Here is a 51438-nt window from a genome sequence, read left to right as displayed (position 1 = left end):
CGGGCGCGGCGGCGGCCGCAGGCGAGGGCGAGGTCGTGGCGGCAGGTTCGGCGCGGGTCGACGCCGGGGCGGCCTCCGCCAGTGGGCGGGGAGCCGGCGTTTCCGGGGCCATGGCGCGAATGCCGGCCACGCGCAGCGCCGCCACCTGTTGTTCCAGCTGGGCCACCCGGCTGCGCAGCTTCAGGGCCTGGGCCAGCAGTACCCCCAGCAGGGCGCCGGCGAAGAACCCGAACAGCATGCGGCTGTCGTCGGCCAGCACGGCTCCGAACAGTGCGCCCAGAATCCCCAGGATCCAGCCCATGCGTTTGCTCACGTCCCCTAGACCCGGCCGAGTGTAGCCGAGGGGGCGGGGCGGCAAACGAAGGCGGCGGAAACAAAAACGCCGCCCTGCGGGGGCGGCGTTTCGTTGGTGCTCGATTGGTCGGGGAGACAGGATTTGAACCTGCGACTTCTACGTCCCGAACGTAGCGCTCTACCAGGCTGAGCTACACCCCGAGGGATCGAGCCGGCAATTCTAGAGGCTCGTCGGCGGTTCGGCAAGTCCACCCTTCCCGGGTCACGCCGCGGCGACGCGCCGGGCCGGCCGCTGCCGCTAGAATGCGGGGGTTCGCACTGGAGTCGCCCGCCTTGATCAAGCCCCGCACCACGCCCGGGGTCATGGAGCTTCTGCCCCGTGACCAGATCGCCTTCCAGCGCATGCTGGACGTGATCCGCCGCAATTACGAGCGCTTCGGCTTCCTGCCGGTGGAAACGCCGGTGTTCGAGCTGTCCGAGGTGCTGCTCACCAAGACCGGCGGCGAAACCGAGCGCCAGGTCTATTTCGTGCAGTCCACCGGCGCGCTGGAGCAGGGCGGCCAGCCCGAACTGGCCCTGCGCTTCGACCTGACCGTGCCCCTGGCCCGCTACGTGGCCGAGCACGAGCACGACCTGGCCTTCCCGTTCCGGCGCTACCAGATCCAGCGCGTGTACCGCGGCGAACGCGCCCAGCGCGGCCGCTTCCGCGAGTTCTACCAGTGCGACATCGACGTGATCGGCAAGGACGCGCTGGGCATCCGCCACGACGCCGAGCTGCCCGCGGTCATCCACGCCGTGTTCACCGAACTGGGCGTGGGCCCGTTCACCATCCAGCTCAACAACCGCAAGCTGCTGCGCGGCTTCTTCGAAGGCCTGGGCATCGCCGACGGCGAGCGCCAGGCGCTGGTGCTGCGCGAGATCGACAAGCTCGACAAGCGCGGCGCCGACGCCGTGCGCGCCACGCTCACCGGCCCCGATTTCCAGCTGGCCGACAACGTGGCCGACCAGATCATGGCCTTCGTGCAGGTGCGCTCCACCTCGCACGCCGACGCGCTGGCGCGCCTGGCCGCGCTGGGCGAGGGCAACGCCACCCTGGCCCAGGGCGTGGCCGAACTGCGCGAGGTGCTGGAACTGCTGAAGGCCCACGGCGTGCCCGAAAAGAACTACGCCGTGAACTTCTCCATCGCCCGCGGCCTGGATTACTACACCGGCACCGTGTACGAAACCACGCTCGACGAACACCCGCAGATCGGCTCGGTCTGCTCGGGCGGCCGCTACGAAGACCTGGCCAGCCACTACACCAAGTCCAAGCTGCCGGGCGTGGGCATTTCCATCGGCGCCACCCGCCTGTTCTGGCAGCTGCGCGAGGCCGGCATCCTCTCCACCGCCGAAAGCTCGGTGGAAGTGATGGTGGGCCTGATGGACGACGCCCGCCTGGCCGATTCGCTCGACATCGCCCGCCGCCTGCGCGCCGCCGGCATCAATGCCGAGGTGCAGCTGGAGGCGAAGAAGCTGGCCAAGCAGTTCCAGTACGCCGACCGCGCCGGCATCCGCTTCGTGGTGCTCTACGGCGAGGACGAGGCTACGCGCGGCGTGGTGAAGGTGAAGGACCTGCGCTCGCAGGAGCAGTTCGAGGTGTCGCGCGAGGAGCTGGCGGCGGCCATCAAGGTCGAGCTTGAGCAGCAGCGTGCGATGGGGGTGCGCTGAATGAAGCCCATCACCCTCGACGGTCGCCATCTCAGCCGCGCCCAGGTTGCTGAAATCTCCCACGGCGCCCCGGTGCGCCTGGATCCGGTGCAGATGCAGGCGGTGCAGCGCGCCGCCGATTTCCTGGCCGAACAGGTCAAGAAGCAGGAGCCCATCTACGGCGTCTCCACCGGCTTCGGCAGCAACGCCGACAAGCTGCTGGGCTCGCGCCGCGTGCGCGACGGCCTGCCGGGCGCCGCGCCTTCGGGCGAAAGCGTGCTCGAGGAACTGCAGCGCAACCTCATCGTCACCCATGCCGTGTGCGTGGGCGAACCGTTCGCGCCCAGCGTGGTGCGCGCCATGCTGGCCATCCGCATCAACACGCTGATGATGGGCCACTCGGGCATCCGCCCGCAGGTGCTGGAATCGTTGGCCGCGCTGCTCAATGCCGGCGTGGTGCCGGTGGTGCCGCAGAAGGGCTCCGTGGGCGCCTCGGGCGACCTGGCGCCGCTCTCGCACCTGGCCATCGTGCTGCTCGGCGGCGGCGAAGCCTTCTACGACGGCGAACGCCTGCCCGGCGCCGAGGCGCTGCAGCGCGCCGGCCTGAAGCCGGTGGCGCTGTCGCACAAGGAAGGCCTGGCGCTCAACAACGGCACCGCGCAGATGCTGGCCACGGCCGTGCTGGCCATCGAGCGCCTGGAAGACCTGCTCGACACCGCCGACCTGGCCGCGGCCATGACACTCGACGCCTTCGCCGGCCGCCTGCGCGCCTTCGACCCGCACGTGCACGCGCTGCGCCCGCACCCGGGCCAGGTGCACGTGGCGGCGCAGCTGCGCCGGCTGCTCACCGGCTCCACGCTGTCCGACATCGCCTACCACCTGGTGCCGCGCTTCCGGCAGTGGCTGCCGGAAAGCTGGTCCACGCCGGAACAGCAGGCCTTGGGCTTCGACATCGGCTGGGACTGGGTACCGCTGAGCCAGCGCCACGGCCGCGAGCGCTTCTACCAGCGCTTCCGCCCGTTCCGCGGCGGCAAGAAGCACCAGCCGCAGGACAGCTACTCGCTGCGCTGCATCCCGCAGGTGCACGGCGCCGTGCGCGACGCGCTCGAGCAGGCCAAGCGCGTGGTGGACATCGAACTCAACGCGGTCACCGACAACCCGCTGCTGTTCCCGGATTTGCCGGGCGCGCGCGAAATCGAGGACCAGGTGGTCTCGGCCGGCCACTTCCACGGCATGCCGCTGGCGCTGGCCATGAGCTACCTCAAGGCCGCCATCCCGGTGCTGGCGTCCATTTCCGAGCGCCGGCTCAACAAGCTGGTGGACCCGGCCACGAACGACGGCCTGCCGCCCTTCCTCATCGGCAACGAGGACGGCACCGAGAGCGGCTTCATGATCGTGCAGTACACCGCCGCCGCCCTGGTGAACGACCTGGCCAGCCGCGCCCACCCGGCCAGCGTGTATTCCATCCCCACCAGCGCGAACGCCGAGGACCACGTGTCCATGGGCGCGAACGAAGGCCGCCACGTGCTCGACATGACGGCCGACCTGGGCCACGTGCTGGCGCTGGAGCTCTACACCGCCGCGCAGGCGCTGGACTACCGCCGCGACATGATCAACGCCGCGCGCGAACTGGCGCGCACTGCCGACGCCGAAGCGCTGGCGGCCAAGGTGCAGGGCGCGCCGCTGCCCGGCCACGCCGACCGCGCGCCCTTCCTGGCGGAAGTGGAAGGCCTGCGCCGCGAGCTGGCCGAAGCGCCGGAATTCGAACCGGGCGTGGCGGTGCGCGCCGCCTGGGCCGCCCTGCGTGAAGCCATCCCCTTCATGCCGCGCGACCGCGCCATGGACGGCGACGTGGCCACCGCGGTGCGGCTGGTCGAGGAAGGCAAGCTCCTTTCGGCCGCCCGCCAAGCCCTGGGCTGAAAAGGCTTCTGTAGGAGCGGCTTCAGCCGCGACCGTCTTTCGCCGAAAAGCGGTCGCGGCTGAAGCCGCTCCTACAGAAAATCAGCCGGTGACGTCGGCCGCGGCGTGCACGCGGTTGCGGCCGCCGTCCTTGGCCGCGTACAGGGCGTCGTCGGCGCGGTGCAGGGCGTCGTCCACGCCCACGCCCGTGCCCGGGCGCAGCACGAAGGCGCCGATGCTGGCGCTGATGCCGATGTTGTTGCCGGCGTAGCGCACCGGCTCGCTGCAGATGCGCACGCGCAGCTGCTCGGCCAGGTGCATCAGGCGGTCGCCGTGCATGTCCGGCACCACCGCCACGAACTCCTCGCCGCCGAAACGCGCCAGCAGGGCGCCGTGCACCGACAGGCTGTCGGTGAGGCAGCGGCCCATCCAGCGCAGGCACTCGTCGCCGGCCAGGTGGCCGTAGGTGTCGTTGACGCGCTTGAAGTGGTCCAGGTCGATCAGCAGCACGCCCAGCGACTGCCGGTGCTCGGCGGCGTGGTGCATCTGGTGTTCGAACACGTCGCGGAAGTGGCGGCGGTTGAACAGGCCGGTCAGCGCGTCGCGGCGGTTGGATTCGCGCAGGCGCTGGTTGGCTTCGGCCAGCTGCTCCAGCGCCGTGCTCAGTTCCGAGGTGCGGCGGGCCACGTGGCGCTCGAGCTGCTCGTTGTGCTCGCGCACCAGGGTCTCGTTCTCGCTGCGCAGCCGCGCGTAGCGGTAGGCGAGGGCGAAGGACAGCAGGATCATTTCCAGCGCCGAACCGATCTGGATGCCGTACTCGGTGAAGAAGCCCTTCTGCAGCAGGCCGAACGACACCGAGGCGTACAGGGCCGTGCCCAGCAGCAGGAAACCCCAGGCCATCAGGAACACCTTGGCCGGCGCATAGCCCTGGCGGATCGACACGATGGTCAGGACCATGATGAACAGCGCGCCCGGGAACACGGCCAGCGTCATCGGCTTCACCACCAGCCGGTAGTCCACCACCAGCGAGGCCAGGCCCATCAGCACGTAGAAGGCGATGATGGTGAGCGAGGCCGTGTTCGCCTTCGGCTGGCGCTCGGGCAGTTCCAGGAACACGCGGCAGAACTGGTGCATGGCCACCTGCGAAATGGCCATGGACAGCGGAATGGCGTGGTTGGCCAGCCAGGGCGAGTTCGGCCACAGGTATTCGAAGGCCAGGCCGTTGAGGCAGAACATCACCAGGCCGAAGCCGGCGACGTGGAACATGTACCAGAAGTGGCTGGCGTCGCGCAGCGACAGCCACAGCACCAGGTTGTAGCAGAACAGCGCCGCCAGGATGCCGTAGAACAGCCCGATGCCGAACTGCGAATCGCGCTCGAGCTCGGCGAAGGCGGTGGGCGTGTACAGCGCCAACGGCACCTGCAGGGAACTGCGGCTGGAAACGCGCACCAGCACTTCCACCCGCGTGCGCGCCGGCAGGTCGACCCAGAAGTTCGGGTGGCGGTAGCGGATCGACCGCGCCGAGAACGGCAAGCTGTCGCCCGAGGCCATGTATTGCACGCGGCCGTCGGGGTAGCGCAGGTACACGTCCACGTTGTCGAGCAGCGGGTAGTGCAGCACCAGCAGCCAGCGCTGCTCGCGCGGGTTGGCGTTGAAGACCTCGGCGTGGAACCAGTAGGCGCCTTCGGTGAAGCCGAAGGTGCTGGAGCCGCCGGGCAGGGGTTCGAAACCGCCGCGGCCGGCCTGGGCGAACATGGCGGCGGCATCCGCGCGGCCGTCCGGGTCCACCCGGTAGCCCAGGTGCGGGGCCAGGGTCAGGACCTGGGCACCTTCGTCGAGCACGGCCGGGGAGGCCAGGGCGGATTGCCCGGCCAGCGACAGCCAAAGAGCCAGCACCACTGCGATGAAGCGCATGTCCGCCCGGATTTTCCCTTCCCCGGGGCCACTTTATGCCGGGGGGACGGGGATGAACAGCGGGGCCGGTCCCGGATCGCGCTTGACTATGTATTAATGCGCTATTACATTAGCGCAATGAAACGCCGCGAACCCGCCACCCGCCCGAGCGAAAGCGACCTGGACGCCCTCGTCCGGGCCCTGCTCAGCCTGCGCAGCCCGGGCGAACTGCGGGCCTTCCTGGACGACCTGTGCACCCCGTCCGAGCTCGAGGCCCTGGCCGACCGCTGGCGCGTCATCCCGCTGCTGCTGGAAGAGGCTCCCTACCGGGAAATCCACGACCGCACCGGCGTCAGCGTCACCACCATCGGGCGCGTCGCGCGCTGCCTCGAACGGGGCGCCGGTGGTTACCGCATCGCCGCGGAACGCGCCGGGCTCGGCGTGGCCGCGAACGACGACTCGCATTAATCCCCCTTTTTCCTTGAACCGGAGGGCGTCATGAGGACGCACGACCGCCTGCGCATTGCCATCCAGAAATCCGGCCGCCTCTCGGACCCGGCCCGCGACCTGCTCGCGCGCGCCGGCCTGGGCTTCCGTGAAAGCCGCGACCGGCTGTTCTGCTATGGCGAATCGCTGCCCATCGACCTGCTGCTGGTGCGCGACGACGACATCCCCGGCCTGATCGCCGAGGGCACCTGCGACCTCGGCGTCGTGGGCCAGAACGTGCTGGAGGAACAGGCGCTCGAGCGCGAGGCCAGCGGCCAGCCGGAAGCCTTCCGCGCCATCCGCGAACTGGGTTTCGGGCGCTGCCGCCTCTCCGTGGCCGTGCCCAACGACTGGGACTGGCCCGGCCCCGCGCGCCTGGAGGGCACGCGCCTGGCCACCAGCTACCCGCAGTTGCTGGCGCGCTGGCTGCGCAACCAGGGCGTGACGGCCGAGCCGGTGGTGCTGTCGGGCTCGGTGGAAATCGCGCCGCGCCTGGGCAAGGCCGAGGCCATCTGCGACCTCGTTTCCACGGGCGCCACGCTGCTGGCCAACCAGCTCAAGGAAACCGCCGTGGTGTTCGAAAGCCAGGCCGTGCTGGTCGCGCCCGCCCAACCCTTCGGCGACGCCCGCGCCGAACTGGCGGCCATGCTGCTGCGCCGCCTTGACGCGGTGCTGAGCGTGCGTGCCAGCAAACTGGTGCTGTTCCAGGCCGCGCGCGACGCGGTGCCGGCGCTGCTGGCGCTGCTGCCCGACGCCGAACCGCCGACCGTGATGGCCATCGAGGGCCAGCGCGACCAGGTGGCCCTGCAGGCCCTGTGCCGCAGCGCCATGACCTGGCAGCGACTGGAGGACATGAAACGCGCCGGGGCCACGGGCCTGCTGGTGCTTCCGGTGGAGCAGATGCTGGCATGAAGCGCGTGGACTGGAATGCCCTGGACGACGCGGCCCGCGCCGCCTGCCTGGCGCGCCCCGGCGGCGGCGGCCAGGCCGACATCGAGGCGGCCGTGCGCCGCGTGTTCGAGCAGGTGCGCGCCGACGGCGATTCCGCCCTGCGCGCGCTCACCCGCCGCTTCGACGGCGTCGAACTGGGCGCGTTCGAGGTCACGGCCGACGAATTCGCCAGCGCCGAAGACGCCGTCACGCCCGCGCTGCGCGCCGCCATGGTGGAAGCGCGTGGCCGCCTGCTGGCCTGGCACCGCGCCGGCATGGCCGCGCCTTTCGAACTTGAAACCGCGCCCGGCGTGAGCTGCGGGCGGATGCTGCGGCCGATCCGCCGCGTCGGCCTGTACGTGCCGGCGGGCAGCGCGCCGCTGCCGTCCACCGCGCTCATGCTGGGCGTGCCGGCGCAGCTGGCCGGCTGCGAAGAAGTGGTGCTGTGCACGCCGCCGCGCGCCGACGGCAGCGCCGACCCGGCGGTGCTGGTGGCCGCGCGCCTGTGCGGCATCACCCGCGTGTTCAAGCTTGGCGGCGCGCAGGCAGTTGCCGCCATGGCCGTGGGCACGGCTTCGGTGCCGCGCTGCGACAAGCTGTTCGGCCCGGGCAACCGCTACGTCACCGCCGCCAAGCAGTTCGCCGCGATGATGGCCGGCGGCCCGGCCATCGACATGCCGGCCGGACCTTCCGAGGTGCTGGTGATCGCCGACGCCGGCGCGCCGCCCGTGCACGTGGCGGCGGATCTTCTGTCCCAGGCCGAACACGGGCCCGATTCGCAGGTCATCCTGGCCACCGATTCGGCCGCGCTGGCCGAGGCCGTGGCCGCGGAAGTCGCGCGCCAGGTGGCCGAATTGCCGCGCGAGGCCATCGCCACCGCGGCGCTGGAACACGCGCGCCTGATTGTCGTCGGCCAGCTCGCGGACGCCTTCGAACTCAGCAACGACTACGCGCCCGAACACCTGATCCTGGCCGTGCGCGAACCGCGCCGCTGGCTCGACGCGGTGCAAAGCGCCGGCTCGGTGTTCCTGGGCGATTACGCGCCGGAAGGCCTGGGCGACTATTGCTCCGGCACCAACCACGTGCTGCCGACCAACGGCGCTGCGCGCGCCTGGAGCGGCGTGGGCGTGCAGAGCTTCCAGAAGGCCATCAGCTTCCAGGAAGTGAGCCGGGCCGGCCTGGCCGCGATCGGTCCCTGTGCGGTGGAAATGGCGCGCGCCGAAGGGCTGGAAGCGCACGCGCAGTCGGTGCTGCGACGGCTGGAGGTGCGGGCATGAGCGCCTTGTTGGATTTGGTGCGCGAGGACCTGCGCGGATTCGCCGGCTACAGCTCGGCGCGGCGCGCGGCGGTGACGGGTTCGATCTGGCTCAACGCCAACGAAAGCGCCTGGCGCAACCCGGCCGACGCCGGTACCGGCGCCAACCGTTATCCCGACCCGCAGCCCGCCGAACTGCGCGCTCGCCTGGCCACGCTGTACGGCGTGCGCGCCGAGCAGGTGCTGGTGGGCCGCGGCAGCGACGAGGCCATCGACCTGCTGGTGCGCGCGCTGTGCAACCCCGGCCGCGACGCCGTGGTGGTGGCGCCGCCGGTGTTCGGCATGTACGCGGTGAGCGCGCGCCTGCAGGGCGCGCCGCTGGTGGAGGTGCCGCTGCGCGACGGCGCCGCGGGCTTCGAGCTGGACCTCGACGGCCTGGCGAGTGCCGCCGTCGCCAGCGGCGCCAAGCTGGTGTTCGTATGTTCGCCCGCCAATCCCACCGGCCAGGCCGTGCCGCCGGCCGACCTGCTGGCCCTGGCCCGCCGCCTGGCCGGCCGCGCCATCGTGGTGGTGGACGAGGCTTACGGCGAGTACAGCGAGTACCCCTCCATCGCGGCTGAAATTTCGGCCCAGCCCAACCTGGCTGTGCTGCGCACGCTGTCGAAGGCGCACGCGCTGGCCGCGGCGCGCATCGGCTGCCTGCTGGCCGACCCGGCCCTGGTGGCGGTGCTGCGCAACTGCCAGGCGCCTTATCCGCTGCCGTCGCCCTGCGTGCAGATGGCGCTGGCCGGCCTGTCCGAACCGGCGCTGGCCATCACCCGCGCGCAGGTGCAGACCGTGCGCGCCGAGCGTGAGCGCCTGCGTGCCGAGCTGGCCGGCTGCCCGGGCGTGCGCCGCGTGTACCCCTCGCAGGGCAACTACCTGCTGGTGCGCTTCGACGACGCCGAAGCCGCGTTCGCGCGGCTGCTGGCCGCCGGCGTGGTGGTGCGCGACATGCGCGCCTCGCCGCAGCTGGGCGACGCGCTGCGCATCAGCATCGGCCGCCCCGAGGAGAACGACGCCGTGGTGGCGGCGTTGCAGGCGGGGAGGGCGGCGGCATGAGCGGCACGCGCATCGCCTTCCTCGACCGCGACGGCACCCTGATCGAGGAGCCGGCCGATTTCCAGATCGACAGCTACGCCAAGCTGCGCTTCGTCGAGGGCATGGTGCCGGCGCTGCTGAAGCTGCGCGACGCCGGCTTCGAGTTCGTCATGGTGACCAACCAGGACGGCCTGGGCACCGACAGTTTTCCGCGCGAGACCTTCGAAGGCCCGCAGGCACTGCTGATGCAGCTGCTCGAATCGCAGGGCATCCGCTTCCGCGAAGTGCTGGTGGACGAGAGCTTCGAGCACGAGAACAAGCCCACCCGCAAACCGGGAGTGGGCATGCTGATGCACTACCTGCGCGACCGCAGCATCGACCTGGCCAACTCGGCGGTGGTGGGCGACCGCGAGACCGACCTGCAGCTGGCCCGCAACCTGGGCTGCCGCGGCTTCCGGCTGGGGCCGGGCTTCGAGACCTGGGCCAGCATCGCCCACGCGCTGGTGGATGCGCCGCGCACGGCCGTGGTCGAGCGCAAGACCAAGGAAACCCGGGTGCGCGTGTCGGTGGACCTCGACCGCGCCAGCGACCCGCGCGTGCGCACCGGCCACGGCTTCTTCGACCACATGCTCGAGCAGCTGGGCAAGCACGGCGGTTTCGCGCTCGAACTCGAGTGCGCCGGCGACCTGCACATCGACGAACACCACACCGTCGAAGACTGCGGCCTGGCGCTGGGCCAGGCGCTCAGGCAGGCGCTGGGCGACAAGCGCGGCGTGGCGCGTTACGGCGATTCGGTCGGCCGCGGCGCGATCACCCTGCCCATGGACGAAACCCTGGCCGGCGCGGCGGTGGACCTGTCGGGTCGCCCGTATTTCGTGTTCGAGGGCCAGTTCAGCCGCCCCGACGTCGGCGGCCTGTCCACCGAACTGGTGCCGCACTTCTTCCGTTCGCTCAGCGACGAGGCCGGCCTGAGCCTGCACCTGCGCGTGCAGGGCGACAACACCCACCACCAGGTCGAGGCCTGCTTCAAGGCGGTGGCGCGCGCGCTGCGCAAGGCCATCCGCCGCCAGGGCAACGACCTGCCGAGCACCAAGGGCACGCTGTGAACGTGGTGCTGGTGGACTCGGGCGGCGCCAACCTGGGCTCGGTGCGCTACGCACTGCAGCGCCTGGGCGTGGAGCCGGCGGTGAGCGGCGACGCGGCGGTGATCGCCGCCGCCGACCGCGTGATCCTGCCGGGCGTCGGCGCCGCCGGCCCGGGCATGGCGCGCCTGCGCGAGTTGGGGCTGGTGCAGCCACTGCGCGATCTGCGGCAGCCGCTGCTGGGCATTTGCCTGGGCATGCAGCTGCTGTTCGACGGCTCGGAGGAGGGCGGCGAAACCTGCCTGGGCCTCATTCCCGGCCAGGTGCGGCGCATGCCGGAATCGCCCGGCGTGCGCGTGCCGCACATGGGCTGGAACCGGCTGCAGTCGCGGCGCGAAAGCCCGCTGCTGCGCGGCATCGACGACGGCGCGCAGGCCTATTTCGTGCACAGCTACGCCGCGCCCGTCACCGCCGACACCGTGGCCGAAAGCACGCACGGCCAGCCTTTCGCCGCCATCGTGCAGCGCGGCAACGTCGCCGGCGCGCAGTTCCACCCCGAGCGTTCGGGCGCGGTGGGCGCGCGCCTGCTGGCGAATTTCCTGGAGTCCGGCGTCGCATGAACACCTACACGATCTACCCCGCCATCGACGTGCGCGACGGCGCCGTGGTGCGCCTGGTGCAGGGCGACTACGGCCGCGAAACCCGCTACCCGGCCGACCCGCTGGCGCTGGCGAAGCAGTACGCCGCCGACGGCGCCGCCTGGCTGCACCTGGTGGACCTGGACGCGGCCCGCGCCGGTGGCTACACGCTGGCGCCGCTGCTGGCGCGGCTGAAATCAGAAACCCGCCTGAAGGTGCAGACCGGTGGCGGCGTGCGTGGCGAAGCCGACGTCGAGGCCTTGCTCGAAGCCGGCGTCGACCGCGTGGTGATCGGCTCGCTGGCCGTGCGCGAACCGGGCCGCGTGGCCGCGTGGGTGGGCCGCTACGGCGCCGACCGCATCACCCTGGCGCTCGACACCCGCCGCGACGACGAGGGTCGCTGGCGCCTGCCGGTGCACGGCTGGACCGAACCCGGTGAGAAGGAGCTCGACGTGCTGGCCGCCGCCTACGCCGACGTCGGTCTGCGCCACCTGCTGTGCACCGACATCGCCCGCGACGGCATGTTGTCCGGCCCCAATCTCGACCTCTACCGTTACCTGTGCGCCCGTTTCCCGCGGGTGGAAGTACAGGCCTCGGGCGGCGCCCGCGACGTGGCCGACGTCGTGGCGGCGCGCGAGGCCGGCTGCCGCGGCATCGTGCTGGGCAAGGCCCTGCTCGAAGGGAGGCTGGCGCTGCCCGGCGCACTGGCGGAGGCGCGGCCATGCTGAGCCGCCGGCTGATTCCCTGCCTCGACGTGCGCGATGGCCAGGTGGTGAAGGGCGTGCGCTTCCGCGACCACGTGGTCATGGGCGCCATCGAGGACCTGGCCCTGCGCTACCGCGACGAGGGCGCCGACGAGCTGGTGTTCTACGACATCACCGCCAGCCCCCAGGGCCGCGCGGTGGACGTGGGCTGGGTGGAACGCGTGGCGCGCCTGATCGACATCCCGTTCTGCGTGGCCGGGGGCATCCGCTCGGTGGCGCAAGCGCGCGCCGTGCTGCAGGCCGGCGCCGACAAGGTGTCGGTGAACACGCCCGCGCTGGAGCGCCCCGAACTCATCAGCGAGCTGGCGCAGGCCTTCGGCGTGCAGTGCGTGGTGGTGGGCGTGGACAGCCTGCGCGACGCCGACGGCGAATGGCGCGTGCGCGCCTACACCGGCGACCCCGACCGCACCCGCGCGCTGCCGCGCCGCACGCTCGACTGGGTGGCCGAGGCGCAGGCCCTGGGCGCGGGCGAGATCGTGCTCAACTGCATGGGCGCCGACGGCGTGCGCCAGGGTTACGACCTGGAGCAGCTGCGCGCCGTGCGCGCCCTTTGCCGCGTGCCACTGGTGGCCTCGGGCGGCGCGGGCGCGATGGAACATTTCGCCGCCGCCTTCCTCGACGCCGACGTGGACGCCGCGCTGGCCGCCAGCGTCTTCCACTCTGGCGCCGTCCGGATCCCCGAACTCAAGACCGCCCTGCGCGCGCAGGGCATCGAGGTGCGCGATGTCGCCTGAAGAAATCGAAGCCCTGGCCTGGGACAAGCAGCAGGGCCTGTTGCCGGCCGTGGTGCAGGACGCCCGCACCCGCCGCGTGCTGATGCTCGGCTACATGGACCGCGCCGCGCTCGAGGCCACGCTGGCCACGCAGCGCGTCACCTTCTACAGCCGCAGCAAGCAGCGCCTGTGGATGAAGGGCGAGACCAGCGGCGACGTGCTCGAGCTGGTGTCGCTGGAAACCGACTGCGACGCCGATACCCTGCTGGTGCAGGCCCTGCCGCGCGGCCCCACCTGCCACCTGGGCCGCGCCAGCTGTTTCCCCGACGCGCCCGGCGATTTCCTGGCCGAACTCGACGCCCTGGTCGCCCGCCGCGAGCGCGATCGGCCCGAGGGCAGCTACAGCACCAGGCTGTTCGAAGCCGGCCCGCGCCGGATCGCCCAGAAAGTGGGCGAGGAGGGCGTGGAAACCGCGCTGGCGGCGGTGGTGCAGGACGACGCCGCGCTGCTGGGCGAAGCCGCCGACCTGGTGTTCCACCTGACCGTGCTGCTGCGTTCACGCGGCCTGGGCCTGGCAGACGTGGAGGCCGTGCTGCGCGACCGCCACGCCGCCGCTGCGCGCTGAGCCCGTCCCGGCGATAATCGGCGCAGTCCCGAGGGAGCGCCGCATGCGCCTGTTCCTGCTTGCCATCGTGCTGGCCGCCAGCGCGCCCGCACACGCCCTGGCCCCGGCCTGCAATGCCGGCACCGTGTTCGAAGACCGCGACGGCGATGGCCTGCGCGGCCCGGGCGACACCCCGCTGGCCGGCGTGCTCGTGTCCGACGGCCGCCGGCTGGTGCGCACCGACGACGCCGGGCGCTGGGCGCTTCCGCTGGATTCCGACCACACCGTGTTCGTGGTGAAGCCCGCGGGCTTTGCTTTCCCCGCCGGCGCCGACGGCCTGCCGGTGTTCTGGCGCCACGTGCAGCGTGGGCCGGGCCCGGCGCTGCGTTTCGGCGGCATCGCGCCCGCCGCGCCGGCCTGCCGCGATTTCGCCCTGCGCCGCGCGGAAAGCCCGGCCGGCGCGCCGCTGCGCGTGCTGGTGTTCGGCGACCCGCAGCCCAAGACCGGCAAGGACGTGGGTTACTACGAACGCGACATCGTGGCCCCGCTGGTGGCCGCGGCGGGTGGCCAGCGTGCCGCCGACCTGGGCCTGACGCTGGGCGACGTGGTCAGCGACGACCTGGCCCTGTACCCGGCCATGAACCGCATCACCGCGCGCCTGCGCACGCCCTGGCTGCACGTGGCCGGCAACCACGACCTCGATTTCGACGCCGCCACCGACGAGGACTCGCTGCGCACGTTCCGCCGCCACTTCGGCCCCGACACCTTCGCCTGGGAAGAGCCGCAGGCCAGCTTCATCGTGCTCGACGACGTGATCTGGCGCCCGGGCCAGTCGCCGGCCTACATCGGCGGCCTGCGCGAAAGCCAGTTCGAGTTCCTGGCCGCCTACCTGGCCACGCTGCCGAAGGACCGGCGCCTGGTGCTGGCCGCGCACATCCCGTTTTTCGACGAGCCCGGCAAGGAAACCTTCCGCCGCGCCGACCGCGAGCGCCTGTTCGCCCTGCTCAAGCCCTTCCGCAAGGTGCTGCTGCTCACCGCGCACGGCCACGTACAGCGCCACCACCGCCACGGCCCCGCCGATGGCTGGCAGGGCGCTGAGCCGCTGCACGAATACAACGTGGGCGCCGCCTGCGGTGGCTACTGGAGCGGCCCGAAGGACGCCGCGGGCATCCCCGATTCGCGCATGTCCGACGGCACGCCGAACGGCTACGCCACCGCGGAATTCACCGCGGCCGGCGACTATTCCCTGCGCTGGCACGTGGCCGGCGGCGGCGACGCGGCCATGCACCTGCACGCGCCGAAGGTGCTGCGCCGCGGCGCCTACCCGGCGGCGGGCGTGTACGCCAACGTGTACATGGCCGAGGCCGACACCCGGGTGGAATACCGCGTTGCCGGCGGCGAGTGGCGGCCCATGCAGCGAGTGGCCGAACCCGACCCGGCGCTGCGCCGCGAAAACCTGCTCGACGATGCCGCCGACACCCTGCGCGCCTACGACCGCCTGCCCGAAGCCGAGGCGCCCACGCACCTGTGGCGCGGCAAGCTGCCCACCGACCTGGCCGAAGGCGAACACCGCATCGAAGTGCGCGCCTTCGACCGCTGGCGCGGGGAGGTCACGGCGGAAACGAACTACCGGCTGGAAACCCGCGCCAACTGAGCGGCGCGGCCTGGTTCAGGGCGTGATGTCGGCGAAGCTCTCGACGCGCGCGTGGCCGTGGGTGGCTTCGCCCAGGCGCGGCTGCGGGTAGTCGTTGCGGCGGTCGAGCAGCACGGTGCCCAGGCCGGCGTCGCGGGCGGCGTCGAGCTCTTCCACCACGTCCGACAGGAACAGCACGTCGCCAGCCGGCACGCCGAGCGCGGCGGTGATGCGACGGTAGCTTTCCGCCTCGCGCTTGCCGCCGGTTTCGGTGTCGAACCAGCCGGAGATGAGCGGGGTCAGGTCGCCGGCGTCGCTGTGGCCGAAGAACAGCTTCTGCGCCGGCACCGAGCCCGAGGAGTACACGGCGATGCGGTGGCCGGCGGCATGCCAGCGGCCCAGCGCCTCGACCGCGTCGGGGTACATGTGCGCGGTGAAGTCGGCGCTGCCGTAACCCTTCTCCCACAGCATGCCCTGCAGGGCCTTGAGCGCGGTGTGCTTGCGGTCGGCGTCGATCCAGCCCTGCAGCGTCTCGACGATCATGTCGTCCTGGCACAGCCCGCCGTTCTCGGCCGCCACCACGTCCAGCCAGCGGCGCACTTCCGGCTCCTGCCCGTGCGCCGCCACGAACGCGGGCAGGGCGCGGCGCGCATACGGGAACAGCACGTCCTTCACGAACGAAATGCTGCTCGTCGTGCCCTCGATGTCGGTGAGGATGGTGCGCACGCTCAACCCGCCTGGCCCGGCTCGTAGCGCGGGAAGCGCCGGGCGATGTCGGTGCCGGTGAAGTGGCCGACCCAGCCGTCGGGCTGGGTGAAGAAGCGGATGGCGATGAAGCTCGGTTCCGGGCCCATGTCGAACCAGTGCGTGGTGCGGTCGGGCACGCCGATCAGGTCGCCGGCCTCGCAGCGCACCTCGTACACCTTGCCGTCCACGTGCAGCGAGAACAGGCCCGAGCCGGCCACGAAGAAGCGCACTTCGTCCTCCTGGTGGTAGTGCTCGTCCAGGAACTTGGCGCGCGCCGCGTCCTTGTTCGGGTTGTCGGGCGCGATGGAAACCACGTCCACGCTGTTGAAGCCGTTTTCGGCCACCAGCCGGTCGATGTCGGCGCGGTAGGCCGCCATCACGTCCTCGGGCGAGGCGCCCGGCGCGACCGGCGCGCTGGCCTGCCACTGCTCGAAGCGCACGCCGATGCCCTTCAGGCGCTCGGCGATCAGCGCCAGGTCCTCGGTGGCCGACAGCGGGGTGGTCGGGTCGGTGTCGTTGAAGATGCGAAGTCGGCTCACGCGTGCAGTCTCCTCAGGTCGAGTTCGCAGGCCAGCAGGAATTCGAAGGCCTCCAGGTGGCGGCGCGCCTCGGCCATGTCCTTGCCCCAGGCGTAGAGCCCGTGGCCGTTGATCAGGTAGCCCCACATGGGCTGCTGGTCGAGCAGGGTTTCCACCCAGTCGGCCAGCTCGCGCATGTCCTGGGTGTTCGACAGCACCGGCACGTCCACGGCCATTTCGTGGGTCTGGTTGCCGGCGAAGGCCTTGAGCAGCTCGTAGCCCTCCAGGTGCACATGGCCCTGGGCGGCGTACAGGCGCGAGCACACCGTCTGCACGTGCGAGTGCGTGTGCAGCACGCAGCCGATCTCCGGGTAGCGGGCGTAGAGCTGGGTATGGAGCAGGGTTTCGGCCGAGGGGCGGTGCGAGGTGGCCACCGGGCGGCCCTCGAAATCCACCACCATGATGTCGTCCGGGCCCAGCCGGCCCTTGTCGCGGCCGGAGACCGTGATGGCGGCATGGCGGTCGTCGAGCCGCATCGAGAAGTTGCTGCTGGTGGCCGGGGTCCAGCCCAGGGCGGACAGCTCCCGGGTGTTGGCGACGATCTCGGCGGCCCGCTGGGCCAGGCGGGCGGGGTCGTAGGGCAGGTTTTCCATGAACCAAAGTCTAGCGGAAGCCGCGCGGCGCGTCGGCTTGACCTGCATCAACGCTGATTTCACCGGACGGGGGTATAGTCCTTTCCAGCCATCGGAATACCTCCGTAGCCAAGGGACTTGCCATGAACAACGTGAACACCTCCCGCCGCGGTTTCCTCGTCAAGGCCGCCATGCTGGCCGCCGTGCCCTTCGTGGCGCCGGCGCTCATCGGCCAGGCCCATGCCCAGGAACTCAAGCCGCTGCCGCTCGACAACGCCCAGGCCAAGGCGCTCGCCTACGCCGAGGACGCCAAGACCGTGAAGCACCCGAGCTTCAAGCCGGACAGCAACTGCGGCAACTGCCAGTTCTTCACCGCCGCCACCGGCGCCTGCACCCTGTTCCCGGGCTTCAAGGTCCCCGCCGCGGCCTGGTGCTCGGCCTGGGCCAAGAAGGCCGGCTGAACCCGCTTCCCGGCGCGGTTCCGGGGCCGTCTCGGCCCTTGAGACCGCCCGGCGGCTAGAATCCCCGGTATCGAACGATGCCGGGGATTTCTTTTGTCTGCTTCCGAAGCCACTTTCCTGCTGCTGGGCCTGCTGGCCGGCCTCGTCCTGGCCGGCGCCGCGTCCTTCGTGGTCGCCCGCCGCCGCCTGGCCGAACTGGAGGGCGAACTGCGGCAGGTGCGCGAGGCGCGGGTCTCGGCCGAGGCGCGCGCCGCCGGGCTGGAGGCACGGCTGCAGGAACAGTCCCTGGCCGCCGAGCAGCGCTACCGGGACCTCGAATCCTCGCGCGAGCGCCTGAAGGCTGAATTCCAGGCCCTGGCCGCGGAAATCCTCGAGGACAAGTCCAAGCGCTTCGGCGAGCAGAACGCCACCCAGATCGGCCAGCTGCTCAACCCGCTGCGCGAGCAGATCGACGGTTTCCGCAAGTCGGTCAACGAGGCCTACGAAAAGGAAAACAACGCCCGCGTGGCGCTGCAGACCCGCATCGACGACCTGGTGCGCCTGAACCAGACGCTCGGCCAGGAAGCGCAGAGCCTCAGCCGCGCGCTCAGCAGCGACAACCGCAGCCAGGGCTACTGGGGCGAACTCAAGCTCGAGCGCCTGCTGGAAACCGCCGCGCTGGAGAAGGGCCGCGACTACTTCACCCAGGAAAGCTACCGGGACGGCGAGGGCGACCGCTACCGCCCCGACGCCGTGCTGCGCCTGCCCGAGGACAAGAGCATCGTCATCGACGCCAAGATGGTGCTGCTCGACTACCAGCGCGCCTGCGAAGCCGCCGACGAGGCCGAGCGCGAAGCGCACTTCGGCCGCCACGTGGTGGCCCTGCGCAACCACGTGCGCCAGCTGGGCGAGAAGGACTACAGCCGGCTCGAGGGCCTCACCAGCCCGGAGCTGGTGCTGATGTTCGTGCCGGTCGAGGCGGCCTTCCTGGAAGCCCTGCGCCGCGACCCGCAGCTCTACGGCTACGCCTTCGAGCGCAAGATCATCCTGGTCGGGCCCAGCAACCTGCTGGCGTCGCTGCGGCTGGTGGCGCAGATGTGGCGCACCGAGCACCAGAACGCCAACGCCAAGGCCATTTCCGACCGCGCGGCGGTGCTGTACGACAAGTTCGTCGGCTTCTCCGAAGACCTGCTCAAGGTCGGCGACGCGCTGAAGAAGGCGCAGGAGCTGCATGGCTCGGCGCTCGACAAGCTCTCGCAGGGCCGCGGCAACCTGGTGCGCCAGGCCGAGATGCTGCGCAAGCTGGGCGTGGCGCCCTCGAAGAAATTGCCCGGCAGCCTGCAGGACCTGGCCGAGCCCGGAAACGACGACGGCGCGGAGTGACCGCGCCGTCGGCGTGATTGACGCAGGACAGGGCGCTTACGCGGCCTTGTTCCCCAGCACGCGGAAGCCGATCCAGGCCAGCACCGCCACCAGCGCAGCGCCGCCCACCATGGACCAGGGCGAAGAGAAGATCAGCAGCGAACAGGCGACCAGCGCGCCCACGCCCAGCGCCTTCTCCTTCAGGCCCGACGGCCGCTGCGGCGTGCCCACCAGCAGGCTCAGGCCGGCGGCCACGTAGGCCAGCACCACCAGCAGCACGACCATGCCGATGATCGTCTCGAACTGGCCCGACACCGTGGGCGCCAGGGTCAGGAAGGCGATGCCCGTCATGGCCGCGGCCACGATGGCCAGGCCCACGCCCGCAGCGCCGTTCGGCATCAGCCGCCCGAACACCGCCGGCAGGTAGCCGCGCTGCGCGGCGCGGGCGCCGGATTCACCCGACACCAGCATCCAGCCACCCAGCGTGCCCGTGGCCTTGAGCGCGGCCGCGGCGGCGATGACCGGAATGGCCCAGGCGCCGAAGATCTGCCCGGCCACCAGCGCGAACGGGGCGCTGGACGCGGCCAGTTCCGCCGCCGGCACGATGCCCATCACCAGCACCGAGGACAGCAGGTAGACCACGCCGGCCAGCACGATGCCGCCCAGGGTGGCGCGCGGTACGTTCTTGTCCGGGTCGCGCACGATGCCGGCCACCATGGCGCCGGTCTCCAGGCCCACGAAGGCCCAGAAGATGGGCGCGAGGTTGGAGAACACCACGCTGGCGTCGGATTCGCCGGTCACGTTCCAGGCGGCCGCGTACAGGTCGCCGTCGAAGTGGCCCCAGCCGCCCAGCAGCACCACGGCCACCGGCAGCAGGCCGAACACCACGCAGAAGGACTGGAACTTGGCCACCTGGCGCGGGCCCAGCAGGTTGATGGCGAACATCAGCCAGATCAGGCCGACCTGGCCGGTGATGCGCCAGGTGGTGTCGCTGCCGTCGATGGGCAGCAGCGTGACCAGGTAACCGAAGGCCGCCACGGCGATGGCGTTGTTGCCGATCCAGGACGAAGCCCAGTACAGCGTGGTGGCCAGGAAGCCCATGTCACGGCCCAGCGAGGGCCGCACGTAGTCGTCGGGGCAGTTGAGGTTGGGGTAGTCGCGGGCCAGGCGGGCAAACGCACCGCCCAGCACCACCGCGATCACCGTGCCGAGCAGCCAGCTCAGGGCGGTGACGCCGCCCTGGCCGGCCAGCGAGGCCGGCAGCAGGAAGAAGCCGGAGCCGATCATGTTGTTGGCCACCACGAAGGTGGCCAACAGGGGGCCGATTTTCTTGGCCGACACGGAGGCTTACTTCCGCAGCTTGCTGTGGCGGTAACCGTAGCCGAAGTAGATCAGCATGCCGATCACGGTCCAGCCCACCATCAGGGTCCAATGCTCGCGGAACGGCTGCCAGAACAGGTAAAGGCAGGCGGCGGCGCCGGCGATGCAGACGAACCAGGCGAACGGCACCCGGAACGGGCGCGCCAGGTCGGGGCGGGTCTTGCGCAGGATCAGCACGCCGATGCAGACGGTGGCGAAGGCCAGCAGGGTGCCCATGGACACCAGCTCGCCCAGCAGGCCGATCGGCAGGAAGCCGGCCAGCGCGGCCGCGAACACGCCCACCAGGATGGTGCCGATGTACGGGGTCTGGTGCTTCGGGTGGACCTTGGCGAAGAACTTCGGCAGCAGGCCGTCCTTCGACATCGAGTAGAAGATGCGCGGCTGGCCCATCAGCATCACCAGGATCACCGAGCTCAGGCCGGCGATGGCGCCGATCTCGATGACGGTCTTGAGCCAGGCGAGCTTCGGGTAGGCCTCGAGCGCGGTGGCCACCGGCTTGGGCGTGCCCAGCTCGGTGTAGGGCAGCATGCCGGTCAGCACGGCCGAGACGATGATGTAGATGATGGTGCAGAAGAACAGCGAGCCCAGGATGCCGATGGGCATGTCGCGCTGCGGGTTCTTGGCCTCGCCGGCGGCGGTGGAGACCGCGTCGAAGCCGATGTAGGCGAAGAACACCACGGCCGCGCCGCGCACCACGCCGTCCATGCCGAACTGGCCGGGGCCGGTGTTCTCGGGGATGAAGGGCACCCAGTTGTCCGGGTTGATGTACTGCAGGCCGAAGGCCACGAACATCAGGATCACCACCACCTTGATGGCGACGATGATCGAGTTCACGAAGGCCGACTGGGTGATGCCCACGTAGCACAGGCCGCTGATGGCCGCGATGATGGCCACGGCCGGCAGGTTGATCAGGCCGCCGGTGTGCACGATCTCGCCGCCCACCACGTTCAGCGGCGCCGCCGCCAGCGCGGTCGGCAGGCCGATGCCCATGCTGGTGAGCAGGCTGTTGAAGTAACCCGACCAGCCCACGGCCACCGTGGAGGCCGCGAACATGTATTCGAGCACCAGGTTCCAGCCGATGAACCAGGCGACGAACTCGCCCAGCGTGGCGTAGGAGTAGGAGTAGGCGGAGCCGGAGACCGGCATCATGGCCGCGAACTCGGCGTAGCACAGGCCGGCGAAGGCGCAGGCGATGCCGGCGAGCACGAAGCTGAGCATGATCGCCGGGCCCGCGTGCACCGCGGCCGCCTGGCCGGTGAGCACGAAGATGCCGGCGCCGATGACCGCGCCGATGCCCAGGAACACCAGCTGGCGGGCGGTCAGCGTGCGCTTGAGCGTGGCTTCGCCGTCGAGGCTGCCCTCGATGGGCTCGCCGGCGTCCACGTGCGGCGCCGGTCCCACCGGCTTGATGGCGAACAGGTTCTTTAACATTCGGGCTCCCCTTGGTCTTCTTGTGCTGCCGCATCTGACGGCGGCAGGTGAAAAACAGCGCGCTGGGCGCGATGGCGGGCCACCATAACCCGGCCGGGGAAAGGTCGGCAAGGGACCCGTCGGGGCGTTCGCAGGCGGCATAATGCCGGGCCGTTCGTCCCCCGGAGCCTGCCTGATGAGTGCCGCAATCCCGCCCCTGGCCGCCGCCTTCGAGGCCTATGCGCGGCAATGGCCGGAGCAGGCCGGGGTGGCCCGGCTGTTCGCGGATTTCCTGGGCTCGTCGGCGGCGGTGTTCGAGCGTTCGCACCCGCCGGGGCACTTCACCGGCTCGGCCTGGCTGGTGAGCGCCGACGGCGGGCGCGTGCTGCTCACCCACCACCGCAAGCTGGGCCGCTGGCTGCAGCTGGGCGGGCATGCCGATGGCGACACCGACCTGGCGCGGGTCGCGCTGCGCGAGGCGGAAGAGGAATCAGGCCTGCTGGACCTGGTGGTCGAAGGCGGCATCTTCGACCTCGACCGGCATGCCATCCCGGCCCGCGGCGCCGACCCGGAACACTGGCATTACGACGTGCGCTTCGTGGTGCGCGCCACCGGCCGCGAGGACTTCGCGGTCAGCGAGGAATCGCTGGACCTGGCCTGGAAACCGGTGGCGGAGATCGCCGCCGACCCGGCGATGGACGAATCCATGCGCCGGATGGCGACGCGCTGGCTTACACGCGGCCGTTGAATTCGCCGGTGGTGGTGCTGACCCAGATCTTCTCGCCGTTGCTGATGTACTCCGGCACCATGATCTCGAGGCCGGTGTTGAGCTTGGCCGGCTTCGGGCGCTTGGTGGCGGTGCCGCCCTTGAGCTCGGGCGGGGTGTCCACGACCTCGAGGATGACGCTGGGCGGCAGCTGCACGGCCACCGGCGCGTCCTCGATCAGCTGCACGTAGCAGCCTTCCAGGCCCTCGGTGATGTAGCCCGCGGCGTCGCCCACCACGTCGGCGTCGAGCTGGTAGGGCGTGTAGTCCTCGGCGTCGAGGAACACGAAGGCGCTGCCGTCCATGTAGCTGAAGGTGCTGGCGCGGCGGCTGAGCTCGACCTCGCGCAGTTCGTCGTCGGCGCCCGCGCTCAGGTCGTACTTGGTGCCGCCGGGCACGGAATACAGGGTGAAGCGGAACTTGACGTTGCCGCCGCGGCCCTGCGGCGAGCTGCGCTCGATGTCGCGCACCTGGTACACGGTGCCGGCGTGCTCGATGACGTTGCCTTTCTTGATCTCGGAAGCTTTCATGCGCGTGCTCGGAAGGGTTACTTGGGGGCGAGGCGGACGGCGCCGTCGAGGCGGATCGTTTCGCCGTTGATGTAGCGGTTGCCGACGATGTACGCCACCAGGTCGGCGAATTCCTCCGGCCGGCCCAGGCGGGACGGGAAGGGGATGGAGGCCGACAGCGACTGCTGCACGGCTTCCGGCATGCCGTCCACCATCGGGGTCCAGAAGATGCCCGGGGCGATGGTGTTCACGCGGATGCCGAAGCGGGCCAGCTCGCGCGCCATCGGCAGGGTCATGCCGACCACGCCGCCCTTCGAGGCCGAATACGCGGCCTGGCCGATCTGGCCTTCGTAGGCCGCCACCGAGGCGGTGTTGACGATGACGCCGCGCTCGCCGTCGTCGCCGGCGGCGTTGTGCTGCATCAGGTCGGCGGCGGCCTTGGCCACGTTGAAGCTGCCGACCAGGTTCACCATCACCGTGGTGGCGAAGTTCTTCAGCGGCATCGGCGCGTCCTTGCCCAGCACGCGGCCGGCGCCAAGGATGCCGGCGCAGTTCACGGCGGCGTTGAGCCCGCCCATGAAGTCCTTCGCCTGGGCGAGGTTGCCGGCCACCTGGGCCTCGTCGGTGACGTCGGTGCGCCAGTAGCGGGCGTTGCCGGCGCCGAGTTCGGCCACGGCGGCCGCGCCCTTCTCGTCGTTGATGTCGAACAGCGCCACCTTGGCGCCGCCGGCCACCAGGTGCCGGGCCACGGCCAGGCCCAGGCCGGAAACGCCGCCGGTGATGGCGGCGCGGGTGTCTTGGATCTTCATGCGAACCCCGGGTGGGTGGAAAACGCCGATTTTACCCTGTCGCCACGGCCCCTGTAGGAGCGGCTCCAGCCGCGACCGCTTTCCCGCGAACCGCGGTCGCGGCTGAAGCCGCTCCTACAGGGGGTCGACCGGGCTCAGGGCAGGTCGAGGAGGTAGAAGCGGTTGCAGCCGAAGTGGCCGGTGGCGCCCAGGGGGCCGTCGAGTCGGCGGAAGCCGGTGCGCTCGTAGAGCTTCTGGGCGGCGTCCATGCCGCGCAGGGTTTCCAGGTAGACCTGGCGGAAGCCCAGCGCCCTGGCCTCGGCCAGGCAGCGCTGCATCAGCGCGGCGCCGGCGCCCAGGCCGCGCAGGGCGGGCAGGAAATACATCTTGCGCAGCTCGCACACGCCTTCCGGGCCGCCTTCGAGCGGGGCCACGCCGCCGCCGCCTTGCACCCGGCCGTCGAGTTCGACCACGAAATAGGCCGCGCCCGGCCGGTCGTAGGCGGCCGACATGGCGTCCACCTCGGGGTCGTGGATGGCGAAGCCCGGGCCGTCGGCGCCGAATTCGGGCATGACGCCGCGGATGATGCGGGCCACCGCCAGGTCGTCGGCGGGCGTGATGGGGCGAATCGAGAAGGTCGGGCTCATGCGTTCGAAGCGGCGTTGGACTGGCGGAGGAAGGCGCCGAAGGCATCGGCTTCGAGCGCCTGGCTGAAGAGGAAACCCTGGCCCCGGTGGATGCCCAGGCCCAGCAGGAAATCACGCTGCACGCTGCTCTCCACGCCTTCGGCCACCACCTCCAGGCCCAGCGCCTGGGCGATGCCGGCCACGGCCTGGCAGATGGCGGCGTCGGAAGCGTTGCCCGGCACGCCGCGCAGGAAACCCTGGGCCAGCTTCAGCCCGTGGATCGGCAGCCGCCGCAGGTAGTTGAGCGCGCTGTAACCCTCGCCGAAATCGTCGATGGTCAGCACCACGCCCAGGGCGCGCAGCGCCTCGAAGGTGGTGAGCGTGTCGGGCGCGTCCTCGATGAGCACGCGTTCGGTGAACTCGAGTTCCAGCATGTGCCCGGGCAGGTCGTGTTCGGCCAGGGCCTCGGTGATGATCTGCACCAGGTCCTCGGTGAGGAACTGGCGGTAGGACACGTTCACCGCCACGCGTTCGAGCGGGTAACCGGCGTCGCGCCAGGCGGCCATCTGCCGGCAGGCCACCTGGATCACCCAGGCGCCGATGCGCACGATGTCGCCGGTGGTCTCGGCGTGGTTGATGAAGTGGTCCGGGCGCATTTCGCCCAGCGCCGGGTTGCGCCAGCGGATCAGCGCCTCGGCCGAGCGCACCGTGCCGTCGGCCAGGTTCACCAGCGGCTGGTAGACCAGGCGGAACTCCTCGTTGTCGAGCGCGCGCCGCAGCTGCGACTCCACCTGCACGCGGTCGTGCTGCTGGCGCGCCAGCTCCGGCGTGAAGGTCTGCCAGGTGTTGCGGCCGCGGCGCTTGGCGTCGTACATGGCCGCGTCGGCGTTGTTCACCAGTTGCTGCACGGTGGCGCCGTGCTCGGGGAAACGCGCCAGGCCCACGCTGGTGGTGATGGTGAATTCCTCGCCGGCGTAGCGGAAGGCGTCGCCGAAGGCGCGGGTGATGCGTTCGGCCAGGCGCTCGGCCTCGCGCGGGTCGTCGCGGGTGTCGGCCAGCACCAGGAACTCGTCGCCGCCGAAGCGGGCCAGCAGGCCGCGTTCGCCCACGCAGCGCTCCAGCCGGCGGGCGGCGTTCACCAGCAGGTCGTCGCCGGCGGCGTGGCCCAGCAGGTCGTTCACCAGCTTGAAGCGGTCCAGGTCGATGTAGACCACCGTGCTGCCTTCGCCGCCTTCGCCCAGCCGGCGCTCGAGTTCGGTGAGGATGCCGTCGCGGTTGTACAGGCCGGTGAGCGGGTCGGTGCGCGCCTGGCTGCGCAGCGCTTCCTCGATCTGCCGGCGCTGGGTGATGTCCTGCACGGTGCCGGTGATGCGCGCCGTCATCGGCGCGCGGCCCTCGGCCTGGCCGATCACGCGGGCCCAGGTGGACTGGCCGTCGGGGCGCACGATGCGGATCTCGAGGTCCAGCCCGCCGCCGTCGCGCAGCACGCTTTCCAGCGCTTCCTCCACCTTGGGCCGGTCATGCGGGGCGACCTGGCGCAGGGCTTCGTCGAGGGTGCGCGGCGGGTCGTCGCGGCGGCCCAGGATGCGCAGGGTCTCGTCGGTGAGGTAGAGCCGCTCGCGGCCGCCGTCCCATTCCCAGCCGCCGATGCGGGCCAGGGCCTGGGTGCGCAGGAACAGGGCGCTGTCGCGCTTGAGTTCGGTGACGTCGGAGAACAGCGACACCACCTGGTAGGGCTTGTCCGAATGCGGCTGGAACTGCGGCACGCAGGTGGCCGACACCCACGTGAGCTGCTTGCGGCCCAGGTGGTAGAGGCCGAGCAGGGTGCTTTCGACGAACTTGCCGGTCTTGATGGCGCGCTGGGCCGGCATCTCGCCGAAGCGCAGCGGCCAGCCGCGGTGGTCCACCACGAGCCACTCGTGCCAGTGCAGCCCCGACACGATGTCCTGGTCCTCGGGCAGGCCGAGGATGCGCATGGCCGCCGCGTTGGCCGAGATGGCCTGGCCGTCGGGCCCCTGCACCAGCACGCCCTTGTCCATGGCCATGAGCAGGGTCTTGAGGTTCTGCTCGGCCTCGCGGCGGCGGCTGAGGTCGCGCGCCACGGCGATGACGTACTGGTTCGGGCCGTCCTCGAAGCGGGCCGAGTGCACTTCCACCGGGAAGCGCGTGCCGTCGCCGCGCATGTTGTAGACCTCGACCACGTGGGTCTGGTCGCGCGCCAGGGTTTCCAGCACCGGCGCCATGTGGTCGCTGGGCAGGTCGGGGTTGAGCACGTGCACCAGCTTGCCGACGATTTCATCGCGGGGGCGGCCGTAGGCCACTTCGCCGGCGCGGTTGAGGTCGACGATGCGGCCGTCGGCGTCGATCAGGCTGACCGGGTCGGGCACCGCGTTGAAGAGCTTGTCGTAGCGCAGGCGCGCGCTGCGGGCCTCGCGGCGCAGGCCGTGCAGGGTGGCCAGCAATTCGGACAGCAGCACCGGGTCGGCGCAGCCCTCGCCCCTGGCCAGCAGCGCCTCGAGCCGGTCCACCAGCACGTTGTCGCGGCCGCGCCGTCCGCTCTCGGCGGGGCTGTCCTGGCCGTCCGTGGGGGTGCTGCCTTCTTCCATGCAGAAAGGGCCGGCGGCCGCTGCCTAGGGGGGAAAGGCGAGAATACACCGGCCCCGTGGAGCCGGTGTCAGGCCTGCGACAAGGTCACCTTGCTGCCCGAGGCGCGCCCCAGCAGGCCGGCCAGCCAGCGGCCGGTGGCCACCAGCGCGGGCAGGTCCACGCCGGTGGCGATGCCCATGCCTTCGAGCATGTAGACCACGTCCTCGGTGGCCACGTTGCCGCTGGCGCCCGGGGCGTAGGGGCAGCCGCCGGTGCCCGACACCGCGGCGTCCACCACCGCCACGCCTTCCTCCAGGCAGGCCAGGATGTTGGCCAGGGCCTGGCCGCGGGTGTCGTGGAAGTGGATGGCCAGCGCGGCCATGGGCACTTCGGCCGCCACCGCGCGCAGCATGGCGCGGGCCTTGCCCGGCGTGCCGATGCCGATGGTGTCGCCCAGCGAAACCTCGTAGCAGCCGGCCTCGTGCAGGCGGCGCGCCACCCGCACCACGTCGGCCAGCGGCACCTCGCCCTGGTAGGGGCAGCCGAGCACGGTGGACACGTAACCGCGCACCTTCACGCCGTCGGCACCGGCGCGCTCGAGCACCGGCAGGAAGCGTTCGATGCTCTCGTCGATGCTGGCGTTGATGTTCTTGCGGTTGAAGGCCTCGGAGGCGGCGCTGAACACCGCCACTTCCTTCGCGCCCACCGCCAGCGCGCGCTCGTAACCCTGCAGGTTCGGCACCAGCACCGGGTAGCTCACGCCGGGCGCCTTGCGGATGCCGGCGAAGACTTCGGCGGCGTCGGCCAGCTGCGGCACCCACTTCGGGCTGACGAAGCTGGTGGCCTCGATGCTGCGCAGGCCGGTGGCCGAGAGCCGGTCGATGAGCGCGATCTTGTCGGCGGTGGGGATGAGCGCCTTCTCGTTCTGCAGGCCGTCGCGCGGGCCCACTTCGACGATGCGCACCCGGGCGGGCGTGCTCATTCGGCCTCCAGCTTCACCAGCACGGCGTCGGCGTCGACGAAATCGCCCACGGCCGCCTGCACGGCGGCCACGGTGCCGGCGCGCGGGGCGCGCAGGCTGAGTTCCATCTTCATGGCTTCCATCACCAGCAGCTCCTGGCCCTCGGCCACGACCTGCCCGGCTTCGGCGCGCACCAGCACCACCCGGCCGGGCATGGGCGCGCTGATGCGGTCGGAACCGCCGGCGGCCTCGCCCTCGTCGAAGCGGAAGGCCGGCACGCGTTCGAGCCGGAAGCGCTGCTCGCCGTCGTGCACGCTGGCGCGCTGGTCGTCGGCGTCGGCGCGCACGCGGTACTGGCGGCCGTCCACGTCGGCCACCAGGCGGCCCGCGACGAAGGCGGCGCCGGCGACGCGCAGGTCCAGGCCCGCGCCGGCCAGGTGGTAGCTGCCGGCGCTGCCGCGGGCGTGCAGCTCCAGGCGTTCGCCGCGGTAGTGGAAACACAGCAGGCGTTCGCCAGCGTGGCCCAGGCGCCAGCCGTCGGCGATGCCCCAGGGCGAATACGGGTCGCACCCGGCCGCGGTGGCGGCGAGGGTGGCGGCCTCGTCGTGCAGCAGGCAGGCCGCGGCGGCCAGGGCCAGCATGGCCGGCGGCAGCGGTTCTTCCTTGGGCAGCACGTCCTCGAGGTGGCGGTCGAGGTAGGCGGTGTGGATGGTGCCGTTCACCACGCGCGGGTGGCGGACCAGCTTCTCGAGGAAGGCGATGTTCGATTTCGGGCCCACCACCTCGCAGTCGGCCAGGGCCTCGCGCAGGCGGGCGAGGGCGCGCGGGCGGTCGGCGTCGTGCACGATGAGCTTGGCGATCATCGGGTCGTAGTGGATGGTGACGGTGTCGCCTTCCACCACGCCGGCGTCGAGCCGCACGTGCGCCGAGGCGGCCGGCAGGCGCAGGCGCTCGAGCTTGCCCGAGCCGGGCAGGAAGCCGGCGGCCGGGTCTTCGGCGTACAGGCGCACTTCGATGGCGTGGCCGCGGCTCTCGATTTCGCCCTGGTGGCGCGGCAGGCGCTCGCCGGCGGCCACGCGCAGCTGCCATTCCACCAGGTCCAGGCCGGTCACCAGCTCGGTCACCGGGTGCTCCACCTGCAGCCGGGTGTTGATTTCCATGAAGTAGAAATCGCCCTCGGGACCGACGATGAATTCGACCGTGCCGGCGTTGACGTAGTCGATGGCGCGCGCCGCTTCCACCGCGGCCTCGCCCATGCGCTGGCGCAGTTCCGGCGTGAGGAAGGGCGAGGGCGATTCCTCCACCACCTTCTGGTAGCGGCGCTGCGCCGAGCATTCGCGTTCGTTGAGGTGGATGACCTGGCCGTGGTGGTCGCCGAAGACCTGGATCTCGATGTGGCGCGGCTCGCCGATGTAGCGCTCGAGCAGCACGCGGTCGCGGCCGAAGGCGCCGGCGGCTTCGCGCTGGCAGCTTTCCAGCGCCGCGGCGAACTCGCCGGCCTCGCGCACGATGCGCATGCCCTTGCCGCCGCCGCCGTGCGCGGCCTTGATCATGAGCGGGTAGCCGATGCGGTCGGCTTCGGCCTGCAGGCGGTCCGGGTCCTGGTCTTCGCCGGTGTAGCCGGGCACCACGGGCACGCCGCGCGCCTGCATCAGCTGCTTGGCGCCGGCCTTGCTGCCCATCTTGCGCATGGACGCGGCCCTGGGACCGATGAACACCAGCCCGGCCGCTTCCACGGCTTCGGCGAAGTCGGCGTTTTCGCTCAGGAAGCCATAGCCCGGGTGGATGGCCTGGGCGCCGCTGGCCTTCGCCGCCGCCAGGATGGCTTCGCCGCGCAGGTAGCTGTCTTGCGGGCGCGGGCCGCCAATCGGCCAGGCCTCGTCGGCCAGCCGCGCGTGCTGCGCGTGCGCATCGGCCTCGGAATACACCGCCACCGTGCGGATGCCGAGCTTGCGGCAGGTGCGGATCACCCGGCAGGCGATCTCGCCGCGGTTGGCGATCAGTACTTTTTCAAACATTCGTGGTCTCCGGTCCGCGCTCAACACGCGACCCATCCAGGGCGACGCTTTTCCAGGAAGGCGGTGAGGCCTTCCTGTCCTTCGGGGGATACCCGCAGGCGGGCGATGAGGGCGGCGTTTTGGGCGTCAATGCGTTCGGCGGCTTCCGGGGTCATGCCGGCCATGCGCAGGGCCAGTTGTTTCGCTTCGCGCTGGGCGACGGGGCCGCCTTTGAGCCAGAAGTGCAGGGTGCGGTCGAAGTGCTCGTCGAGCTGGCCTTCCGGCGCTACCTCGTGCACCAGGCCGATGGCCAGCGCCTCGCGCGCATCGAACACCTCCGCGCCGGTGAAAAGGCGGCGCGCATGGCGCGGGCCGATGGCCTGCACCACGTAGGGCGAGATCACCGCCGGCACCAGTCCCAGCTTCACTTCCGACAGCGAGAACTTCGCCGCCTCGGTGGCGACGGCGTAATCGCAGCAGGCGATGAGCCCCACGCCGCCGCCGTAGGCCGAGCCGTTGACGCGGGCGAGGGTGGGCTTGGAGAGGAAGTTGAGCGTGCGCATCAGCCGCGCCAGATGCAGCGAGTCCTGCAGGTTTTCCTCTTCGCTGGCCTGGGCCATGCGCCGCATCCAGCCCAGGTCGGCGCCCGCCGAGAAGGTGCTGCCTTCGCCGGTCAGCACCACGGCGCGCACGGCCGGGTCGGCGTCCAGGCCGCGCAGGGCGTCGGTGAGCTCGGCGATCAGGGCGTCGTCGAAGGCGTTGTGCACGCCCGGCCGGGCCAGGGCCACCCGGGCCGTGGCGCCGCTGCGCTCGATTTTTATGACTTCGGTCATGGGGGCTCCCTCGGGAAGCCGCCATGATAGCGGCAAGCCGTCCGACGGCCGGTGGCGGCAGGCCCTGTCGCCGGGGCCTTCCCGGCCTTATAATGCGAATCATTCTCACACAGGTGGGCATCGACATGGTCCTTTCCGATCTTGAAACCGGCGCGGTGGGCACCGTGGACGCGGTGCACGACGCCGGCCCCGACGACCTGGTGGCGCGCCGCCTGCGCGACATCGGTTTCGTCAGCGGCGAGACCGTGCGCCTGGTGACCCGCGGCCCGCTCGGCGGCGAACCGCTGCTGGTGCAGGTCGGCTTCACCCGTTTCGCCATGCGCCGCCAGGAAGCCCAGCGGGTGCGCCTGCAGCGCCCGGAGCGCTGAGTGTCCGCACTCAACATCGCCCTGGTGGGCAACCCGAACTGCGGCAAGACCGCGTTGTTCAACCGCCTCACCGGCAGCCGCCAGAAGGTGGCGAACTACGCCGGCGTCACCGTCGAGCGCAAGGAAGGCCTGTTCCGCACCCCGGGTGGCCGCAGCGTGCGCGTACTCGACCTGCCGGGCGCCTACAGCCTCGACGCCACCAGCCCCGACGAAGCCATCACCCGCGACGTCTGCCGCGGGGCGCTGCCCGGCGAGCCGGTGCCCGACCTGCTGGTGTGCGTGGTGGACGCCACCAACCTGCGCCTGCACCTGCGTTTCGTGCTTGAACTGCGCCGCCTGGGCCGCCCCATGCTGCTGGCGCTGAACCTGATGGACCAGGCCCGCCGCCGCGGCATCACCATCGACGTGGCCGCGCTGCAGGCCCGCCTGGGCATGCCGGTGGTGGAAACCGTGGCCGTGAAGCGCGACGGCGCCGAGGCGCTGGTGGCCAGGCTGGACGACGCGGTGCCGCCCGCGCCCGAGGCGGGCGAGGACCACGGCGACCTGCACGCGCAGGTGTCGGCCCTGCTGGCCGAGGCCGTGGCCATGCCCGAGCGCACCAGCCGCCTGGACGAGCGCCTGGACCGCTGGCTGCTGCACCCGGTCTGGGGCCTGGTGATCCTGGCGGTGGTGATGTTCCTGGTGTTCCAGGCCGTCTTCAGCTGGGCCGCGCCGCTGCAGGACACGCTGGCGGGCTGGATTTCGGTGCTGGGCGAAGCCGCCGGCGGCGCCTTGCCCGACGGCCCGCTGCGCAGCCTGGTGCAGGACGGCCTGTTCGCCGGCCTGGGCACGGTGATGGAGTTCCTGCCGCAGATCCTGCTGCTGTTCACCTTCATCCTGGCGCTCGAGGAATCGGGCTACCTGCCGCGCGCCGCCTTCCTGCTCGACCGGCCCATGCGCGCCGCCGGGCTCACCGGCCGCAGCTTCATCCCGCTGCTGTCGAGCTTCGCCTGCGCCATCCCGGGCATCATGGCCACGCGCTCCATCCAGGACCCGCGCGACCGCCTCACCACCATCCTGGTGGCGCCGCTGATGACCTGCTCGGCGCGGCTGCCGGTGTACACGCTGCTCATCGGCGCCTTCATCCCCGACCAGCCGGTGTGGGGCGTGTTCAACCTGCAGGGCCTGGTGCTGTTCGCGCTTTACGTGGCGGGCATCGTGAGCGCCATGGCGGCCGCCTGGGTGATCCAGAAGCTGCGCCACACCGAAGGCGAGCACGTGCTGCTGCTGGAGCTGCCCAGCTACCGGCTGCCGAACCTGCTCGACCTGGGCATTGGCCTGTGGGAACGCGCGCGCATCTTCCTGCGCCGGGTCACCGGCATCATCCTCTCGCTCACCGTGCTGCTGTGGTTCCTGTCCAGCTACCCGGCGCCGCCCGAGGGCGCCACGATGCCGGCCATCGACTACAGCCTGGCGGGCCGCATCGGCCGCTGGATGGAGCCGCTGTTCGCGCCCATCGGCTTCACCTGGCAGATCTGCATCGCGCTGATCCCGGGCCTGGCGGCGCGGGAAGTGGCGGTGGCGGCGCTGGCCACCGTGTACGCGCTGTCGGCGGCGAACGACGCCGAGGCCATCACTTCGCTGTCGCCGCTGATCGCGGCCGACTGGTCGCTGGCCACGGCGCTGTCGCTGCTGGTCTGGTACGTGTACGCGCCGCAGTGCCTGTCCACCATCGCGGTGATCAGGCGCGAGACCAACAGCTGGAAGCAGGCGGGCTTCGCCACCGGCTATCTGTTCGCGCTGGCCTACCTGGCCTCGCTGGTGACCTACCAGCTCACGGCGTGGCTGATGTCATGAGCCCGCTGCTGCAGTGGCTGGTGGTGGCGGCGGTTGTGCTGGCGTGCACGCTGTCGCTGCTGCGCCGCTTCCTGCCGCGTTTGGCCTGGCAGGCGCAGGCGCGGCTGTCGTATTTCCTTGAGCGGGAAGGCCGCCCCGCCGCGCTTCGCCGCCTGGGCCTGGCCCTGCGCCCGCCCCTGGCCGCCAGCGCCAGCGCCTGCGGCACCGGCGGCTGCAACACCTGCCAAGGCTGCAAGTAACCCCCGACGGTTCCATGTAGGAGCGGCTTCAGCCGCGACCGCCCTTCGCGGAGAGCGCCGCGGCTGAAGCCGCTCCTACAGTATTTGCTGCGGGGTCACATCCGGAAGACGCCGAAGCGGTCCTTTTCGATGGGGGCGTTGAGGCTGGCCGAGAGCGCCAGGCCGAGCACGCGGCGGGTGTCGGCAGGGTCGATGATGCCGTCGTCCCACAGGCGGGCGGTGGCGTAGTAGGGGTGGCCCTGGCGTTCGTACTGCTCGCGGATGGGGGCCTTGAAGGCTTCCTCTTCCTCGGCGCTCCAGGTTTTGCCGGCGGCTTCCAGGCCGTCGCGCTTCACGGTGGCCAGCACGCTGGCGGCCTGTTCGCCGCCCATCACGGAAATGCGCGCGTTCGGCCAGGTCCACAGGAAGCGGGCGCCGTAGGCGCGGCCGCACATGGCGTAGTTGCCGGCGCCGAAGCTGCCGCCGATGACCACGGTGAACTTCGGCACGTGGCTGCAGGCCACCGCGGTGACCATCTTGGCGCCGTCCTTGGCGATGCCGGCGTTTTCGTACTTCTTGCCGACCATGAAGCCGGTGATGTTCTGCAGGAACACCAGCGGGATGTCGCGCTGGTTGCACAGCTCGATGAAGTGCGCGCCCTTGAGCGCGCTCTCGGCGAACAGGATGCCGTTGTTGGCGACGATGCCCACGGGGTAGCCGTGGATGTGCGCGAAGCCGCAGACCAGGGTCTTGCCGTAGCGCGCCTTGAATTCCTGGAACTCGCTGCCGTCCACCACGCGGGCGATGACCTCGCGGACGTCGAAGGGCCGGCGGGTGTCGCGCGGGATGACGCCGTAGAGCTCCTCGGCCGGGTACAGCGGCTCGCGCGGCGGCTGCACGGCCACCGGCAGCTGCTTGCGGCGGTTGAGGTGCCTGACGATGTCGCGGGCGATCTGCAGCGCGTGGCGGTCGTTTTCGGCGAAGTGGTCTGCCACGCCGCTCACCGCGGTGTGCACGTCGGCGCCGCCGAGCGATTCGGCGTCCACCACCTCGCCGGTGGCGGCCTTCACCAGCGGCGGGCCGCCCAGGAAGATGGTGCCCTGTTCGCGCACGATGATCGATTCGTCGCACATCGCCGGCACGTAGGCGCCGCCGGCGGTGCAGCTGCCCATGACCACGGCGATCTGCGGGATGTTCTTCGCGCTCAGCCGGGCCTGGTTGTAGAAGATGCGGCCGAAGTGCTCCTTGTCCGGGAACACCTCGTCCTGCAGCGGCAGGAAGGCGCCGCCGGAATCGACCAGGTACAGGCAGGGCAGGTGGTTTTCCAGCGCCACTTCCTGCGCGCGCAGGTGCTTCTTCACCGTCATCGGGAAGTAGGTGCCGCCCTTCACGGTGGCGTCGTTGGCCACCACCACCACTTCGGTGCCGTGCACGCGGCCGATGCCGGTGATGATGCCGGCGGCGGGCGCGGCGTCGTCGTACATGCCGCCGGCGGCCAGCGCCGAAAGCTCGAGGAAGGGCGAGCCCGGGTCGAGCAGGGCGGCGATGCGCTCGCGCGGCAGCAGCTTGCCGCGTTCGGTGTGCTTGCTGCGGGCCTTTTCGCCGCCGCCCAGCGCGGCGCGCGCCAGTTGTGCCTCGAAGTCGGCCACGGCGGCGCGCAGCTGCGCGGCGTTGCCCTGGAATTCGGGGTCGCGGGGGTCGATGTGGCTGGTGAGGAGGCTCATGCGGGTCCGTCCGAGCGGGAACCCGCCGAGTTTAAAAGAAAACGGGCGCGACTCGCGTCGCGCCCGTTCGCTTGGTACCGCAGGCGGCGATTACTCGCCGTCGGTGGTCTCTTCGGCAGCTTCGGCGGCGGTGTCGGCAGCCTCGGCAGCCTGGTCGGCCATCTCGGCAGCGCCTTCGGCCATCGCCTCGGCACCCTCGGCGGCGGCTTCGGCACCGGCGGCGGCGGCTTCAGCGGTGGCTTCGGCAGCGGCGTCAACGGCTTCGGTGGTGGCTTCGGCAGCGGCGTCGGTCGCGGCGGTGGCGGCGTCGGCAGCAGCGTCGGTGGCCTCGGCAGCGGCGTCCGCAGCCTCGGTGGCGGCGGTTTCGGCAGCAGCAGCGGCTTCGTCGGCCGCGTCAGCCGCCTGCTCAGCCTGGTTGGAGCAGGCCGCCAGGGCCAGGCCCAGGGCCATGGCGAGCAGGGTCTTGTTCAGGGACATGGGTGAATTCCTCGTCTAGACGTATGAAATTTCAGAACGCACCCCGTCGGGGTACGTCATCAAAATCATGTCAGGAACAGGCTGGGAGTCAAGGGCAAAGCGGGTTCCGGCGAAAATAAATTTTTGCCGGCCCCCGTACGGTGCTCAGGCCAATTCCACCGCGATGGCCGTCGCCTCGCCACCGCCGATGCACAGGGAAGCCACGCCCCGCTTGCCTCCGCGGCGCTTGAGGGCGTTCACCAGGGTCACCACCAGGCGGGCGCCGGAGGCCCCGATGGGGTGGCCCAGGGCGCAGGCGCCGCCGTTGACGTTGAGCTTGTCGTGGGGGATGCCCAGCTCCTTCATGGGGGCCATGGCGACCACGGCGAAGGCTTCGTTGACCTCGAACAGGTCCACGTCGCCCACCTGCCAGCCGGCCTTGGCCAGCACGTTGGCGATGGCGGACACCGGGGCGGTGGTGAACCATTCCGGGGCCTGGGCGTGGCCGGCGTGGGCAACGATGGTGGCGATCGGGGCCAGGCCCTGGGCCTTGGCGGCCTCCTCGGAGGCCAGCACCAGGGCGGCGGCGCCGTCGTTGATCGAGCTGGAGGCGGCGGCCGTGATGGTGCCGTCCTTCTTGAAGGCCGGGCGCAGGGTGGGGATCTTGGCGATGTCGCAGCGGCCCGGCTGCTCGTCGGTGTCCACCAGCACGTCGCCCTTGCGGCCGGCGACGGTGACCGGCGCGATCTCATCCTTGAACGAGCCGTCGGCCTGGGCGGCCAGGGCGCGGCGCACGGATTCGGCGGCGTAGGCGTCCTGGTCGGCGCGGCTGAAGGCGTACTTCTCGGCGCAAAGCTCGCCGAACACGCCCATGGCCTGCTTGTCGTAGGGGTTGGTCAGGCCGTCCCAGGCCATGTGGTCGAGCATTTCCATGCTGCCGTACTTGGTGCCGGTGCGGGAGTTCATCAGCAGGTGCGGGGCATTGGTCATCGACTCCATGCCGCCCGCGACGACGACGCTGGCCGAGCCGGCCTTGATCAGGTCGTGGCCCATCATGATGGCCTTCATGCCCGAACCGCAGACCTTGTTGATGGTGGTGCAGCCGGTGGCGGCGGGCAGGCCGGCGCCCAGGGCCGCCTGGCGGGCCGGGGCCTGGCCGAGGCCGGCGGGCAGCACGCAGCCCATGATCACCTCGTCCACCTTGTCGGCGGCCACGCCGGCCTGCTCGACGGCGGCCTTGATGGCGGTGGCGCCGAGCTGGGTGGCCGGCACGCCGGTGAACTGGCCCAGCAGGGCCCCGAGGGCGGTGCGCTTGGCACCCGCGATGACGACCTTGGACATGGAATTCTCCGAACTCAGGACGGGAAGACCGCGATTATCGCCCGGATGGTGGGGCCGTTGGGAGGGTCAGGTCGGCGCGGATGGCGGAAACGGCCTGTATTTGCCGCCGGGTTGCCCGGCCGGAATACTCGTCCGGTTTTCGGTGGCCGCCGCGGGAAGCAGGCCCCAGCATGGGTCACCCTTTCCCGTCGGGGTCCCTGGCCCCGCTCCCTGCCATGAAGATCGAAGACGCCGCCACGGTGAAGCGCTACTACGAGGCACTGCTTGCGCGGGATCCCGCCCACGTGGGCGTGTTCTACGCGGCGGTACGGACCACCTCGGTGTTCTGCCTGTCGATATGCCGGGCGCGGAAGCCGAAGCCGGAGAACGTCGATTTCTATGACCGTCTCAAGGACGCCATGGACGCCGGTTTCCGCCCCTGCAAGATTTGCCGGCCCACCGAAAACGCCCATGACGCCCCGGCCGGCATCCGCCGGCTGATGGACCAGCTGCGCGCGGCGCCCGGCGAGCGGATCCGCGACTCCCGCCTGAGGGAGCTGGGGATGGGCCCGGAAGCGGTGCGCCGATGGTTCCAACGCCACTACGGCATGTCCTTCCAGGCCTTCCAGCGCAGCCTGCGGATCAATGCCGCGCTCGAGGCCCTGCAGGCCGGGCGTTCCGCCACCCAGGCCTGGGCCTCGAGCGGCTACGAATCAATGAGCGGTTTCGGGTACACCATGAAAAAGACCGTGGGCGCGCCGCCCGCCGGCGGCGGCGCCGCCATCGTGATGCACCGGTTCACCACGCCGCTCGGGCCCATGTTCGCCTGCGCCACGCCAGTCGGACTGTGCCTGCTGGAATTCGTCGACCGGCGGATGCTGGAAACCGAACTGCGCGAGCTGCAGCAACGCCTGAAGATGCCGCTCATCGCCGGAACCAACCGGCATGTGCAGGACGCGGAGGCGCAGGTGGCCGAGTACTTCGCGGGCACGCGGACCCGCTTCGAACTGCCGCTGGACCTGCCGGGCACGCCGCTCCAGCGCCTGGCCTGGCAGGCGCTGCAGGACATTCCGTTCGGGGCCACGTCTTCCTACCGGGAGCAGGCACGCCGCATCGGCAGGGAATCGGCGGTGCGGGCGGTGGCGTCGGCGAACGGCCACAACCGCGTCGCCATCGTGGTCCCCTGCCACCGGGTCATCGGCGCCGACGGGTCGTTGACCGGCTACGGCGGTGGCCTGGAGCGCAAGCGCTGGCTGCTGGCGCACGAGGCGGCCGTGGCCGCGCCGCGCTGAGCGCTCAGCCGCGTCCGTCGAAGAGTTCGCGGCCGATCAGCATGCGGCGGATTTCATTGGTGCCGGCGCCGATGGCGTAGAGCTTGGCGTCGCGCAGGATGCGGCCGGTGGCGTATTCGTTGATGTAGCCGTTGCCGCCCAGGGCCTGGATGCCTTCCAGCGCCACCTGCACCGCCGATTCGCTGGCGTGCAGCAGGCAGGCGGCGGCGTCCACGCGGCTGGCGTGGCCGGCGTCGTAGTCGCGGGCCACCTGGTAGGCGAAGGCGCGGGACGACTGCAGCGCGGTGTACATGTCGGCGATCTTGGCCTGCATGATGCCGAAGGTGCCGATGGCGGCGTCGAACTGCTTGCGCTCGCGCACGTAGGGCAGGGCGATGTCCAGCGCCGCCTGCATCAGGCCCAGCGGGCCGCCGGTGAGCACCAGCCGCTCGGTGTTCAGGCCGCTCATCAGCACCTTCACGCCCTGGTTCACTTCGCCCAGGACGTTTTCGGCCGGAATCTCGCAGTTCTCGAACACCAGCTCGCAGGTGTTGGAGCCGCGCATGCCCAGCTTGTCGAGCTTCTGGGCGGTGGAGAAGCCCTTCATGCCCTTCTCCACCAGGAAGGCGGTCATGCTGCGCGAGCCCGCTTCCTTGCCGGCGGTGCGCATGTAGACGATCAGCACGTCGGCCTCGGGGCCGTTGGTGATCCACATCTTGTTGCCGTTGGCGACCCAGACGTCGCCCTTCAGCTCGGCGCGGCAGCTCATCGAGCCCACCACGTCGGAACCGGCGCCCGGCTCGCTCATGGCCAGCGCGCCCTTCCACTCGCCGCTGCACAGCTTGGGCAGGTACTTGTGGCGCTGCGCCTCGCTGCCGTTGGCGTAGAGGTTGGCCACGCACAGGTTCGAATGCGCGCCGTAGCTCAGGCCGATGGAGCCGGAGGCGCGGGAGATTTCCTCCATCGCCACCAGGTGGGCCAGGTAGCCCATGCCCGAGCCGCCGTATTCGGCGGGCACGGTCATGCCCAGCAGGCCCAGCTCGCCCAGCTTGGGCCACAGGTCCTGGGGGAAGGCGTTGTCGTGGTCGACCTGCGCGGCCCGCGGCGCGATCTCGGTCTCGGCGAAGCGCCGGACGGCGTCGCGCAGGGCATCGAGGTCTTCGCCGAGGGGGAACGTGCGCATGGTGACTCCGTGTCGTTGGTTGGCGGCGAAGCATGACCGGGCCGGCGTCGCGGCCCGGTCAATGCCCGGCTCAGTTGCCGCGGCGGCCCTGGAAGCGGGGAGCGGCGGCGCCCAGGTGCGGCAGGCGCAGCTTGCCGATGGCGGTGATGCGCTCTTCGGCCATGCGGTCGGCGGCCTTGTAGGTCGGGATGCCGTCGCGCTTGGCGATCTCGAAGATTCGGCCCAGGTTGTAGTAGATGGTGCGCATCATGCGCATGGCGCGCTCGCGGTTGTAGCCGTCGATCTCGAGCGAGACGTTCATCAGGCCGCCGGCGTTCACCGCGTAGTCCGGCGCGTACAGCATGCCGCGCTTTTCCAGCTCCACGCCGATCTCGTCGTTGGCCAGCTGGTTGTTGGCGGCGCCGCAGATGACCTTGCACTTCAGGCGCGGCAGGGTCTTCTCGTTCACCGTGCCGCCCAGGGCGGTCGGCGAGTAGACGTCGGCGTCCACGTCGTAGATGTCGTCCAGGCCCACGGCCTCGCAGCCGAACTCGTCCACGGCGCGCTGCACCGCGTCCTTGTTGATGTCGGTGACGAACACCTTGGCGCCGCGCTCGCGCAGCAGCTTCACGAACTCCATGCCCACGTGGCCCACGCCCTGCACGGCGTAGGAATAGTTGCCCACTTCCTCGTTGCCGAACTTGACCTGCAGCGCGGCCATCAGGCCCTGCAGCGTGCCGTAGGCGGTGAACGGCGACGGGTCGCCCGAGCCGCCGTGAACCTGGTGCACGCCGGTGACGTATTCGGTCTCGCGCAGCACGTATTCCATGTCGTTGACGTCGATGCCGACGTCCTCGGCGGTGATGTAACGGCCGCCCAGCGAGTTCACGAAGCGGCCGAAGGCGCGGAACAGCGCCTCGGACTTGTCCTTGTTCGGGTCGCCCCAGATCACCGCCTTGCCGCCGCCCAGGTTCAGGCCCGACACCGCCGCCTTGTAGGTCATGCCGCGGCTCAGGCGCAGCACGTCGTTCAGCGCTTCCGCCTCGCTGGCGTACGGCCACATGCGCGTGCCGCCCAGGGCCGGGCCCAGCACGGTGTTGTGGATCGCGATGATGGCCTTCAGGCCCGCGTCCTTGTTGTGGCAGAACACCACTTCCTCGTGGTTCGAGGTCGAGATGGTTTCGAAGATCATGGGAGGCTCCGGTCTGGCGGACTGCGCGGATCCGGGGGCGGATTCGCGTGTGAAATGGGGTGAAAAAACGTCCGCAAGTGATTGATTTAAATGGCCTGCGTTCATCGAAAGCAGGACCCCGCCGGGTCGCGGCGCGCCGTAGTGTAAAGCAAACGCTCTAGACGGGCAGGTCGCCCCGGCCGGCGCGGCCTTCGACGCCCGTCGGTCGCCCGCCACCGTCCGGCGGCCTCAGAAAAACTCTTGGCCGGTCCGGCCGGGACGCGTCGTTCGACTTAGTGCTTGGCGGTTTTGTCTCTCCCCGGAGAACCGCCAGCCTCCAACCCTTAGAGCAGGGTTCATTGGGCGACTACCCCGTAGTCGCCCTTTTTTTTTCGATTTCACGCGGCCTTCGAATGGCGGCGGTGCTAATGGCGGTGTCTCCCCCGCCGGCCTGCCATGCCCGTCGTTTCGCCGCCGCCCGCCGTTTCGCCCGCCACGCCCGACGAAGCGGCGCTGGTGGCGCTCGTCGGCCGCATCCGGTTCGGGGACGCCGAGGCGCTGGGCCAGCTCTACGACCTGACGGTGGGCCGCGTTTACGCGCTTGCACTGCGGGTGCTGCGGCAACCCCAGGACGCCGAGGAAGTCGTCGGCGACGTCTTCCTGCAGGTCTGGGAGCAGGCCGTCGGTTACTGCCCGGAGCGCGGCACCGTGCTGCCCTGGCTGCTGACGCTGGCCTGGAGCCGGGCGGTGGACCGTCGCCGCCGGCGCGGCGCGCAGTCGCGCGAAGTGCATCCGGAGGCCCTCGGGGACGCGTACAGGGAAAGTGAAGAAGATCCCGCCAGCGAACTGCTCGAGCACCTTGCCAACGTCCAGCGCCTGGCCCCGGCGCTGGCCGCGCTGAGCCCCGCCCAGCGCACCGTGCTCATGCTGGCCTACCACGAGGATTTGTCGCAGCCCGAGATTGCGCTGCGCACCGGGCTGCCGGTTGGCACGGTGAAGTCCCATGCCCGCCGGGGCCTGGCCGCGCTGCGTGCGGCCCTGGCGGGGGAGGGCGGCGAGCCATGAGCCAGCGCATTCCTCCCCAGGACGACCTGCTGCTGGCCGCGCTGGCCGGGCTGCTGCCGGAAACCCACCCCGAGCCCGCGTCCTCGTCCGCGCTCCGCGCCCGGGTGCTGGCGGACGCCCGCCGGACGCGCTCGAGGGTGGTGCGGGCGGACGAGGGCGAATGGGTGCCCTTCGTCCCGGGCATCCGCATCAAGACCCTGCGCCGCGACGAGGCCGGGGGCACCCAGACCAGCCTCTGGCGCATCGACCCCGGCGCCGTCGTGCCTCCGCATCGGCACACCCGGGAGGAAGAGTGCCTGGTCCTGGAAGGCTCCGTGCTGCACGACGGCGTGGAGTATTTCGCCGGCGACTACCTGGTGGCCCCGCCGGGCGAGCGCCACGAAGCCTTCCTCTCGCCCCGCGGGGCGCTGCTGATGATCCGCAGCGAACTCATCCCCGATCCGGACCGTCTGCGCCGCCCCGCCGGCGGCGAATAAGCGCCCGCTGCATCCGCCGGCTGCACCGGCTGCGTAAGGGGGATATACGCGACGTGCGTAGCCGCCCCGGCCTGCCGATGATCCGACCGACCGTGTTCCTGTTGCTGTGTGGCCTGGCCCTCGCGGCCTCGGCCCGCCCGCCCGCCGCCACGCCGCCGCCGCGGCTTTCCCCGCTGGAAATCGCCCTGCGCAGCCCGGTTCCCATCTGGCAGCGGCAGGGCATCCTGGTGGAGCAGGGTGGCCGCGCGCTCTACACCTACACCAAGGACAAACCCGGCCGCAGCCTCTGCGACCGTCCCTGCGAGGCGCTGTGGCCGCCCCATTACGCCGAGCCCGGCGCCCGCCCGCACGGCCCGTTCACCCTGGCGCGCAGCAGCGACGGGCGGCTGATGTGGGCCTGGCAGGGCAAGCCGCTCTACCGCTGGGTGTCCGACCGCAAACGCGGCGCCGCCGGCGGCGATGGCGTCGCCGACGTCTGGTACCTGGTGAAGGTGCCGCCCGAGCTCAGCGGCCAGGTCATCGCCTATTTCCCCATGCCCATGACCCGGAGCGGCCGTCCGGCTGCGCCGGCGCGGCCCACGTCCAACCCGAGGAGTCCCTGATGCACCAGAAACGACACCCGATGCCGCGCCAGCTGCTTGCCCTGGCGCTCTGCCTGCCCGCCGGCCTGGCCCTGGCCCAGGAATCCGAGGACGGTTTCGACACCGGCGGCAAGCTGCTGCTCACCGGTGGCGTCAGCCAGGTGGAAGGCGCCGCCGGCGGCGGCCTCACGCCCTGGGCGGTGATCGGTGGCTACGGCACGCGCGACCAGGTGGGCGCCAGCGCCTTCTACACCCGCGTGGACGTGGACGATTACGCGCTCGACAGCTACGGCGTGCTGGTGGGGCTGTACGACCGCGTCGAGTTCAGCGTCTCGCGGCAGAAGTTCGACACCCAGGCCATCGGCGGCGCGCTGGGCCTGGGCAACGGCTTCACCTTCACCCAGGACACCTACGGCGTGAAGGTGCGGGTGGCGGGCGACGCCGTGCTCGAGCAGGACAGCTGGCTGCCGCAGATCGCCGTGGGCGCCCAGTACAAGAAGAACGACCAGCCCGGCGTGCTGGCCTTCGTCGGCGCGCGCGACGACAGCGGCGTGGACTACTACCTCAGCGCCACCAAGCTCTACCTCGACAAGAGCCTGCTGCTCAACGGCACCGTGCGCCTGACCCGCGCCAACCAGTTCGGCATCCTGGGGTTCGGCGGCGACCGCAACGACGATTACGAGGCGCAGTTCGAGGGCTCCGTGGCCTGGCTGCTCAACCGCCACCTGGCCATCGGCGGCGAGTACCGCATGAAGCCCGACAACCTCGGCATCGCCGAGGAAAACGACGCCTGGGACGTGTTCATCGCCTGGGCCCCCGCCAAGCACGTCTCGCTGACGGTCGCCTACGTGGACCTCGGCAACATCGTCATCGCCGACAACCAGCGCGGCGTCTACGCCTCGCTGCAGGTTGGCTTCTGAGCCATGGAGACCCCGATGAACCTCACCAAGACCCTGGCCCTGGCGATCGCCCTGGCCGTTGCCGCCCCCGGTTTCGCGCAGGACGCCGCGCCCACCGCCGAAGAGCAGGCCCTGCTGGCCGAAGAGGCCCGCCTCGAGGCCGAGGAAGCCGCGCTCGACGCCGCCGAGGCCGCGCCCCGGCTCGACCCGTCGGCGCCCAACCCGGCGCCCGCCCATCCCGAACTGCGCCCGGTGCTGGACGACTTCGGCGGCGAAGCCGGCCTGGCCAGGCTGATGGACACCTTCATGGCCGGCCTGCTGGCCGACGAGCGCATGGGGCCGTTTTTCGCCAATGCCGACCAGGAGCGCGTGAAGCGCCAGCTGGTCGAGCAGTTCTGCGTGATCCTGGGCGGCGACTGCGAATACACCGGCCGCGACATGAAAACCTCCCACGCGGGCCTCGGCATCGACCGCGCCGACTTCAACCGCCTGGTGGAAGTGCTGCAGGTGGCCATGGACGCGCACGACGTGCCGTTCCGGGCCCAGAACAAGCTGCTGGCCAGGCTGGCGCCGATGCACCGCGAGGTGGTCACCGAATAGGTCCGGGGCGGAAGCCGGCCGCGCCCCGGGGCGCAGGTGGGGCCTGCGCGGATTTCCCCAGCGCGGCCGGCTTCTTCTAGACTCCCCGGCATGGCGGAACTCACGCGCGTCGACGACCTTCCGGGCAGCTTCGGCTACGGCGCCGGCGTGCTGTACGGGCTGCCGCAGCCGCCGCGCTGGATGGGCGAGGTGCAGCCCGACCTGCACAAGGCCATCCTGCTGCTGGCCCCGGGCGAACTGCTGTACGGCCACCTCACCGGGCTGGACTGGGAGGGCGGCAACGTCATCCTGCGCGCCGGCGACGAGACGCTTTCGAACCCCATCGCCGACCTGCGCGGCATCCTGCTCTCCGGCGAGGGCCGGCTGGGCCGCCCGCCGCTGGCGCCCACCGGCACCATCGTCAGCACGCTCCGGTACCGCGACGGCGGCGACTGGATGCTGCAGGCCCACGCCGCCCACGTGGACCTGTTCGGGGCCGGCTTCTTCACTTTGGCCGACGACCAGCTGCACGCCATCTTCGTGCCCTGGCGGGTGCTGGCCGACAACGAACTGACCTTGCGCTCGGGCCTGAGCGACCACGTGCGCGCCCGAGTGCAGCGCGAAGTGGCCTTCCGCCGCGGCGCCGACATCGACCGCCTGCAGGCCGCCCGCCTGACCCACGTGGCCGGCAGTGCCCGCGACGACGCCGACATCCGCCGCAGCGCCTTCGCCAAGGCCTTCTGCAAGGCGCTGGGAGGCTAGCGCCATGGACCGCTTCGATCCGCTGGCGACCTGGCAGGCCGCCGAACAGCACCGCGCCCGCGGCGACGACGCGCAGGCCCGCGCCGCCTACGAGCGCCTGGCCACGCACCCCGAATGGGTGGCGCCCGCGCGCCTGCGGCTGGGCCACCTGGCCCTGGCCCAGGGCCGCCTGCGCGACGCCGTGGCCGAAGCCCTGGCCGCCCGCGCCGCCGACGAATCCGACCCGGTGGTGCTGGAGGCCATCGTCGAACTGCTGTGCCAGGTGGGCGAACTGGAAGCCGCGCTGTCGCTGGCGCAATCGCCGGCCCTGCGCGGCGCGCCCGACCCGGCGGTGCAGCAGGGCCTGGGCCAGCGCCTGTCGGAGCAGTCGTTCGCGGCCGAGGCGCGGCCCTTCCTGCAGCGTGCCCGCGCGCTGGGCGCCGACAGCCCCACGCTGCACTACCAGCTGGGCCTTACCGCGCTGTACGCCGGCGAGCCCGACGCCGCCGAAGCCGGCTTCGAAGCCTGCCTGGCGCGCCAGCCGCTGCACGGCGCCGCGCACCGGCAACTGGCCAAGCTGCGCACCGCCACGCCGGCGAAGAACCACGTCGAACGCCTGCGCGCCGCCATCGCCCGCGCCGGCGACACCCACCCCGACGCGCCGCCGCTGTATTACGCGCTGTTCAAGGAACTCGACGACCTGGGCGACACCAGCGCCGCCTGGGCCGCGCTCGAGGCCGGCATGCGCGCCCGCCGCCGCCAGGTCCAGTACGACCCCGCCGCCGAACAGGCCGTGTTCGACCAGCTGATGCGCGTGGACGGGCAGGGCGCGAACCGGCAGGCGGAGCCCGGCCCGGCGCCGGTGTTCATCCTGGGCCAGCCGCGCTCGGGCACCACGCTGCTCGAACGCATCCTGGGCGGCGCGCCCGGCGTGGCCGACGCGGGCGAGCTGCGCGATTTCGGCTTCCAGCTGCGCTGGTGCGCCGACCTTGCCGGCCCGCCCGGGCCCGACCTGGCGCTGCTGGCTGCCGCCGAACGGGTGGACCCGGCGGAACTCGGCCGTCGCTACCTCAGTCACACCCAGTGGCGCGCCGGCGGCAAGCCGCTGTACACCGACAAGCTGCCGGCGAACTTCCTGTGGCTGGGCCACATCGCCCGCGCGCTGCCGCAGGCGAAGTTCCTGCACCTGGTGCGCGACCCCATGGACGTGTGTTTTTCCAACCTCAAGGAGCTGTTCGCGGGCGCCTACCCGCACAGCTACGACCAGGCCGAAATGGCCGGGCATTTCCGCCGCTACCAGGCGCTGATGGCGCACTGGCACGCGGCGTTCCCGGGCCGCATCCTGGACGTACCCTACGACGCGCTGGTCACCCGCACCGACGCGGTGGCGGCCGAGGTGCTGGCCTTCCTGGGCCTGCCACCCGCACCCGGCGTGGCCGACATCGCCCGCCGCACTGGCGCCGTGGCCACCGCCAGCGCGGTGCAGCTGCGCGAGCCCGTGCACGCGCGCTTCCTCGGCCAGTGGCGCCGCTACGAAACCCCGCTGCAGCCGCTGCAGCGTGCCCTCGAAAACCCCTGACTTACCCGGAACGACCCATGCGCAAGACCCTGCTTTGCCTCGCCCTGCTGCTTTCCACCGCCACCTTCGCCGCCGAGCCGCCCGCCGCCGACGACCTGCTGCGCCAGGCCAACACCGCCTACGACGCCGGCCGCCAGGAGGAAGGCATCAAGCTCTACGAGCAGGCCGTGGAAGCCGGCAACGCCAAGGCCATGGCGGCGCTGGGCTGGCTCTACCTCAACACCACCGAAGGCCTGCCCAAGCCCAACTTCGCCCGCGGGCTGGCGCTGTACGAGCAGGCCGCGCACCTGGGCAACGCCGAGGCCGCCAACAACCTGGCCGTGCACTATGCCCACGGCATTGCCGTCACCGCCGACCTGCCGCGCAGCCTGGAGTGGTTCAAGCGCGCCGCCGAACTGGGCCATGCCCCGGCCATGGTGTCGGTGGGCCTGTACTACGAAACCGGCACCGTGGTGCCGGTGGACCTGGCCGAGGCGCAGGCCTGGTACCGCAAGGCCGCCGAGGCCGGCAATGCGCAGGGCATGCACAACCTGGGCATGTTCCTGCTGCGCGGCGTGGCCGGCCCGGCCAAGCCGGAGGAAGGCCGCCGCTGGCTGCAGAAGTCGGCCGACGCGGGTGACGAAAACGCGAAGGCAGCGCTGAAGGAACTCGAGGCCAGGCCCGCCGCCAAGGGCTGAGCCGCCGGGGCGGCCCGGGCGGGGTAGGGCAGGCCATACGGTCGGCGCTACAATCGGGAAATTCCCGTCTTTGCCGCAAGAGTGCCGCCCCATGAGCACCCCCGCCAACCAGCTCCCCGAGTCCCACGCCGAGCGCAGCCCGCTGCGCTTCGTCACCGCCGCCAGCCTGTTCGACGGCCACGACGCCGCCATCAACATCATGCGCCGCCTGATCCAGGCGCAGGGCGTGGAAGTGGTGCACCTGGGCCACAACCGCAGCGTCGAGGACGTGGTGCGCGCCGCGCTGCAGGAAGACGCCGACGGCATCGCGCTTTCCAGCTACCAGGGCGGCCACACCGAGTACTTCAAGTACATGGTGGACATGCTGCGCGAACGCGGCGCCGGCCACATCCGCGTGTTCGGCGGCGGCGGCGGCACCATCACGCCGGAAGAGATCAAGGAGCTGCAGGACTACGGCGTCGAGCGCATCTACCACCCGAACGACGGCATGCAGATGGGCCTGGTGGCCATGATCGAAGACCTGGTCCGCCGCACCGAGCAGAAACGGGGTCAGGTTCACTTTTCCCAAGGGAAAAGTGAACCTGACCCCCTTCTCTCGGCGCGGGTCGACATTGACGACGAGATCGCCATCGGCAAGATGCTCAGCGCCATCGAAGAAGGCGCCATCGACGACACCACGCTCGCCACCCTGCGCAAGGAATGGCAGCTGGCCGGCGGCAAGACCCCGGTGGTGGGCCTGACCGGCACCGGCGGCGCCGGCAAGTCCAGCGTCACCGACGAGCTGATGAACCGCTTCCTGCAGCATTTCCCGGAAATGCGCATCGCCGTGATTTCCGTCGACCCCACCCGCCGCCGCACCGGCGGCGCGCTGCTGGGCGACCGCATCCGCATGAACAGCCTGCGCAGCCCGCGCGTGTTCATGCGCTCCATGGCCACCCGCCGCCAGCACGTGGCCACCAACGCGGTGCTCAAGGACTGCGTGGCCTTCCTGCGAGCCCAGGGCTACGACCTGGTGATGGTGGAAACCGCCGGCATCGGCCAGAGCGATTCGGAAATCGTGGACCTGGTGGATTTCCCGGTCTACGTGATGACCAGCGATTTCGGCGCGCCCAGCCAGCTCGAGAAGATCGACATGCTCGACTACGCCGAGCTGGTGGTGCTCAACAAGTTCGACAAGCGCGGCGCCGAAGACGCCCTGCGCGACGTGCGCAAGCAGTGGAAGCGCAACCGCACCGCCTTCCAGATGAAGGACGAGGACGTGCCGGTGTACCCCACCATCGCCAGCCAGTTCAACGACCCGGGCGTGACCTGGATGTTCGCGAACCTGTGCCGCCTGGTGCGCCAGAAGACCGCCGCCAACACCCCGCGCTGCAACTTCGAACCGGCGGTGGACACCACGCTGAAGGAGCCCCGCGCCACCGTGCTGATCCCCGGCGCGCGCACCCGCTACCTGGCGGAAATCGCCGAGCAGGGCCGCCAGATCAATGCCTCCATCGAGCGCCAGGCCGAAGCCGCCGACCGCGCCCAGCACTACTGGGAATCGCTGCGCGAGCTGGGCTGCCCGAACCTGCCCAAGCAGCTGGGGCTGTACGACCCGCACCACCTGATCGTGCCCACGCCCGCCGCCCCCAGCAAGGACGGACCGCAGTGGCCCGAGTGCGGCGAACGCCGCCAGGGCCTGCCCGACCGCCGCAAGGTGGTGTTCCAGTGGGAGCGCCGCCAGGGCGCCAGCACCGGCGACAACCCCAACGCCCCGCACGTGGTGGTGGACCGCAGCCTGGTCACCCTGCGCCAGCGCTACAACGACGCCGTGAAGGCGCTCAGCGCCGAATCGGTGAACCTGCTGCTGGAATGGCCGCAGCGCCTGAAGTCGATCACCGACGAGGTGGGCGAATACCAGGTGCGCGACAAGGTGATCCGCGTGGAGAACTACCGCGAATCGCTGAGCCACCAGAAGATCCCGAAGATCGCCGCGCCCGGCTACAAGAGCTGGGGCGAACTGCTCACCTTCCTGGGCAAGGAAAACCTGCCCGGCGCCTACCCCTACACCGGCGGCGTGTACCCCTACCGCCGCACCGGCGAAGACCCCATCCGCATGTTCGCGGGCGAGGGCACGCCCGAGCGCACCAACCGCCGCTTCCACTACCTGAGCGTGGGCCAGCCGGCCGCGCGCCTGTCCACGGCCTTCGACAGCGTCACGCTCTACGGCGAAGACCCGGCCGAGCGCCCGGACATCTACGGCAAGATCGGCAACAGCGGCGTGTCCATCGCCACGCTCGACGACATGAAGAAGCTGTACTCCGGCTTCGACCTGTGCGCACCCACCACCAGCGTGAGCATGACCATCAACGGCCCGGCGCCGATGATCCTGGCCATGTTCATGAACACGGCCATTGACCAGCAGGTGGAAAGGTACCTGCGGGAAGACCAGGCCCGCTGGGACGCCGCGCACGCCAAGATCGAAGCCTTCTTCGAAGGCAAGAAGCGCCCCGAGTACCACGGCGAACTGCCGCCCACCAACGACGGCCTGGGCCTGGGCCTGCTGGGCATTACCGGCGACCAGCTGGTGGACGCCGAGACCTACGAGAAGATCAAGGCCCACACCCTGCGCACCGTGCGCGGCACCGTGCAGGCCGACATTTTGAAGGAAGACCAGGCGCAGAACACCTGCATCTTCAGCACCGAATTCGCCCTGCGCATGATGGGCGACATCCAGCAGTACTTCGTGGACCAGAAGGTCCGCAACTTCTACTCGGTGTCGATCAGCGGTTACCACATTGCCGAAGCCGGCGCGAACCCGATTTCCCAGCTGGCCTTCACGCTGAGCAACGGCTTCACCATCGTCGAGTACTACCTGGCGCGCGGCATGAAGGTGGACGACTTCGCGCCCAACCTGAGCTTCTTCTTCAGCAACGGCATGGACCCGGAGTACACGGTGATTGGCCGCGTGGCCCGCCGCATCTGGGCCCGCGCCATGCGCGAGCGCTACGGCGCGAACGAGCGCAGCCAGATGCTGAAGTACCACATCCAGACGTCCGGCCGCAGCCTGCACGCGCAGGAAATCCAGTTCAACGACATCCGCACCACGCTGCAGGCGCTGTACGCGCTGTTCGACAACTGCAACAGCCTGCACACCAACGCCTACGACGAGGCGATCACCACGCCCACCGAAGAAAGCGTGCGGCGCGCGGTGGCGATCCAGATGATCATCAACAAGGAGCTGGGGCTGAACTTCAACGAGAACCCTTGGCAGGGCAGCTTCATCGTCGACCAGCTGACCGACCTGGTGGAAGAGGCCGTGTACAAGGAGTTCGAGGCCATCAGCGAGCGCGGCGGCGTGCTGGGTGCCATGGACACCATGTACCAGCGCGGCAAGATCCAGGAAGAAAGCCTGTACTACGAACACAAGAAGCACGACGGCAGCCTGCCCCTGGTGGGCGTGAACACCTTCCTGCCCAAGGACCACGCCGGCGAGGTGGCCACCACCATCGAGCTGATCCGCAGCACCGAGGCCGAAAAGGCCGCCCAGATCGCCAACGTGCGCACCTTCCAGGCCGCGAGAAATTCTCTCGTTGTGGCCGGGACCGGTTCAGCCGCGAATAGGCCCCTGGGCTACCTGCAAAACACCGCCCGCGACCGCAAGAACATCTTCGCGGCGTTGATGGAAGCAGTGAAGACCCACAGCCTCGGCCAGATCAGCCATGCGCTGTATGAGGTGGGTGGGGAGTATCGGCGGAATATGTAACCCATTTGCCTTAAACAAAAGGCTCGGTGGGGTGTAAGGTCAACTTCGGTGACGAGTATTACCGTCGAGTGGCTCAGCCGACTGTGCCTTAAGGGTCTCGACCTAACGGCGCTGCTGTAAGAAGGGGCGTTCGGATGAAGATCTTGGGTCTAGATATCAAGAATTTCAGATCAATCGCTTCCATGCGAATTGATTGTGGGGATTTGACGCCCATTTGCGGCATAAACAGTTCGGGGAAGTCGAATGTTCTTCGTGCATTACGTTTCGCATTTCTGAAGGACTATGATCCGGCCAAGGTCGCGAGAAATTTCCCGTCGTTCGTGAACGGGCCTGCGGCTCTTATCCGAGTCTCAGTTCGGTTTGACGAGCCGTCTATTGCTGCCTCCCGGCTGCTTGGCATCCCTGCGGGTGTTCCATTCGAATACGAAGTTAACCTCAAGAGAAGTGGCGCGGCAACCTATCGCGTTAACGGAAAGGCTATCCAGAAAGCAGATCGAGACGCCTTCCTTGATGGCGTATTGATCGTCTATGTCCCCCCAATTCGCGACATTGCATACGATGGATTGGCTCCGTTCAAAGAGATGCTTGCCCGGGCCTTGCGGAAAGCAAAGAAGGGAAAATCTTTCGCCTCACTCAACAAGGCAGTGAAGGCGGCGGTAGACGCAAAAGGGCTGGAAGTTCTGACGAAGGCAAGTGGCCATGCGGGAATGGATGGCTCGCTTGGCATTCTGTCCGTTGACTCTGCTGCGATTGATGTCGAAGTTTTGCTCAGTTCCGCGTCTGTGCAGGTAGAGGCATCTGGGGCGCGGGTTCCTCTTGAGATGGTTGGAACAGGGCACCAGAGTCAGGTCGTTATGGGGCTGTTTCGTCAGTTTGGGTCGTCGTTTCCGGGTCTGGTCGTATACGTATTTGAGGAGCCGGATAATCATCTTCACCCAACGGCGCTGAGGGCCGTTGCGAATGACCTAAAGTCCATCGGAAGTGATGTTGGTTCGCAGGTATTCGTGAGTTCGCATTCGCCGGCGCTATTGAATCAGTGAATCGCCCCGCCTTTCCCGG

General features: G+C 70.4%; 47 protein-coding genes, 1 tRNA gene and 1 pseudogene. 29 read left to right on the top strand and 20 right to left on the bottom strand.

The window, feature by feature from the left end; genetic code table 11:
• Both N790_RS01080 and N790_RS01075 read right to left on the bottom strand, forming a co-directional pair.
• Window positions 1-301: pseudogene (locus tag N790_RS01080) on the bottom strand (hypothetical protein); the annotation flags it as partial.
• Window positions 302-418: 117 nt separating this feature from the next.
• Window positions 419-495 (bottom strand) — tRNA-Pro (locus N790_RS01075).
• A 132-nt stretch (window positions 496-627) separates the two neighbouring features.
• Here N790_RS01075 and hisS point away from each other — a divergent pair.
• Both hisS and N790_RS01065 read left to right on the top strand, forming a co-directional pair.
• Window positions 628-2001, top strand: coding sequence for a histidine--tRNA ligase (gene hisS, locus N790_RS01070; RefSeq protein WP_043799782.1), 1374 nt, complete (start codon window positions 628-630; stop codon window positions 1999-2001).
• On the top strand, window positions 2002-3900 hold the full coding sequence (locus tag N790_RS01065) for an HAL/PAL/TAL family ammonia-lyase (protein ID WP_043799779.1): 1899 nt from the start codon (window positions 2002-2004) through the stop codon (window positions 3898-3900). It abuts the gene before it with no gap.
• A gap of 81 nt (window positions 3901-3981) precedes the next feature.
• Here the strand turns inward: N790_RS01065 and N790_RS01060 are convergent, their stop codons facing one another.
• Complete coding sequence (locus N790_RS01060; RefSeq protein WP_043799776.1) at window positions 3982-5793, bottom strand: sensor domain-containing diguanylate cyclase; 1812 nt, start codon at window positions 5791-5793, stop codon at window positions 3982-3984.
• Between the two features lie 117 nt (window positions 5794-5910).
• On the opposite strand from N790_RS01060, the gene N790_RS01055 reads away from it, so the two are divergent.
• From N790_RS01055 to N790_RS01010, 10 genes are read left to right on the top strand one after another with little or no spacing between them, the layout of a single operon-like run.
• Window positions 5911-6240, top strand: coding sequence for a YerC/YecD family TrpR-related protein (locus N790_RS01055; RefSeq protein ID WP_043799812.1), 330 nt, complete (start codon window positions 5911-5913; stop codon window positions 6238-6240).
• Between the two features lie 30 nt (window positions 6241-6270).
• Window positions 6271-7170 (top strand): ATP phosphoribosyltransferase, encoded by a 900-nt coding sequence (hisG, locus tag N790_RS01050; RefSeq protein WP_043799773.1) that lies wholly within the window; start codon window positions 6271-6273, stop codon window positions 7168-7170.
• The gene (hisD, locus tag N790_RS01045; RefSeq protein WP_043799770.1) at window positions 7167-8465 is read left to right on the top strand and encodes a histidinol dehydrogenase; all 1299 of its coding nucleotides are present in this window, start codon (window positions 7167-7169) and stop codon (window positions 8463-8465) included. The genes hisG and hisD overlap by 4 nt, the downstream gene beginning before the upstream one ends.
• Window positions 8462-9544 (top strand): histidinol-phosphate transaminase, encoded by a 1083-nt coding sequence (gene hisC, locus N790_RS01040; protein ID WP_043799768.1) that lies wholly within the window; start codon window positions 8462-8464, stop codon window positions 9542-9544. Before hisD ends, hisC begins: the two co-directional genes overlap by 4 nt.
• On the top strand, window positions 9541-10629 hold the full coding sequence (gene hisB, locus N790_RS01035) for a bifunctional histidinol-phosphatase/imidazoleglycerol-phosphate dehydratase HisB (RefSeq protein WP_043799765.1): 1089 nt from the start codon (window positions 9541-9543) through the stop codon (window positions 10627-10629). Before hisC ends, hisB begins: the two co-directional genes overlap by 4 nt.
• A complete protein-coding gene (gene hisH / locus N790_RS01030) occupies window positions 10626-11225 on the top strand; it encodes an imidazole glycerol phosphate synthase subunit HisH (protein WP_043799763.1) in 600 nt (199 codons plus the stop codon). The genes hisB and hisH overlap by 4 nt, the downstream gene beginning before the upstream one ends.
• On the top strand, window positions 11222-11971 hold the full coding sequence (gene hisA, locus N790_RS01025) for a 1-(5-phosphoribosyl)-5-[(5-phosphoribosylamino)methylideneamino]imidazole-4-carboxamide isomerase (protein ID WP_043799762.1): 750 nt from the start codon (window positions 11222-11224) through the stop codon (window positions 11969-11971). The genes hisH and hisA overlap by 4 nt, the downstream gene beginning before the upstream one ends.
• A complete protein-coding gene (hisF, locus tag N790_RS01020; RefSeq protein WP_043799760.1) occupies window positions 11965-12741 on the top strand; it encodes an imidazole glycerol phosphate synthase subunit HisF in 777 nt (258 codons plus the stop codon). Before hisA ends, hisF begins: the two co-directional genes overlap by 7 nt.
• Window positions 12731-13345, top strand: a complete 615-nt coding sequence (gene hisIE, locus N790_RS01015) for a bifunctional phosphoribosyl-AMP cyclohydrolase/phosphoribosyl-ATP diphosphatase HisIE (protein WP_043799757.1) — start codon at window positions 12731-12733, stop codon at window positions 13343-13345. Before hisF ends, hisIE begins: the two co-directional genes overlap by 11 nt.
• Window positions 13346-13388: 43 nt before the next feature.
• Window positions 13389-14978: a calcineurin-like phosphoesterase C-terminal domain-containing protein gene (locus tag N790_RS01010; RefSeq protein WP_043799755.1), complete on the top strand. Its 1590-nt coding sequence runs from the start codon at window positions 13389-13391 to the stop codon at window positions 14976-14978.
• Window positions 14979-14993: 15 nt separating this feature from the next.
• Here the strand turns inward: N790_RS01010 and mtnC are convergent, their stop codons facing one another.
• Genes mtnC through N790_RS00995 form a run of 3 tightly spaced genes read right to left on the bottom strand, consistent with a single transcriptional unit; the run spans window position 14994 to window position 16875 of the window.
• Window positions 14994-15689: an acireductone synthase gene (mtnC, locus tag N790_RS01005; RefSeq protein ID WP_043799752.1), complete on the bottom strand. Its 696-nt coding sequence runs from the start codon at window positions 15687-15689 to the stop codon at window positions 14994-14996.
• Window positions 15686-16243, bottom strand: a complete 558-nt coding sequence (locus N790_RS01000) for a 1,2-dihydroxy-3-keto-5-methylthiopentene dioxygenase (protein ID WP_043799751.1) — start codon at window positions 16241-16243, stop codon at window positions 15686-15688. The genes mtnC and N790_RS01000 overlap by 4 nt, the downstream gene beginning before the upstream one ends.
• A complete protein-coding gene (locus tag N790_RS00995) occupies window positions 16240-16875 on the bottom strand; it encodes a methylthioribulose 1-phosphate dehydratase (protein WP_043799748.1) in 636 nt (211 codons plus the stop codon). The genes N790_RS01000 and N790_RS00995 overlap by 4 nt, the downstream gene beginning before the upstream one ends.
• 122 nt (window positions 16876-16997) lie before the next feature.
• Between N790_RS00995 and N790_RS00990 the strand changes: the two genes are divergently transcribed.
• Window positions 16998-17315, top strand: a complete 318-nt coding sequence (locus N790_RS00990; protein WP_043799746.1) for a high-potential iron-sulfur protein — start codon at window positions 16998-17000, stop codon at window positions 17313-17315.
• A 93-nt stretch (window positions 17316-17408) separates the two neighbouring features.
• Window positions 17409-18677: a DNA recombination protein RmuC gene (locus N790_RS00985; RefSeq protein WP_052385571.1), complete on the top strand. Its 1269-nt coding sequence runs from the start codon at window positions 17409-17411 to the stop codon at window positions 18675-18677.
• Window positions 18678-18713: 36 nt separating this feature from the next.
• Here N790_RS00985 and N790_RS00980 read toward each other — a convergent pair whose 3' ends face one another.
• Together N790_RS00980 and N790_RS00975 are read right to left on the bottom strand one after the other, a co-directional pair.
• Complete coding sequence (locus N790_RS00980) at window positions 18714-19997, bottom strand: amino acid permease (protein ID WP_156969866.1); 1284 nt, start codon at window positions 19995-19997, stop codon at window positions 18714-18716.
• A gap of 6 nt (window positions 19998-20003) precedes the next feature.
• The gene (locus tag N790_RS00975; protein ID WP_043799744.1) at window positions 20004-21467 is read right to left on the bottom strand and encodes an amino acid permease; all 1464 of its coding nucleotides are present in this window, start codon (window positions 21465-21467) and stop codon (window positions 20004-20006) included.
• A 175-nt stretch (window positions 21468-21642) separates the two neighbouring features.
• Between N790_RS00975 and N790_RS00970 the strand changes: the two genes are divergently transcribed.
• Window positions 21643-22194: an NUDIX hydrolase gene (locus N790_RS00970; RefSeq protein WP_043799742.1), complete on the top strand. Its 552-nt coding sequence runs from the start codon at window positions 21643-21645 to the stop codon at window positions 22192-22194.
• Here N790_RS00970 and efpL read toward each other — a convergent pair.
• The 7 genes from efpL to N790_RS00930 all read right to left on the bottom strand — a co-directional run bounded on the left by efpL (window position 22178) and on the right by N790_RS00930 (window position 30511).
• Window positions 22178-22741, bottom strand: a complete 564-nt coding sequence (gene efpL, locus N790_RS00965; protein ID WP_043799740.1) for an elongation factor P-like protein EfpL — start codon at window positions 22739-22741, stop codon at window positions 22178-22180. The two genes, N790_RS00970 and efpL, sit on opposite strands and share 17 nt — an antisense overlap.
• Before the next feature lie 17 nt (window positions 22742-22758).
• Window positions 22759-23529: an SDR family NAD(P)-dependent oxidoreductase gene (locus tag N790_RS00960; protein WP_043799738.1), complete on the bottom strand. Its 771-nt coding sequence runs from the start codon at window positions 23527-23529 to the stop codon at window positions 22759-22761.
• A gap of 134 nt (window positions 23530-23663) precedes the next feature.
• Complete coding sequence (locus N790_RS00955; RefSeq protein WP_043799735.1) at window positions 23664-24155, bottom strand: GNAT family N-acetyltransferase; 492 nt, start codon at window positions 24153-24155, stop codon at window positions 23664-23666.
• Window positions 24152-26740 (bottom strand): sensor domain-containing protein, encoded by a 2589-nt coding sequence (locus N790_RS15035; protein WP_052385569.1) that lies wholly within the window; start codon window positions 26738-26740, stop codon window positions 24152-24154. The genes N790_RS00955 and N790_RS15035 overlap by 4 nt, the downstream gene beginning before the upstream one ends.
• A 68-nt stretch (window positions 26741-26808) precedes the next feature.
• The gene (locus tag N790_RS00940) at window positions 26809-27702 is read right to left on the bottom strand and encodes a hydroxymethylglutaryl-CoA lyase (protein WP_043799732.1); all 894 of its coding nucleotides are present in this window, start codon (window positions 27700-27702) and stop codon (window positions 26809-26811) included.
• Window positions 27699-29699, bottom strand: a complete 2001-nt coding sequence (locus N790_RS00935) for an acetyl/propionyl/methylcrotonyl-CoA carboxylase subunit alpha (RefSeq protein ID WP_043799730.1) — start codon at window positions 29697-29699, stop codon at window positions 27699-27701. Before N790_RS00935 ends, N790_RS00940 begins: the two co-directional genes overlap by 4 nt.
• A gap of 20 nt (window positions 29700-29719) precedes the next feature.
• Window positions 29720-30511: an enoyl-CoA hydratase-related protein gene (locus N790_RS00930; RefSeq protein ID WP_043799729.1), complete on the bottom strand. Its 792-nt coding sequence runs from the start codon at window positions 30509-30511 to the stop codon at window positions 29720-29722.
• Between the two features lie 125 nt (window positions 30512-30636).
• Here N790_RS00930 and N790_RS00925 point away from each other — a divergent pair, with 125 nt between their 5' ends.
• Genes N790_RS00925 through N790_RS00915 form a run of 3 tightly spaced genes read left to right on the top strand, consistent with a single transcriptional unit; the run spans window position 30637 to window position 32954 of the window.
• Entirely contained in the window at window positions 30637-30879 is a 243-nt protein-coding gene (locus N790_RS00925; RefSeq protein WP_043799800.1) for a FeoA family protein, read from the top strand.
• Entirely contained in the window at window positions 30880-32715 is a 1836-nt protein-coding gene (gene feoB / locus N790_RS00920; RefSeq protein ID WP_043799728.1) for a ferrous iron transporter B, read from the top strand. It begins immediately after the preceding gene.
• Entirely contained in the window at window positions 32712-32954 is a 243-nt protein-coding gene (locus tag N790_RS00915) for a DUF6587 family protein (RefSeq protein ID WP_043799726.1), read from the top strand. Before feoB ends, N790_RS00915 begins: the two co-directional genes overlap by 4 nt.
• Window positions 32955-33049: 95 nt before the next feature.
• Here the strand turns inward: N790_RS00915 and N790_RS00910 are convergent, their stop codons facing one another.
• The 3 genes from N790_RS00910 to N790_RS00900 form a co-directional block, all read right to left on the bottom strand.
• Window positions 33050-34657, bottom strand: a complete 1608-nt coding sequence (locus N790_RS00910; protein WP_043799724.1) for a carboxyl transferase domain-containing protein — start codon at window positions 34655-34657, stop codon at window positions 33050-33052.
• A 90-nt stretch (window positions 34658-34747) separates the two neighbouring features.
• The gene (locus tag N790_RS00905) at window positions 34748-35134 is read right to left on the bottom strand and encodes a hypothetical protein (protein ID WP_043799723.1); all 387 of its coding nucleotides are present in this window, start codon (window positions 35132-35134) and stop codon (window positions 34748-34750) included.
• A gap of 144 nt (window positions 35135-35278) precedes the next feature.
• A complete protein-coding gene (locus tag N790_RS00900) occupies window positions 35279-36454 on the bottom strand; it encodes a thiolase family protein (protein ID WP_043799720.1) in 1176 nt (391 codons plus the stop codon).
• 215 nt (window positions 36455-36669) lie between these two features.
• Between N790_RS00900 and N790_RS00895 the strand changes: the two genes are divergently transcribed.
• On the top strand, window positions 36670-37725 hold the full coding sequence (locus N790_RS00895) for a bifunctional transcriptional activator/DNA repair enzyme AdaA (RefSeq protein WP_043799718.1): 1056 nt from the start codon (window positions 36670-36672) through the stop codon (window positions 37723-37725).
• Between the two features lie 4 nt (window positions 37726-37729).
• Here N790_RS00895 and N790_RS00890 read toward each other — a convergent pair whose 3' ends face one another.
• Together N790_RS00890 and N790_RS00885 are read right to left on the bottom strand one after the other, a co-directional pair.
• Window positions 37730-38887 (bottom strand): isovaleryl-CoA dehydrogenase, encoded by a 1158-nt coding sequence (locus N790_RS00890; protein WP_043799714.1) that lies wholly within the window; start codon window positions 38885-38887, stop codon window positions 37730-37732.
• Between the two features lie 70 nt (window positions 38888-38957).
• The gene (locus tag N790_RS00885; protein WP_043799711.1) at window positions 38958-40058 is read right to left on the bottom strand and encodes a Glu/Leu/Phe/Val dehydrogenase dimerization domain-containing protein; all 1101 of its coding nucleotides are present in this window, start codon (window positions 40056-40058) and stop codon (window positions 38958-38960) included.
• A gap of 435 nt (window positions 40059-40493) precedes the next feature.
• Here N790_RS00885 and N790_RS00880 point away from each other — a divergent pair, with 435 nt between their 5' ends.
• The 10 genes from N790_RS00880 to N790_RS15455 all read left to right on the top strand — a co-directional run bounded on the left by N790_RS00880 (window position 40494) and on the right by N790_RS15455 (window position 51419).
• Complete coding sequence (locus N790_RS00880; protein ID WP_084062463.1) at window positions 40494-41102, top strand: sigma-70 family RNA polymerase sigma factor; 609 nt, start codon at window positions 40494-40496, stop codon at window positions 41100-41102.
• The gene (locus tag N790_RS00875) at window positions 41099-41578 is read left to right on the top strand and encodes a cupin domain-containing protein (protein ID WP_052385568.1); all 480 of its coding nucleotides are present in this window, start codon (window positions 41099-41101) and stop codon (window positions 41576-41578) included. Before N790_RS00880 ends, N790_RS00875 begins: the two co-directional genes overlap by 4 nt.
• Window positions 41579-41631: 53 nt before the next feature.
• Window positions 41632-42180, top strand: coding sequence for a COG4315 family predicted lipoprotein (locus N790_RS15030; RefSeq protein ID WP_169742125.1), 549 nt, complete (start codon window positions 41632-41634; stop codon window positions 42178-42180).
• Window positions 42180-43079 (top strand): DUF3034 family protein, encoded by a 900-nt coding sequence (locus N790_RS00865; RefSeq protein ID WP_084062460.1) that lies wholly within the window; start codon window positions 42180-42182, stop codon window positions 43077-43079. The genes N790_RS15030 and N790_RS00865 overlap by 1 nt, the downstream gene beginning before the upstream one ends.
• Window positions 43080-43094: 15 nt before the next feature.
• Window positions 43095-43658, top strand: coding sequence for a group I truncated hemoglobin (locus N790_RS00860; RefSeq protein WP_084062466.1), 564 nt, complete (start codon window positions 43095-43097; stop codon window positions 43656-43658).
• A gap of 90 nt (window positions 43659-43748) precedes the next feature.
• A complete protein-coding gene (locus tag N790_RS00855; RefSeq protein WP_043799709.1) occupies window positions 43749-44399 on the top strand; it encodes a hypothetical protein in 651 nt (216 codons plus the stop codon).
• Between the two features lie 4 nt (window positions 44400-44403).
• A complete protein-coding gene (locus N790_RS00850) occupies window positions 44404-45957 on the top strand; it encodes a tetratricopeptide repeat-containing sulfotransferase family protein (protein WP_043799706.1) in 1554 nt (517 codons plus the stop codon).
• Window positions 45958-45974: 17 nt separating this feature from the next.
• On the top strand, window positions 45975-46634 hold the full coding sequence (locus N790_RS15025; RefSeq protein ID WP_052385565.1) for a tetratricopeptide repeat protein: 660 nt from the start codon (window positions 45975-45977) through the stop codon (window positions 46632-46634).
• 91 nt (window positions 46635-46725) lie between these two features.
• On the top strand, window positions 46726-50379 hold the full coding sequence (locus N790_RS00840; RefSeq protein WP_043799703.1) for a methylmalonyl-CoA mutase family protein: 3654 nt from the start codon (window positions 46726-46728) through the stop codon (window positions 50377-50379).
• A gap of 134 nt (window positions 50380-50513) precedes the next feature.
• A complete protein-coding gene (locus tag N790_RS15455; protein WP_084062458.1) occupies window positions 50514-51419 on the top strand; it encodes an ATP-dependent nuclease in 906 nt (301 codons plus the stop codon).
• Window positions 51420-51438 lie beyond the last annotated feature (19 nt).

This window comes from Arenimonas malthae CC-JY-1 (assembly GCF_000747075.1).
Taxonomy (GTDB): Bacteria; Pseudomonadota; Gammaproteobacteria; order Xanthomonadales; family Xanthomonadaceae; genus Arenimonas; species Arenimonas malthae.
The sequence above is the reverse complement of the archived record's forward strand: the minus strand, read 5'-3'. Positions and strand labels throughout refer to the sequence as shown.

Bases quoted from the DNA above. Each gene is read 5' to 3' on its own strand.
- N790_RS01065 (WP_043799779.1), top strand. From the start codon at position 2,002: ATGAAGCCCATCACCCTCGACGGTCGCCATCTCAGCCGCGCCCAGGTT.
- N790_RS01060 (WP_043799776.1), bottom strand. From the start codon at position 5,793: ATGCGCTTCATCGCAGTGGTGCTGGCTCTTTGGCTGTCGCTGGCCGGG.
- N790_RS01055 (WP_043799812.1), top strand. From the start codon at position 5,911: ATGAAACGCCGCGAACCCGCCACCCGCCCGAGCGAAAGCGACCTGGAC.
- hisG (WP_043799773.1), top strand. From the start codon at position 6,271: ATGAGGACGCACGACCGCCTGCGCATTGCCATCCAGAAATCCGGCCGC.
- hisD (WP_043799770.1), top strand. From the start codon at position 7,167: ATGAAGCGCGTGGACTGGAATGCCCTGGACGACGCGGCCCGCGCCGCC.
- hisC (WP_043799768.1), top strand. From the start codon at position 8,462: ATGAGCGCCTTGTTGGATTTGGTGCGCGAGGACCTGCGCGGATTCGCC.
- hisB (WP_043799765.1), top strand. From the start codon at position 9,541: ATGAGCGGCACGCGCATCGCCTTCCTCGACCGCGACGGCACCCTGATC.
- hisA (WP_043799762.1), top strand. From the start codon at position 11,222: ATGAACACCTACACGATCTACCCCGCCATCGACGTGCGCGACGGCGCC.
- hisF (WP_043799760.1), top strand. From the start codon at position 11,965: ATGCTGAGCCGCCGGCTGATTCCCTGCCTCGACGTGCGCGATGGCCAG.
- hisIE (WP_043799757.1), top strand. From the start codon at position 12,731: ATGTCGCCTGAAGAAATCGAAGCCCTGGCCTGGGACAAGCAGCAGGGC.
- N790_RS01010 (WP_043799755.1), top strand. From the start codon at position 13,389: ATGCGCCTGTTCCTGCTTGCCATCGTGCTGGCCGCCAGCGCGCCCGCA.
- N790_RS00995 (WP_043799748.1), bottom strand. From the start codon at position 16,875: ATGGAAAACCTGCCCTACGACCCCGCCCGCCTGGCCCAGCGGGCCGCC.
- N790_RS00990 (WP_043799746.1), top strand. From the start codon at position 16,998: ATGAACAACGTGAACACCTCCCGCCGCGGTTTCCTCGTCAAGGCCGCC.
- N790_RS00975 (WP_043799744.1), bottom strand. From the start codon at position 21,467: ATGTTAAAGAACCTGTTCGCCATCAAGCCGGTGGGACCGGCGCCGCAC.
- N790_RS00970 (WP_043799742.1), top strand. From the start codon at position 21,643: ATGAGTGCCGCAATCCCGCCCCTGGCCGCCGCCTTCGAGGCCTATGCG.
- efpL (WP_043799740.1), bottom strand. From the start codon at position 22,741: ATGAAAGCTTCCGAGATCAAGAAAGGCAACGTCATCGAGCACGCCGGC.
- N790_RS00960 (WP_043799738.1), bottom strand. From the start codon at position 23,529: ATGAAGATCCAAGACACCCGCGCCGCCATCACCGGCGGCGTTTCCGGC.
- N790_RS00955 (WP_043799735.1), bottom strand. From the start codon at position 24,155: ATGAGCCCGACCTTCTCGATTCGCCCCATCACGCCCGCCGACGACCTG.
- N790_RS15035 (WP_052385569.1), bottom strand. From the start codon at position 26,740: ATGGAAGAAGGCAGCACCCCCACGGACGGCCAGGACAGCCCCGCCGAG.
- N790_RS00940 (WP_043799732.1), bottom strand. From the start codon at position 27,702: ATGAGCACGCCCGCCCGGGTGCGCATCGTCGAAGTGGGCCCGCGCGAC.
- N790_RS00935 (WP_043799730.1), bottom strand. From the start codon at position 29,699: ATGTTTGAAAAAGTACTGATCGCCAACCGCGGCGAGATCGCCTGCCGG.
- N790_RS00930 (WP_043799729.1), bottom strand. From the start codon at position 30,511: ATGACCGAAGTCATAAAAATCGAGCGCAGCGGCGCCACGGCCCGGGTG.
- N790_RS00925 (WP_043799800.1), top strand. From the start codon at position 30,637: ATGGTCCTTTCCGATCTTGAAACCGGCGCGGTGGGCACCGTGGACGCG.
- N790_RS00915 (WP_043799726.1), top strand. From the start codon at position 32,712: ATGAGCCCGCTGCTGCAGTGGCTGGTGGTGGCGGCGGTTGTGCTGGCG.
- N790_RS00910 (WP_043799724.1), bottom strand. From the start codon at position 34,657: ATGAGCCTCCTCACCAGCCACATCGACCCCCGCGACCCCGAATTCCAG.
- N790_RS00905 (WP_043799723.1), bottom strand. From the start codon at position 35,134: ATGTCCCTGAACAAGACCCTGCTCGCCATGGCCCTGGGCCTGGCCCTG.
- N790_RS00900 (WP_043799720.1), bottom strand. From the start codon at position 36,454: ATGTCCAAGGTCGTCATCGCGGGTGCCAAGCGCACCGCCCTCGGGGCC.
- N790_RS00895 (WP_043799718.1), top strand. From the start codon at position 36,670: ATGAAGATCGAAGACGCCGCCACGGTGAAGCGCTACTACGAGGCACTG.
- N790_RS00890 (WP_043799714.1), bottom strand. From the start codon at position 38,887: ATGCGCACGTTCCCCCTCGGCGAAGACCTCGATGCCCTGCGCGACGCC.
- N790_RS00885 (WP_043799711.1), bottom strand. From the start codon at position 40,058: ATGATCTTCGAAACCATCTCGACCTCGAACCACGAGGAAGTGGTGTTC.
- N790_RS00880 (WP_084062463.1), top strand. From the start codon at position 40,494: ATGCCCGTCGTTTCGCCGCCGCCCGCCGTTTCGCCCGCCACGCCCGAC.
- N790_RS00875 (WP_052385568.1), top strand. From the start codon at position 41,099: ATGAGCCAGCGCATTCCTCCCCAGGACGACCTGCTGCTGGCCGCGCTG.
- N790_RS00865 (WP_084062460.1), top strand. From the start codon at position 42,180: ATGCACCAGAAACGACACCCGATGCCGCGCCAGCTGCTTGCCCTGGCG.
- N790_RS00860 (WP_084062466.1), top strand. From the start codon at position 43,095: ATGAACCTCACCAAGACCCTGGCCCTGGCGATCGCCCTGGCCGTTGCC.
- N790_RS00855 (WP_043799709.1), top strand. From the start codon at position 43,749: ATGGCGGAACTCACGCGCGTCGACGACCTTCCGGGCAGCTTCGGCTAC.
- N790_RS00850 (WP_043799706.1), top strand. From the start codon at position 44,404: ATGGACCGCTTCGATCCGCTGGCGACCTGGCAGGCCGCCGAACAGCAC.
- N790_RS15025 (WP_052385565.1), top strand. From the start codon at position 45,975: ATGCGCAAGACCCTGCTTTGCCTCGCCCTGCTGCTTTCCACCGCCACC.
- N790_RS00840 (WP_043799703.1), top strand. From the start codon at position 46,726: ATGAGCACCCCCGCCAACCAGCTCCCCGAGTCCCACGCCGAGCGCAGC.
- N790_RS15455 (WP_084062458.1), top strand. From the start codon at position 50,514: ATGAAGATCTTGGGTCTAGATATCAAGAATTTCAGATCAATCGCTTCC.